General features: G+C 68.2%; 57 protein-coding genes and 1 pseudogene. 14 read left to right on the forward strand and 44 right to left on the reverse strand.

What is annotated here, in order from left to right:
- Positions 1 to 161 precede the first annotated feature (161 nt).
- Positions 162 to 398, forward strand: coding sequence for a hypothetical protein (locus ACFVJQ_RS38650; RefSeq protein WP_385790425.1), 237 nt, complete (start codon positions 162 to 164; stop codon positions 396 to 398).
- A gap of 39 nt (positions 399 to 437) precedes the next feature.
- Here ACFVJQ_RS38650 and ACFVJQ_RS38655 read toward each other — a convergent pair whose 3' ends face one another.
- Positions 438 to 2,150 carry a serine/threonine-protein kinase gene (locus ACFVJQ_RS38655; protein ID WP_385790427.1) on the reverse strand — a complete coding sequence of 571 codons (1,713 nt, stop codon included), beginning with the start codon at positions 2,148 to 2,150 and terminating at the stop codon, positions 438 to 440.
- Positions 2,151 to 2,239: 89 nt separating this feature from the next.
- Positions 2,240 to 3,088 carry a menaquinone biosynthetic enzyme MqnA/MqnD family protein gene (locus ACFVJQ_RS38660; protein WP_129799394.1) on the reverse strand — a complete coding sequence of 283 codons (849 nt, stop codon included), beginning with the start codon at positions 3,086 to 3,088 and terminating at the stop codon, positions 2,240 to 2,242.
- A gap of 308 nt (positions 3,089 to 3,396) precedes the next feature.
- On the opposite strand from ACFVJQ_RS38660, the gene ACFVJQ_RS38665 reads away from it, so the two are divergent.
- Together ACFVJQ_RS38665 and ACFVJQ_RS38670 are read left to right on the forward strand one after the other, a co-directional pair.
- On the forward strand, positions 3,397 to 3,600 hold the full coding sequence (locus ACFVJQ_RS38665) for a cold-shock protein (RefSeq protein ID WP_003992177.1): 204 nt from the start codon (positions 3,397 to 3,399) through the stop codon (positions 3,598 to 3,600).
- Positions 3,601 to 3,814: 214 nt separating this feature from the next.
- On the forward strand, positions 3,815 to 4,462 hold the full coding sequence (locus ACFVJQ_RS38670) for a class I SAM-dependent DNA methyltransferase (protein ID WP_385790429.1): 648 nt from the start codon (positions 3,815 to 3,817) through the stop codon (positions 4,460 to 4,462).
- Between the two features lie 15 nt (positions 4,463 to 4,477).
- Here the strand turns inward: ACFVJQ_RS38670 and ACFVJQ_RS38675 are convergent, their stop codons facing one another.
- A complete protein-coding gene (locus tag ACFVJQ_RS38675; RefSeq protein ID WP_385790431.1) occupies positions 4,478 to 5,026 on the reverse strand; it encodes a DUF6817 domain-containing protein in 549 nt (182 codons plus the stop codon).
- Positions 5,027 to 5,221: 195 nt separating this feature from the next.
- Here ACFVJQ_RS38675 and ACFVJQ_RS38680 point away from each other — a divergent pair, with 195 nt between their 5' ends.
- Positions 5,222 to 6,127, forward strand: a complete 906-nt coding sequence (locus ACFVJQ_RS38680; RefSeq protein ID WP_385790433.1) for a LysR family transcriptional regulator — start codon at positions 5,222 to 5,224, stop codon at positions 6,125 to 6,127.
- Here the strand turns inward: ACFVJQ_RS38680 and ACFVJQ_RS38685 are convergent.
- A complete protein-coding gene (locus tag ACFVJQ_RS38685) occupies positions 6,118 to 8,094 on the reverse strand; it encodes an AMP-dependent synthetase/ligase (RefSeq protein WP_385790435.1) in 1,977 nt (658 codons plus the stop codon). The genes ACFVJQ_RS38680 and ACFVJQ_RS38685 overlap by 10 nt on opposite strands.
- Before the next feature lie 275 nt (positions 8,095 to 8,369).
- Here ACFVJQ_RS38685 and ACFVJQ_RS38690 point away from each other — a divergent pair, with 275 nt between their 5' ends.
- Entirely contained in the window at positions 8,370 to 9,230 is an 861-nt protein-coding gene (locus tag ACFVJQ_RS38690; RefSeq protein WP_385790437.1) for a MaoC/PaaZ C-terminal domain-containing protein, read from the forward strand.
- Here the strand turns inward: ACFVJQ_RS38690 and ACFVJQ_RS38695 are convergent.
- Together ACFVJQ_RS38695 and ACFVJQ_RS38700 are read right to left on the reverse strand one after the other, a co-directional pair.
- Positions 9,213 to 9,857, reverse strand: a complete 645-nt coding sequence (locus ACFVJQ_RS38695) for a TetR/AcrR family transcriptional regulator (RefSeq protein WP_385790439.1) — start codon at positions 9,855 to 9,857, stop codon at positions 9,213 to 9,215. The genes ACFVJQ_RS38690 and ACFVJQ_RS38695 overlap by 18 nt on opposite strands.
- A 228-nt stretch (positions 9,858 to 10,085) precedes the next feature.
- Positions 10,086 to 10,220: pseudogene (locus ACFVJQ_RS38700) on the reverse strand (dicarboxylate/amino acid:cation symporter); the annotation flags it as partial.
- 59 nt (positions 10,221 to 10,279) lie between these two features.
- Here ACFVJQ_RS38700 and ACFVJQ_RS38705 point away from each other — a divergent pair.
- Positions 10,280 to 11,722: a recombinase family protein gene (locus ACFVJQ_RS38705; RefSeq protein ID WP_385790441.1), complete on the forward strand. Its 1,443-nt coding sequence runs from the start codon at positions 10,280 to 10,282 to the stop codon at positions 11,720 to 11,722.
- A gap of 125 nt (positions 11,723 to 11,847) precedes the next feature.
- On the opposite strand, the gene ACFVJQ_RS38710 is transcribed toward ACFVJQ_RS38705, so the two are convergent.
- From ACFVJQ_RS38710 to ACFVJQ_RS38725, 4 genes are all read right to left on the reverse strand, one after another.
- Positions 11,848 to 13,197, reverse strand: coding sequence for a replication initiator (locus tag ACFVJQ_RS38710; protein ID WP_385790496.1), 1,350 nt, complete (start codon positions 13,195 to 13,197; stop codon positions 11,848 to 11,850).
- 301 nt (positions 13,198 to 13,498) lie between these two features.
- Positions 13,499 to 13,696, reverse strand: coding sequence for a hypothetical protein (locus tag ACFVJQ_RS38715; RefSeq protein ID WP_385790443.1), 198 nt, complete (start codon positions 13,694 to 13,696; stop codon positions 13,499 to 13,501).
- Positions 13,693 to 14,994: an FtsK/SpoIIIE domain-containing protein gene (locus ACFVJQ_RS38720; RefSeq protein ID WP_385790498.1), complete on the reverse strand. Its 1,302-nt coding sequence runs from the start codon at positions 14,992 to 14,994 to the stop codon at positions 13,693 to 13,695. Before ACFVJQ_RS38720 ends, ACFVJQ_RS38715 begins: the two co-directional genes overlap by 4 nt.
- Positions 14,994 to 15,341, reverse strand: coding sequence for a hypothetical protein (locus tag ACFVJQ_RS38725; RefSeq protein ID WP_385790445.1), 348 nt, complete (start codon positions 15,339 to 15,341; stop codon positions 14,994 to 14,996). Before ACFVJQ_RS38725 ends, ACFVJQ_RS38720 begins: the two co-directional genes overlap by 1 nt.
- 164 nt (positions 15,342 to 15,505) lie before the next feature.
- On the opposite strand from ACFVJQ_RS38725, the gene ACFVJQ_RS38730 reads away from it, so the two are divergent.
- On the forward strand, positions 15,506 to 16,285 hold the full coding sequence (locus ACFVJQ_RS38730; RefSeq protein ID WP_385790447.1) for a GntR family transcriptional regulator: 780 nt from the start codon (positions 15,506 to 15,508) through the stop codon (positions 16,283 to 16,285).
- A gap of 410 nt (positions 16,286 to 16,695) precedes the next feature.
- Here the strand turns inward: ACFVJQ_RS38730 and ACFVJQ_RS38735 are convergent, their stop codons facing one another.
- Together ACFVJQ_RS38735 and ACFVJQ_RS38740 are read right to left on the reverse strand one after the other, a co-directional pair.
- Positions 16,696 to 16,992 carry a hypothetical protein gene (locus tag ACFVJQ_RS38735; protein WP_385790500.1) on the reverse strand — a complete coding sequence of 99 codons (297 nt, stop codon included), beginning with the start codon at positions 16,990 to 16,992 and terminating at the stop codon, positions 16,696 to 16,698.
- Positions 16,993 to 17,314: 322 nt separating this feature from the next.
- The gene (locus tag ACFVJQ_RS38740; RefSeq protein ID WP_385790449.1) at positions 17,315 to 17,869 is read right to left on the reverse strand and encodes an ATP-binding protein; all 555 of its coding nucleotides are present in this window, start codon (positions 17,867 to 17,869) and stop codon (positions 17,315 to 17,317) included.
- Between the two features lie 200 nt (positions 17,870 to 18,069).
- Here ACFVJQ_RS38740 and ACFVJQ_RS38745 point away from each other — a divergent pair, with 200 nt between their 5' ends.
- A complete protein-coding gene (locus tag ACFVJQ_RS38745) occupies positions 18,070 to 19,446 on the forward strand; it encodes a sporulation protein (protein WP_385790451.1) in 1,377 nt (458 codons plus the stop codon).
- A gap of 3 nt (positions 19,447 to 19,449) precedes the next feature.
- On the opposite strand, the gene ACFVJQ_RS38750 is transcribed toward ACFVJQ_RS38745, so the two are convergent.
- The 13 genes from ACFVJQ_RS38750 to ACFVJQ_RS38810 all read right to left on the reverse strand — a co-directional run bounded on the left by ACFVJQ_RS38750 (position 19,450) and on the right by ACFVJQ_RS38810 (position 32,991).
- Complete coding sequence (locus ACFVJQ_RS38750) at positions 19,450 to 20,364, reverse strand: phosphotransferase enzyme family protein (protein WP_385790453.1); 915 nt, start codon at positions 20,362 to 20,364, stop codon at positions 19,450 to 19,452.
- Positions 20,365 to 20,500: 136 nt separating this feature from the next.
- Positions 20,501 to 23,596 carry an NACHT domain-containing protein gene (locus ACFVJQ_RS38755; RefSeq protein ID WP_385790455.1) on the reverse strand — a complete coding sequence of 1,032 codons (3,096 nt, stop codon included), beginning with the start codon at positions 23,594 to 23,596 and terminating at the stop codon, positions 20,501 to 20,503.
- Positions 23,597 to 23,824: 228 nt separating this feature from the next.
- Positions 23,825 to 24,172, reverse strand: coding sequence for a trypco2 family protein (locus ACFVJQ_RS38760; RefSeq protein WP_385790457.1), 348 nt, complete (start codon positions 24,170 to 24,172; stop codon positions 23,825 to 23,827).
- Between the two features lie 730 nt (positions 24,173 to 24,902).
- On the reverse strand, positions 24,903 to 26,201 hold the full coding sequence (locus ACFVJQ_RS38765) for a dicarboxylate/amino acid:cation symporter (protein ID WP_385790458.1): 1,299 nt from the start codon (positions 26,199 to 26,201) through the stop codon (positions 24,903 to 24,905).
- 66 nt (positions 26,202 to 26,267) lie between these two features.
- The gene (locus ACFVJQ_RS38770; RefSeq protein ID WP_346656957.1) at positions 26,268 to 26,369 is read right to left on the reverse strand and encodes a putative leader peptide; all 102 of its coding nucleotides are present in this window, start codon (positions 26,367 to 26,369) and stop codon (positions 26,268 to 26,270) included.
- 140 nt (positions 26,370 to 26,509) lie between these two features.
- Complete coding sequence (locus ACFVJQ_RS38775; protein ID WP_385512546.1) at positions 26,510 to 26,809, reverse strand: DUF4229 domain-containing protein; 300 nt, start codon at positions 26,807 to 26,809, stop codon at positions 26,510 to 26,512.
- A gap of 91 nt (positions 26,810 to 26,900) precedes the next feature.
- Positions 26,901 to 27,425 carry a GNAT family N-acetyltransferase gene (locus tag ACFVJQ_RS38780; RefSeq protein WP_385790460.1) on the reverse strand — a complete coding sequence of 175 codons (525 nt, stop codon included), beginning with the start codon at positions 27,423 to 27,425 and terminating at the stop codon, positions 26,901 to 26,903.
- 16 nt (positions 27,426 to 27,441) lie between these two features.
- Positions 27,442 to 28,101, reverse strand: coding sequence for a UdgX family uracil-DNA binding protein (locus tag ACFVJQ_RS38785; RefSeq protein WP_385790462.1), 660 nt, complete (start codon positions 28,099 to 28,101; stop codon positions 27,442 to 27,444).
- A 58-nt stretch (positions 28,102 to 28,159) separates the two neighbouring features.
- Positions 28,160 to 29,323 (reverse strand): aminofutalosine synthase MqnE, encoded by a 1,164-nt coding sequence (gene mqnE / locus ACFVJQ_RS38790; protein WP_385512549.1) that lies wholly within the window; start codon positions 29,321 to 29,323, stop codon positions 28,160 to 28,162.
- A 39-nt stretch (positions 29,324 to 29,362) separates the two neighbouring features.
- On the reverse strand, positions 29,363 to 29,818 hold the full coding sequence (locus tag ACFVJQ_RS38795; RefSeq protein ID WP_129799414.1) for an Lrp/AsnC family transcriptional regulator: 456 nt from the start codon (positions 29,816 to 29,818) through the stop codon (positions 29,363 to 29,365).
- Between the two features lie 54 nt (positions 29,819 to 29,872).
- Positions 29,873 to 30,523, reverse strand: coding sequence for a UbiX family flavin prenyltransferase (locus ACFVJQ_RS38800; RefSeq protein WP_385790465.1), 651 nt, complete (start codon positions 30,521 to 30,523; stop codon positions 29,873 to 29,875).
- 111 nt (positions 30,524 to 30,634) lie between these two features.
- Positions 30,635 to 31,537 carry a menaquinone biosynthesis prenyltransferase MqnP gene (gene mqnP / locus ACFVJQ_RS38805; RefSeq protein ID WP_385790467.1) on the reverse strand — a complete coding sequence of 301 codons (903 nt, stop codon included), beginning with the start codon at positions 31,535 to 31,537 and terminating at the stop codon, positions 30,635 to 30,637.
- A complete protein-coding gene (locus ACFVJQ_RS38810; protein WP_385512552.1) occupies positions 31,534 to 32,991 on the reverse strand; it encodes a menaquinone biosynthesis decarboxylase in 1,458 nt (485 codons plus the stop codon). The genes mqnP and ACFVJQ_RS38810 overlap by 4 nt, the downstream gene beginning before the upstream one ends.
- Positions 32,992 to 33,080: 89 nt before the next feature.
- On the opposite strand from ACFVJQ_RS38810, the gene ACFVJQ_RS38815 reads away from it, so the two are divergent.
- Positions 33,081 to 33,428, forward strand: a complete 348-nt coding sequence (locus ACFVJQ_RS38815) for a PLD nuclease N-terminal domain-containing protein (RefSeq protein ID WP_385512553.1) — start codon at positions 33,081 to 33,083, stop codon at positions 33,426 to 33,428.
- Between the two features lie 9 nt (positions 33,429 to 33,437).
- Here the strand turns inward: ACFVJQ_RS38815 and ACFVJQ_RS38820 are convergent, their stop codons facing one another.
- Both ACFVJQ_RS38820 and ACFVJQ_RS38825 read right to left on the reverse strand, forming a co-directional pair.
- The gene (locus ACFVJQ_RS38820) at positions 33,438 to 33,920 is read right to left on the reverse strand and encodes a hypothetical protein (protein ID WP_385790469.1); all 483 of its coding nucleotides are present in this window, start codon (positions 33,918 to 33,920) and stop codon (positions 33,438 to 33,440) included.
- Between the two features lie 134 nt (positions 33,921 to 34,054).
- Complete coding sequence (locus ACFVJQ_RS38825) at positions 34,055 to 35,860, reverse strand: protein kinase (RefSeq protein WP_385790471.1); 1,806 nt, start codon at positions 35,858 to 35,860, stop codon at positions 34,055 to 34,057.
- Positions 35,861 to 36,030: 170 nt separating this feature from the next.
- On the opposite strand from ACFVJQ_RS38825, the gene ACFVJQ_RS38830 reads away from it, so the two are divergent.
- Positions 36,031 to 36,630 carry a TetR/AcrR family transcriptional regulator gene (locus tag ACFVJQ_RS38830; RefSeq protein ID WP_385512556.1) on the forward strand — a complete coding sequence of 200 codons (600 nt, stop codon included), beginning with the start codon at positions 36,031 to 36,033 and terminating at the stop codon, positions 36,628 to 36,630.
- Here ACFVJQ_RS38830 and ACFVJQ_RS38835 read toward each other — a convergent pair.
- Both ACFVJQ_RS38835 and ACFVJQ_RS38840 read right to left on the reverse strand, forming a co-directional pair.
- On the reverse strand, positions 36,611 to 36,724 hold the full coding sequence (locus ACFVJQ_RS38835) for a DUF397 domain-containing protein (RefSeq protein WP_385790502.1): 114 nt from the start codon (positions 36,722 to 36,724) through the stop codon (positions 36,611 to 36,613). The genes ACFVJQ_RS38830 and ACFVJQ_RS38835 overlap by 20 nt on opposite strands.
- Complete coding sequence (locus ACFVJQ_RS38840; RefSeq protein ID WP_385790474.1) at positions 36,672 to 37,631, reverse strand: Scr1 family TA system antitoxin-like transcriptional regulator; 960 nt, start codon at positions 37,629 to 37,631, stop codon at positions 36,672 to 36,674. Before ACFVJQ_RS38840 ends, ACFVJQ_RS38835 begins: the two co-directional genes overlap by 53 nt.
- Positions 37,632 to 37,742: 111 nt before the next feature.
- Here ACFVJQ_RS38840 and ACFVJQ_RS38845 point away from each other — a divergent pair, with 111 nt between their 5' ends.
- Positions 37,743 to 38,348 carry a hypothetical protein gene (locus tag ACFVJQ_RS38845; RefSeq protein WP_385512558.1) on the forward strand — a complete coding sequence of 202 codons (606 nt, stop codon included), beginning with the start codon at positions 37,743 to 37,745 and terminating at the stop codon, positions 38,346 to 38,348.
- 75 nt (positions 38,349 to 38,423) lie between these two features.
- Complete coding sequence (locus ACFVJQ_RS38850; RefSeq protein WP_385266370.1) at positions 38,424 to 38,873, forward strand: nucleoside deaminase; 450 nt, start codon at positions 38,424 to 38,426, stop codon at positions 38,871 to 38,873.
- 12 nt (positions 38,874 to 38,885) lie between these two features.
- On the opposite strand, the gene ACFVJQ_RS38855 is transcribed toward ACFVJQ_RS38850, so the two are convergent.
- From ACFVJQ_RS38855 to hemL, 10 genes are all read right to left on the reverse strand, one after another.
- Positions 38,886 to 39,293, reverse strand: a complete 408-nt coding sequence (locus tag ACFVJQ_RS38855) for an SRPBCC domain-containing protein (RefSeq protein ID WP_385790476.1) — start codon at positions 39,291 to 39,293, stop codon at positions 38,886 to 38,888.
- A 38-nt stretch (positions 39,294 to 39,331) separates the two neighbouring features.
- Positions 39,332 to 40,264, reverse strand: coding sequence for a CU044_5270 family protein (locus tag ACFVJQ_RS38860; protein ID WP_385512560.1), 933 nt, complete (start codon positions 40,262 to 40,264; stop codon positions 39,332 to 39,334).
- Positions 40,261 to 40,866, reverse strand: coding sequence for an RNA polymerase sigma factor (locus ACFVJQ_RS38865; protein ID WP_385790478.1), 606 nt, complete (start codon positions 40,864 to 40,866; stop codon positions 40,261 to 40,263). The genes ACFVJQ_RS38860 and ACFVJQ_RS38865 overlap by 4 nt, the downstream gene beginning before the upstream one ends.
- Positions 40,867 to 40,944: 78 nt before the next feature.
- Positions 40,945 to 42,057 (reverse strand): c-type cytochrome biogenesis protein CcsB, encoded by a 1,113-nt coding sequence (gene ccsB, locus ACFVJQ_RS38870; RefSeq protein ID WP_385512562.1) that lies wholly within the window; start codon positions 42,055 to 42,057, stop codon positions 40,945 to 40,947.
- On the reverse strand, positions 42,054 to 43,769 hold the full coding sequence (locus ACFVJQ_RS38875; protein WP_385790481.1) for a cytochrome c biogenesis protein ResB: 1,716 nt from the start codon (positions 43,767 to 43,769) through the stop codon (positions 42,054 to 42,056). Before ACFVJQ_RS38875 ends, ccsB begins: the two co-directional genes overlap by 4 nt.
- A 3-nt stretch (positions 43,770 to 43,772) precedes the next feature.
- Positions 43,773 to 44,543: a cytochrome c biogenesis CcdA family protein gene (locus ACFVJQ_RS38880; protein ID WP_385512564.1), complete on the reverse strand. Its 771-nt coding sequence runs from the start codon at positions 44,541 to 44,543 to the stop codon at positions 43,773 to 43,775.
- Between the two features lies 1 nt (position 44,544).
- Positions 44,545 to 45,177, reverse strand: coding sequence for a TlpA family protein disulfide reductase (locus tag ACFVJQ_RS38885; protein WP_385512565.1), 633 nt, complete (start codon positions 45,175 to 45,177; stop codon positions 44,545 to 44,547).
- A gap of 92 nt (positions 45,178 to 45,269) precedes the next feature.
- Positions 45,270 to 46,499 carry a hypothetical protein gene (locus tag ACFVJQ_RS38890; protein WP_385790483.1) on the reverse strand — a complete coding sequence of 410 codons (1,230 nt, stop codon included), beginning with the start codon at positions 46,497 to 46,499 and terminating at the stop codon, positions 45,270 to 45,272.
- Positions 46,500 to 46,764: 265 nt separating this feature from the next.
- Positions 46,765 to 47,448 (reverse strand): histidine phosphatase family protein, encoded by a 684-nt coding sequence (locus ACFVJQ_RS38895; RefSeq protein WP_385512567.1) that lies wholly within the window; start codon positions 47,446 to 47,448, stop codon positions 46,765 to 46,767.
- Entirely contained in the window at positions 47,445 to 48,761 is a 1,317-nt protein-coding gene (gene hemL / locus ACFVJQ_RS38900) for a glutamate-1-semialdehyde 2,1-aminomutase (protein ID WP_385512568.1), read from the reverse strand. The genes ACFVJQ_RS38895 and hemL overlap by 4 nt, the downstream gene beginning before the upstream one ends.
- Positions 48,762 to 49,275: 514 nt before the next feature.
- Between hemL and ACFVJQ_RS38905 the strand changes: the two genes are divergently transcribed.
- Positions 49,276 to 49,713, forward strand: coding sequence for a hypothetical protein (locus ACFVJQ_RS38905; RefSeq protein WP_003974483.1), 438 nt, complete (start codon positions 49,276 to 49,278; stop codon positions 49,711 to 49,713).
- Positions 49,714 to 49,880: 167 nt separating this feature from the next.
- On the opposite strand, the gene ACFVJQ_RS38910 is transcribed toward ACFVJQ_RS38905, so the two are convergent.
- Positions 49,881 to 50,207 carry a DUF6087 family protein gene (locus ACFVJQ_RS38910; protein WP_385790486.1) on the reverse strand — a complete coding sequence of 109 codons (327 nt, stop codon included), beginning with the start codon at positions 50,205 to 50,207 and terminating at the stop codon, positions 49,881 to 49,883.
- A gap of 395 nt (positions 50,208 to 50,602) precedes the next feature.
- Positions 50,603 to 50,800: a hypothetical protein gene (locus ACFVJQ_RS38915; protein WP_385790488.1), complete on the reverse strand. Its 198-nt coding sequence runs from the start codon at positions 50,798 to 50,800 to the stop codon at positions 50,603 to 50,605.
- 91 nt (positions 50,801 to 50,891) lie between these two features.
- Between ACFVJQ_RS38915 and ACFVJQ_RS38920 the strand changes: the two genes are divergently transcribed.
- Positions 50,892 to 51,629, forward strand: a complete 738-nt coding sequence (locus ACFVJQ_RS38920) for a hypothetical protein (protein ID WP_385790490.1) — start codon at positions 50,892 to 50,894, stop codon at positions 51,627 to 51,629.
- Here the strand turns inward: ACFVJQ_RS38920 and ACFVJQ_RS38925 are convergent.
- The 3 genes from ACFVJQ_RS38925 to ACFVJQ_RS38935 form a co-directional block, all read right to left on the reverse strand.
- Entirely contained in the window at positions 51,589 to 52,404 is an 816-nt protein-coding gene (locus ACFVJQ_RS38925) for a type 1 glutamine amidotransferase domain-containing protein (protein ID WP_385790492.1), read from the reverse strand. The genes ACFVJQ_RS38920 and ACFVJQ_RS38925 overlap by 41 nt on opposite strands.
- Positions 52,405 to 52,525: 121 nt before the next feature.
- Positions 52,526 to 52,939, reverse strand: coding sequence for a DUF4345 domain-containing protein (locus ACFVJQ_RS38930; protein ID WP_385512572.1), 414 nt, complete (start codon positions 52,937 to 52,939; stop codon positions 52,526 to 52,528).
- Between the two features lie 43 nt (positions 52,940 to 52,982).
- Positions 52,983 to 53,672, reverse strand: a 690-nt coding sequence (locus ACFVJQ_RS38935) for an SDR family NAD(P)-dependent oxidoreductase (protein ID WP_385790494.1), incomplete at its 5' end; no start/stop codon positions are given.

Raw genomic sequence — 53,672 nt, forward strand, 5'->3', positions numbered from 1 at the left:
GACGGCAGCCGCCTGATAGCCACACCCAGCACCCCTGGGCGACCCAACCCTACGAATGGCTCGATCAACCCGATCAAGACGGTAGAGCCGCCTGAGCCCGAAAAGCCACAGCGGGACCCTCCTCACGCATCGCCCCCGCGGCCGAGATCTGAAGGCAACTGATGTCTGTCGACCTGTCCTTCTTCCGCTTCGAGACCTCCCAACGCCTACGGGCCGAAGGCCGCTCCGAGGGCCACGCCGAGGACATCCTTCTGATCCTTGAATCACGCGGCATCGAGATCCCAGAGGCCGCTCGGGAGCGGATCACGACCTGCACGAATCTCGAAACGCTCCGCGCCTGGGTCATCCGGGCCGTGCACGTCGAAACGGCCGAGGACCTGTTCGCGGACGAGGCCTGACCGAGCACACTGTCCCTCCCACCAGTAGTAACCGCCTTGCTACTCGGCCCGCGACATCCGAGCCTCAGGGTTCCCGGACTCCTTGCTGTCCGACTCGTACATCAGGTCATCCCCCGTCGGAATCAGCCGCACGGTCGTCGCCGCCGGATTGCACCCGCTGTGGTTCTCCTTCGCACCGACGGACGTCGCGACGATCTGCTTCTCCGTCACCTGCTTCAGGGTCAGTACGTCGACACAGACGCCGCCCAGAGGGTCGGTCTGCCGGAGTCGCCCCAGTTCCTCACCGGCCTCCGCGTCCCGGACGGTGATGCGGAACGTCCCGAGGGGCAGGGTGCCGTCGACGGCGGTGCCCTGGCCCTCCCAGGTGCCGAGGTAGCGGGCGGGGATGCCGGTGCCGGAGGCCGAGGCGCCGGGTTCGGCGGTCGGGGGCGCGGCGGCGTCTCCCGAGGTGTCCCGGCGGTTGTCGGGCAGCAGGTCGAACACGAACACCGACCCCACCGTCACCGCCGCCAGCGCCCCGGCGACCGCCAGCGCCACCGTGCAGCTCAGCCGGCGGCCCCGTCCGTCGGCTTCCGGTGCCGCCGTCGCGGCGAACGTGACGGAGAGCTTGCCGGGCCGCTGGCCCGACGCCGGTGCCGTGTCCTCCGGCTCCGCCGGACGCGGCCCGGGTACGGCGGGTGGCGCCCCCGGCATCACCGGCGGCGGCGCCCCCGGCATCACGGGCGGCGGCCCGAACTCCCCCACGGCCGACGGCGGACTCACCGCCGGGCTGCCGAACCCCACCGGCCCCGGCGGCGTCTCCTCCACGGCCGGCTTGCCGAACTCCACCGGCCCCGAAGGAGCCACGTCCGTCCCCGTCTCCAGATTCAGCAGCCGTACGGCACTACGGCTGACCTGCTCCACCAGCGCTCCCGGCAGCCACCCGCCCGCGACCAGCCGCGCCGTCCCCTCGGGCGCGAGCCGCCGGATCACCTCCGCCGGGGTCGGCCGCCCACCCGGCTCCTTCGCCAGGCACGCCTCGACGATCTCCCGCAACAACCCGCCCTCCAGGGCGTCGAGCTGCGGCTCCTCGTGGACGACCTTGTAGAGCAGCGCGGCCGAGGAATCCCCGGAGAAGGGCGGCTCTCCGGTCGCCGCGTACGCCAGTACCGCGCCCAGCGAGAAGACGTCGGCGGCTCCGGTGACCCCTTTGCCCAGGATCTGCTCGGGCGCCATGTAGCCGGGCGAGCCGACCGAGACGCCGGTGGAGGTCAGGGAGGCCGTGCCGTCCGTGGCGCGGGCGATGCCGAAGTCGATCAGCAGAGGGCCGTCCAGCGTCAGCAGGACGTTGGACGGTTTCACGTCCCGGTGCACCAGGCCCAGTTCGTGCACCGCCGCGAGCGCCTCGGCGAGGCCCGCACCCAGCACTCGTACGGAATGCGTGGGCAGCGGACCGCCGTCCGTGACCGCCGCGGTCAACGACGGGCCCGCCGCGTACGCCGTGGCGACCCACGGCACCGGCGCCTCCGGGTCCGCGTCGAGCACCGGCGCGGTCCAGGCGCCGCCCACCCGCCGCGCGGCGTCGACCTCGCGGCGGAACCGGGCGCGGAACTCCTCGTCGAGCGCGAAGTGCGGGTGCACGACCTTCACCGCGACGGTACGGCCCCCTGCGCTGCGGCCGAGATACACCCGGCCCATGCCGCCCGAACCGAGCCGGCCGAGCAGCCGGTAGGGCCCCACGCTCGCGGGCTCGTCGACTCCGAGCGGCTGCATGGCGCGCCCCCTTCCCCCGTACGCCTCCACTGTCCCGCAGCGTATAGTCCCGCCGCCCGCTCCAGATCCCCACGGCTGGAGCAGGTCCCCTACGGCTGGAGCAGATCGACCTTCACGTCCGCCGGGAAGCCGGTCGTCGGGCCGACCCTGCGCGCGAACTCCGCGACCGCCGCCAGCTGGGGCTCGCCGAGGCGGAAGTCGAGGGTGGTGAAGTACTGCTCCAGAACCTGCTCGTCGAAGGCCTCCCAGCGGGCGGCCTGCTCGGCGACCTTGCCGACCTCCTCCAGGGAGAGGTTGCGGGAGGCGAGGAAGGCCTCGTGCACCTTGCGGGTGATCACGGGCTCGCGCTCCAGGTAGTCGCGGCGGGCCGCCCAGACGGCGAAGACGAACGGCAGTCCGGTCCACTCCTTCCACAGCGCGCCGAGGTCGTGCACCTCCAGCCCGAAGCGCGGCCCGTCGAGCAGGTTGGCCCGCAGCGCCGCGTCCCCGATCAGCACCGCCGCCTCTGCCTCCTGCATCATCAGGCTGAGGTCGGGCGGGCACGTGTAGTAGTCGGGCCGTACGCCGAAACGGTCCGCGAGCAGCAGCTGCGCGAGGCGTACGGAGGTGCGCGAGGTGGAGCCGAGGGCGACCCGGGCGCCGTCCAGCCGCTCCAGCGGGACCTGCGAGACGATCACGCAGGACATCACCGGCCCGTCGCAGCCGACCGCGATGTCAGGGAAGGCGACCAGGTCGTCGGCGTTGCGCAGGAACTCGACGAGGGTGATCGGCCCGATGTCGAGGTCGCCCTGCACCAGCTGCTCGCTGAGCTTCTCCGGGGTGTCCTTGGTCAGCTCGAAGTCGAGGAGCGTGCCCGTTCTCGCGAGCCCCCAGTACAGGGGCAGGCAGTTCAGGAACTGGATGTGGCCGACGCGCGGCCGGGTGCGAGGAATGTCCACATCCGGAGGCTAGCGTCCGCCGGGCGGGCGCTGACCCTGCGGGGTGACGTGCGAGTCTGGGCCCCTCCGCCATCTGGAGTCATGGATGTCAAACGTTCGGGTGACGTGATCTTGACCTCTATTGCTTTCGGCTTCCCGCGTGCTAGGCTCGCCGCAAGTTGCAGTTTGGTTTCCCTTGCAGTACAGAGCCTGCGGAGCATGTGACCGCGGGCTCTCGTCGTTCTCAGACGGGTGCAGTTGTGCAGAATCTCGATCTTCACACTTGCTGGTTCTGGAGCAGGGCAACCCTTTGAGCCCAAGGAGGGCTTATGGCTACCGGAACCGTGAAGTGGTTCAACGCCGAAAAGGGCTTTGGTTTCATCGCCCAGGAAGGCGGCGGCCCCGACGTCTTCGTCCACTACTCCGCGATCAACGCGAGCGGCTTCCGCTCCCTCGAGGAGAACCAGCAGGTGTCCTTCGACGTCACCCAGGGCCCGAAGGGCCCGCAGGCGGAGAACGTCACCCCGGTCTGATCTGATGATCTGATCCTCCGATCCGGATCGAGCGCAGTACCCAAGGAGCCCCACGCCTTCGGCGACGGGGCTCCTGCCTTTTCCCGAGTGTCCCGAGTATCCCGAGGTGAATTCTCCGAGAATTCCTTCCCCCGCACTCCCCCCACACTCCTTTGACGGGAGTGGCCTCAGGCGCGCAGCCGGTTGTCAGTGGGAGTGGATAGGGTCGCCGCCCATGACTGACAGCGACTTCCTGACCACCACCCAGGACTTCTACGACGCCGTTGCCGAGGACTACGCCGACCGGTTCCGGGACGGGCTGGCGGCCAGGCCGGTGGACCGGGCCCTGCTGGCCGCCTACGCGGAACTCGTGGGCGGTGGCGGTGAGGTGGTCGACCTGGGGTGCGGACCGGGGGAGGTGACGGCGTACCTCGCCTCGCTCGGCCTGTCGGTGTTCGGGCTCGACCTGTCGGCGTCGATGCTCGCGATCGCCCGGCGTGAGAATCCCGGCCTGCGCTTCGAGCAGGGTTCGATGCTGGACCTGGACCTGCCCGACGGTCACCTCGCGGGTGTCGTGTCCTACTACTCGTCCATCCACACCCCTGTGGACCGGCTGCCCGACCTTTTCGCGGAGTTCGCCCGTGTCCTGACCCCGGGCGGCCATCTGCTCCTCGCCTTCCAGGTCGGCGACCACCCACTCCGCATCGACCGGCCCTTCGGCCACCCGGTGTCCCTGGATTTCGAACGCCGACAGCCGGATCGGATCGCCGAGCTGCTGGCCGGGGCCGGTTTCGAGATCCGGTCGCGGACGGTGCGGGAGGCGGAGGAGGAACTCGGGGAGTCGACCGCGCAGGCGTATCTGATCGCCCGCAGCCGACCCTAGTCACCAGCACCTGTCCTAGCCGTCGCCGAGCACCGTGCGGCAGTCGTCCCAGGCCGCCTCGCTCAGCAGCGGCCGGATTCGCGTGAACAGGGCCAGCAGCTCGGCTCCCCACCGCTCACGGAACGCCGCGTCATGGTCCGCAAGGTCGAGCTCGTTCGCGGCGGTGAGTTCGGCGAAGTCCCGGCGCAGGCCGGGGGACGGTGTGTGGGCGGCACCGGTGAAGCGGTCGTGGAAGGGGGCGGCGGGGTCGGCGAGGGTCGGGTACGTCGCCGTGCGGTCGCAGGCGGCGTAGAGGTACACGGTCGCCTCGGCCTCCGCGCCGATCGCGGTCGCCAGGTCGGTACGGCGGTCCAGGGGGAGGAGAGGTTCGGGGAAGCCGTCGGTGCCGTAGCAGGCGTGGCAGAGGCCGGCCAGCTGGAGGGCGGGGCGGGCGCCCCAGCCGGCCAGTCGTAGGCGTACGCGGTCGAGGTGAGTGAGGAGGGTGCCGCCCGGGTGGGCCATGGACTCGGCACCCAACTGCCGTAGTAACGCCAGGGCTTGGTCGGTGGAGGTCGGCACGGGCATCCCTTCGCCGCGAGAATCAGGAGTGTGGGTCGGCACCCGCTCCCACCCCCCCCCCCCCCCCCCGCTGTCGGTCCGGACTCCCGCGGAGGCGCGGAGCGGGTTGCCGCCCGGGCCCTGTGGAGATCGTCGTACACCCCGTGGGGGCCAGTCAATCCTAAGGATCAGTCGCCAAACCCTAGTGATAGCTTGGAGGTTGTGACCCTAGAGGATCTGCGCGTGTTCGTGGCCGTCTGCCGGGCCGGGAGCCTCAGTGCGGTGGCCCGTGATCTGGGGTGTACGCAGTCGGCGGTCAGCCAGCACGTGAAGCGGCTGGAGCGGGAGACGGGGGTCGGTCTGCTGGAGCGGCGGCCGCGCGGGGTCGTGCCGACGCAGGCCGGGCGGGTGCTGGAGGCCGCTGCGGCCGAGGGCATCGCCGGGCTGGATCTGGCGTTGCGGCGGCTGCGGGACCTCGTCGACGGGGAGAGCGGGTCGGTACGGGTGGCCACCGGGGCGACGACCGTACGGCACTTCATGGCGGACGCCGTGGTGGCGTTCCGGCAGCGGCATCCCAAGGTCAACCTCGAGTTCCGTACCGAGAGTTCGAGCCGCGCCTGCTTCGGCGCGCTGGCCGACAGCGAGCTGGATCTGGCCTGGGTCACGCTCGGGCCGCCGGTGCGCGGCATCGAGCAGCGGCCGGTGGTCGACCTGCCGTGGGTGCTGGCGGTACGGGCCGGCGACCCGCTCGCCGACCGCACGCACGCCGACGTCTCCGACCTGGCCGGCCTCCGGCTGATCCGGCTGCCCCCGAACTCCACGTCCGCCGCCCATCTCGACGCGGCCTGCGCCGAGTTGGGCGTGCGTTTCGGCTACGACACGAGTGTCGCCGACTGGGACACGGCCCTGCTGCTGGCCGAGTTGGGGCTGGGCCGGGCCGTGGTGCCCGCGTTGCCGGGGCTGCGGGCGGGCGGTAACGGGGGTGATCTGCGTCTGGTGCCGTTGCCCGCGCTGCGGCCGCTGACGGTGGGGTGGGCCGTCCGGCACTGGGACGCGCTCACGCCGCCGGCCCGCGCGTTCGCGGACACGGTGGCGGAGCTCACCTCGCCGCCCACTGCTCAGCCGTGAGCCCGGTCGGCTCCGTACAGCGCCTCCACCTCCCCGGCGAAGTCCCGCAGGATCGCCTCCCGGCGCAGCTTCATCGACGGGGTCAGATGGCCGGCGGCCTCGGTGAAGTCGACGGGGAGGACGGCGAAGCGGCGGATGGACTCCGGGCGGGACACCAGCTTGTTGGCCTCGTCCACCGCACGCTGCAACACCGCGTGCAACTCGTCGTCGGTCACGAGGAGTTCCGGCGGTACGGGGTGCTTGCCGTTCATCTGGCGCCAGTGGGTGATGCCGTCGGTGTCGAGGGTGATCAGGGCGGTGACGTAGGGGCGGCGGTCGCCCAGGACGATGCACTGGGAGATCAGGGGGTGCGAGCGCAGCCAGTTCTCCAGCGGGGCCGGTGCCACGTTCTTGCCGCCCGCCGTGATCAGGATCTCCTTCTTCCGGCCGGTGATGGTGAGGTAGCCCTCGTCGTCCAGCCGGCCGATGTCGCCGGTCGGGAACCAGCCGTCGGGTGTTGCCGGGACGACGCCGCCCGCGTACGGGTCCCAGTAGCCGCGGAAGACCTGACCGCCGGCGAGGAGCACCTCGCCGTCCGCGGCGATACGGACGCGTGTACCGGGCAGGGGCCAGCCGACCGTGCCGAGGCGGGGTTTGAGCGGTGGCGTCACGGTCGCCGCACCGGTCGTCTCGGTCAGGCCGTAGCCCTCGTAGACGTCGATGCCCGCGCCCGCGTAGAACGCGGCCAGGTCGCGGCCCAGGGGCGAGCCTCCGCAGATGACGTAACGGACCCTGCCGCCCAGCGCGTTGCGGATCCGGCGGTAGACGAGGGTGTCGTAGAGGGCGCGGGCCGCCTTGAGGGAGGCGCCGGGGCCGGGGCCGGTGCCGCTCGCCCGGGCTTCCGCCGCCTCGCCGTAGCGGCGTGCCACCTTCGCCGCACGGTCGAAGGCGGGGGCCTTGCCGCCCCGTTCGGCCGTCGCGCGCGCGTTGTTGTAGATCTTCTCCAGCATGTACGGGATGGCGATGAGGAAGGTCGGCCGGAAGCTCGCCAGGTCGACCAACAGGTCCTCCGACTTCAGGCTGGGCGCGTGACCGATCCGCACCCGCGCGCGGACGCAGGCCACCGACACCATGCGGCCGAAGACGTGCGAGAGGGGGAGGAAGAGAAGGGTGGAGGGCTCCGCGTCGGTGCGGGCCTTGAAGACGGGGTAGAGGAGTTCGATCGCGTTGTCGACCTCCGCGAGGAAGTTGCCGTGCGTGAGCGCGCAGCCCTTGGGGCGGCCGGTGGTGCCCGAGGTGTAGACGAGGGTGGCCAGGGTGTCCGGGCCCAGCATTCCGCGCCGTACGTCCACTTCGGTGTCCGGTACGGACTGGCCGAGCTCCGCCAGGCGGTCCACGTGACCCTTCTCGATGACCCACATGTGCTTCAGCTCGGTCAGATGCTCCCGCTCGGGGCCGAGCGCGGCCGCCTGCCCGACCGTCTCCGTGGCCAGCGCCACCGCGCCGGAGTCCTGGAGGATCCAGCGGGTCTGGAAGACGGACGAGGTCGGGTACACCGGGACGGTCACCAGACCGGCCGCCCAGGCGGCGAAGTCGAGGAGCGTCCACTCGTACGACGTGCGGGCCATGACCGCGATCCGATCGCCCGGCATCAGCCCCTCGGCGATCATCCCCTTCGCCACGGCCAGCACCTGCGCGGCGAACTCCGCCGCGGTCACGTCCGCCCAACGCCCGTCCCCGGTACGGCGGCTGAGCACCGGATGTCCGGGCGCCGCGTCCGCGTTCTCGAACGGCAGGTCGGCCAGCGAACCGTGCGACACCGGCGGCACCAGCGGCGGTACGGCCACTTCCCGCACCTCCCCGTCCAGCCGCCGTATCTCGGGCTCGACGAGGACCGGCCCGCCGTCGGGGTCGTACTCGAGCGACGCGGCCGTGGACGGGTCGGACGACTCGGGCGGTAAAGGTGAAGACGAGTACGAGATGGGCATGGCAGCTCCTGGGGCCTGCAGCGACGCACTTCGGCACTGCTCGCTGCATGAGGTACGCGTGGTGCGCACGAAGGCGTTCACCGGCGGCGGCGCGGCTCGTCCGTCGTCCGCCGGTGGGCGGAGATCCTACGGGGCCCGCGTGGGGAGATTGCGCGGGTTCGGGGGTGCTTCCGAGGTGGTCCGGGGACGGGGGTGTGCAGCTCGGGGCCCGACAGAGCTTGGGCTTACCTGCGGTAACCTTACTCCAGAGTAAACAGTGAGGACAGGGGGTACTCATGGCCGACCGGCATCTGAGCTGCACCGGCACCGCACCCGGCCAGGTCCGTTCCCTCGCGCGAGGCGCGCTGCTCTCCCCTTTCAAACAGCCCCGCCCGGACGCCGGCTTCCCCCGCACCCGCCTCGTCCTGTCCGGTGTACGCGTCGACCTGGCCCGGCTCGCCGCCTACGAGCGGGTGTGCGGCTTCCCGACCGGGGAGGACGCCCTGCCCCTCACGTATCCGCACGTCCTCGGCTTCCCGCTCGCCATGCGGTTGATGAGCGACCGGCACTTCCCGCTGCCGCTGCTCGGCCTGGTCCACACCTCGGTGGAGATCAGCCGCCACGCCGCGCTCCCGGCCGCCGGGGAGTACGAACTTGCCGTGTGCGTCGACGGACTGGCTCCGCACCGGCGCGGGACGGAGGCGACGGTCGTGACCGAGGCGCGGGCCGGCGGGGAGGTCGTATGGGAGTCGAGGAGCACCTATCTCGCGCGGCATCGCACCGACGCCCGGCAGCCCTCGAACGGGACCGAGCACGCCCCGCTGCCGGTCCGCGCCGAGTGGCGGCTCGGCGGTGACATCGGGCGTCGGTACGGTGCCGTCTCCGGCGACCGCAACCCGATCCACCTGTACCCGCTCACCGCCCGCCTGTTCGGCTTCCGCCGGCCCCTCGCGCACGGCATGTGGACGGTGGCCCGCTGCCTCGCCGCGCACGGGACGCCCGACGCGGTGCTGGTACGGGCACAGTTCCGGGCGCCGGTGCTGCTGCCGGGGGCGGTGGAGTACGCGGCGGACGGCGGGCGGTTCGAGCTCCGGAGCGGGGAACGCCGGTGTGTGACCGGCGAGGTGTTCCCGCTCACCTCACGCGGACGGCGGTGACCAGGCCCGCCCCGCCATCAGGTCGCCCAGCCCCGCCCAGGCGAAGTTCATCAGGGTCGCCGCCGCCTGCCGGGCCGTGACGCCGGGGGTGGCGTTGGCCCAGGTGGCCAGCGACTCGGCGGCGCCGACCAGGGCCTCGGCCAGCCCGGCGACCTCCTTGTCGGGCAGGTCGGGGTCCCGGTGGGCCTCGCGGGCGGCGTCGGCGATCAGCTGCGTCACGAACGTGACGATCTCCGTGCGCATCGCGGTGACCTCGGCGGCGAAGGTCTCGCCGTGGGTGCGGGCCTGGAGGTGCAGTACGGACCAGCCGTCGGGGTGCCGGGCGGTGTGGGTGAAGAACGCCAGCAGGCCTTCCCAGAGCCGGCGGTCGGCGGGCAGTTCGGGGTGCACGCCGGCCCGGACGGCGGCGGTGAGCGCCTTGGCCTCGCGGCGGATGCAGGCGGTGAAGAGGTCGTCCTTGGAGTTGAGGTAGAGGTACACCAACGGCTTGGACACGCCCGCGAGTTCGGCGATGTCGTCCATCGACGCGGCCATGTACCCCCGCTGTCCGAAGGTCTGCACGGCGGCATCCAGCATCTGCTGCTCACGGACCGCACGCGGCATCCGCTTGGTCTTCACGGCACCCATGGGGATCAGCGTACGGTCCGCGCAGCACCGGCGGCGCCCGGTCAGGGCCTGTCCGGCCGATCAAGTCGCAGGAAAGGGACGGTGCTTCGGCAGTGCCGGTGAGCGGGGTCTGGTGCGTGCAGCTGCAAGGCGGAGGAGGGAGTCGACGCGGAGCGTCGGCGAGTGACGACAACGCCGCAGATGGGCGTGCCAGACCCCGCGTCTGCGGCATGATCGGCCGGACAGGCCCTAGGCGACCGTCACCTGCTGCGGCTCGTCCACCGGGGAACTCGCCGCCTTGTCATAGGCGTTGCGGTCGAGCAGTCCCTCGCGGGCGGAGACGAGCACCGGCACCAGGGCCTGCCCGGCGACGTTCGTAACCGTATTGTCTGTATGCATGTTGTCCATGGCGCAGGCACACCATCTGTGACCCGGGGGGAGATATGGCCAAGCCGAAGCGTGTGGGGATCTACGTACGAATCAGCAAGGACCGCAAGGGCCAGGAACTCGGCATCCAGCGCCAGGAGAAGGCCTGCCGGGAGCTGTGCGAACGCATGGGGTGGGGTGTTCTCAAGGTCTACCCGGAAAACGACGTATCGGCGTCCACCACAAGCAAGCGCCGACGCCCGCAGTACACGGAGATGCTCCGAGACGCCCGCGACGGCCTCATTGACGGGATCGTCGTCTACTCCATCGACCGCCTGACGCGTCGGATCAGCGAACTGACCAGCTTCCTCGAAGAGCAGAAGGAACACGGGTTCGCGTTCGCCACGACGGAGGGCGAGGACACGTCGACAGCCAACGGCCGCATGATCCTCACGATCAAGGGCGCGGTGGCTCAGCAAGAGACCGAGCGCATGTCGGAGCGGGTGAACAACTCCCTCCTGCAGCGCAGAGAGCAGGGCAAGCCGCACGCCGGCGGGAAGAGGCAGTTCGGTTTCAAGGAGGGCTCGTACTTCAAGGAGCTGGACGAAGGCGAAGCCGAGCTGATTCGCAAGGGCTATCGCATGCTGATGGACCGGAACCCGAAGACACCCGGCGATGTGGCCCGGTACTGGAACTCCGAGGGCTCTACGACTCCGCAGGGCGGTGCCTGGACGATCCAGTCAGTGAAGCGCGTGTACCGGTCGGAACGGATCGGGGGGATCGTCACCTACAAGGGCCAGGACATCGGAGACAGCATCTATGGCGCCCCTCTGACCCGCGAGCAGTGGGAGAACGTCCAGACCCTGCTCGATGGGCGAGCCACACCGGCAGCGCAAGGGTCGGGCAAGCGGAAGCACCTGTACTCCGGGTTCCTGCGGTGCGGGTATTGCGGGTCCGTCATGCGCGTCCAGTGGGCGACCATCCAGGGACGGACCTTCCGGCGGACGTTCTGTCACTCGGGGCAGCGAGGCAGGAACGGCCGCCTGGGCTGCGGCAAGGTGAGCCGCAAGTACGAGTGGATCGAGGAGCGACTCAACGAGGTGATCGAGGCAGCGCTGCAATCCCGTATGCCTCGGAAGGAAGAGGTGCCCGCAGAGGATCTCACAGGTGAGATCGACCTGTTGGAGAAGCGTATCCGGGCACTTCGAGGTCGCTGGAAGGAAGGAGACATGGAGGACGAAGACTACTTCGATTCCTTGGCTCACCTTCGCACAGAGCTCCAGAGCCTACGCACGCGCGAAGCCACCACGGTGATCCGTCGATCCCGCGCCGAGACGGATGTACTTGCAGTCTGGAAGGACGACGAGCCCGAGAACCTCGAACGCCGCCGCGCCATCGTGGCGACCGTAATCGACCACGTTGACGTTTTCAGCATCGGCCGTGGTAGGCGCAAGCCGCCCGAGATCACCTCAATCAAGATCACGCCGGTCGGTGCGTCGCAGGAGGCTTCGCCGAAATAACCGGCTCAAAGCGGTCGGCAACGTAGCTATCGACGACAGCACTCATGCGGATGTCATAGTCCTTGGGCGGTACCCAGCGATGGAGGATCTCAGCAATCCAGTCAGGAACCGGCTGTAAGGGCTTATCAGCCATAAGAGCCCCGATAGGAACGTGCTTCCTCCCTGCTCTCCGCCAGGTCCGCAGCAATTCCCGCAGTGATGAGTGCAGCGCCGGGGGTGTGGCCGGAGCCGACGTAACGCCAGTGCCGTTCGGTGACCGTGTCGGGCACGTCCGTGTGGCCCATGTGGTCGGCGCGTTCGGCGCGGAGCGCTGCGTACGTCGTCGAGTAGGCACGGGACTTGGTAAGGATGTGACCCCGGTAGCCAAGCGTGTGAGTCCAGTCCCGAAGGCGCAGGGACGCGTACTCGGGGAGGCCGCCGAGACGCCAGCAGGCCCGCATAAGGGTGCGGACGTGTTCGCTCACGGGTGCCGACTCGACGTCGTCCCAGGTGGTGAGCGGGTGGTCGATGCCGGCGCCTGTCTCGCTCGCTCCCTTGGTGACGTACTTGGCCACGTATGCGGCGACCGCGTCATCGTCCGGGCCGTCGCCGTTGGCACGCAGCGGCCGGGCGTCGACCTGGGCGCCCCAGCGCAGTGCCAGCTCACCCACGGCCGGGCTGTAGGGCGTGTGGACCAGGACCCGCCGGACGGAGGCGCGTACGGCGCTGATGAGCAGTTCCGCCGTGCCCCAGGCCGGAGGTTCGTCGTTGGGCCCGTTCGGGCCGTCGAGGCGAACGACGGCATGCACGTGGACGGCCGCCCGCTTCTGGTACTCAGCCACGCGGGCGAAGGACAGCCGGGCGTGCCGGGCGAAATGCGACTGTACGAGGCCGACCGAGGAGGCCAGGCGCCGCCGGACGTCGATGACGAAGCGGTCCCACAGCTTGGAGGCGTGCGCGTGCCAGAGCACGTGGGCGGTGTAGTCGTAGCAGTCGGGGCAGAGCGGTTGACCGACAACCGACGCGTCCGGGGCGTGGACAGTGCCGCAGCCGAAGGGTCGTCCGTGTTCACAGGTGCCGCCGTCACGGCGGGGGCGGCACACTTCCCCGACGCGGTGGACCGGGCCGAAGGACGGGGCGGTCAGGGTGACGAAGAGCCGGGGCCGGTGGCGGACGGTGGTGGGGATGTTCTTGCCGCCGATCAGGCCCGCGCGGACGAGGTGGAAGGTGTCGCCCGCGTGGAGACGGGAGCAGGCCGGGCAGACGGTTGCGCGACGGTTGCGGCAGCGGACGAGGAGGCGTTCGCCGGGTTCGTTGCGGGTGTCGTAGTGGTGGAGGATCTCGCCGGTTTCGGCGTCCAGGGTGGTTGTCGAGCCGGACAGGTGGACCGGGTGGGCACAGCCGCCGGTGGAGGTGACCTGTTCCAGCCAGCGCGGGAATTTGGGGTCTTGGGCAAGGCGGATGGCGTCGTGGTCTGCTTCGGGGAGCTGACGCAGGCGCGCCGTGCGGGTAAGGACGGCGCGCCGGTCAGCCGCAGTGGTGGACTCCGGGGTGATGGTGGTGACCTTCCGGCGTGGGCCGCCGAGGCGGCACGGTGGATGGGGGGTGGGGCGCTGTGGGCCATGGGGATCGCCTCCGTTGCGTGGTCGGTGTGGTGCGCGGGTTCAGCGGATGGTTCCGGTGCCCCGGCAGACGCGGCAACGCCGCATCCGTCCGGTCCAGGTCTTGCGGGCTCCGTCGCCCTTGCAGTGGGGGCACCTCACGCGGGGCATGGGCATGCCGTCGTGTCCTTTCTGCTCAGGTGTGGGAGAAGCCGCTGATGAGCCAGGTGACGAGGCCGTGGACGGTGTAGATCACGGGGGTCTGCCCGACGTAGAGGCCAAAGAGGCCGACGCAGACCGCTTCCCAGGCGCGTACGTCGCGGGAGCGGACGAGGAGGACGGTGATGATCCCGAAGATCACCGCGAACGTGAACGCCGTACCTTCGCTGATCACTTGCTCTCTCCTTCCAGCGCCGCGAGAGCGCGGCCTATGGCGGGCAGTTCCGGGGTGATGGCGGCGTGCTTCCGGGCCGTCGAGACGGCCTCTTCCGTGGGGGTGAGGTGGGAGCGGGCACGGCTCCATCCGCCGTCCAGTCCGGTGCACACGGCCACGCCCCGTTCCTCCGCCGTGATCGCTTGCGCGACGGCCACGGCATCTTTGTTCAGGTCGCCCAGGGTCATCTCTGCCGTGCCGGGGTCGTTGACCCGGTGGCAGACCCGGCCTCCGAGTTGGGCCCGCAGGGCGGTGACGCCCGGCCCGAGGTCGGAGCCGACCCGCTGTCCGGCGACGACCAGGTGGATGCCGAGCGCCGCCCCGAGCTGGGCCAGCCGCAGCAGGAGTGTGGAGCACTGCTCCGCCTCCGCCTTGCTCTCGCGGGTGCCGTCGGACAGGTACAGCTCCGCGATCTCGTCGACGAGCACGACGACCGGCACGGGCCGCAGCTTCTCGGGCAGTTCCCAGATCGAGCGGACCCCGGCGGACCGGCACGCGCTCATGCGGTCCTGCATGTCGACCACGAGCGCGGAGAGCACGGCGACCGCCTCACGCCTGCACGTGGCCAACGCGCTCAACCGACCGGCGAACAGGCCCAGTTCCATGCCGCCCTTGCAGTCGATGCCGACCAGGGCGACGGGCTGGGGGGCGAGCTGGGTGATCAGCCGGGCCAGCAGGGTGGACTTGCCGGACCTGGTGGCCCCAGCGATGAGCCAGTGCGGCACCAGGCGCAGGTTCATCACCCAGGCGCCACCGGTCTCCAGTGCCCCGATGAGGGCGGAGAGCAGATCGGCCGGGGCAGTGGCTAAGCCGGGCCGCTCCAGCGGATCACTGGCCATCGCGGTCAACTGGACGAGGCCGCGTTCCGGCGACGTCACCCGCACCGCATGGACCTTCCACGCGTGCACGAGGGCATCGGCCGCCTTCATGTAAGTCGCCGGAGTCTGGCCCGCATGCAGCCGCACGCTCACGCTCAGCCCGAGGCCGGTGACGCGAGGGAACGAGATCCGCGGCGGCACCGGCCGCACCGGATCGCCCTTGACCAACAGATGACCGATCAGCGTGCGCGCCGGAAGGCGGGAGACGGACAGGTCGTTGAGCAGGGCGACCCGGCGCCAGGTGAACACCACCCGGCACGCGGCCACCGGATACCCGGCGACGTACCAGTGCCAGGCCGGCCGGTACCGGCGCACCAGGTCGCCGACGACGAGCACCCAGGCGAGCACGGCGAGCCCGAAGGCGAGCAGGATCGGCCCCATCACGCCTCACCGCCCTTGGTGTTCGCCGGGCTGCTGTGCACGGGGGTGATGGCGTCCGCGCGGAAGCTGACGCCGTGCCTCTCGCCCATCGACCAGACGAACGCCGTCAGGCCGGTGACCCGGACGATCTGTCCTTCCTCGATGCCCTTCGGGGCACCGCTCACGGCGATCTCGATGACGGAGATCCGCCGCCGGTCCTGCCGCACGGTGACGGCCACGGTGTAGACCGGGTTGCCCTCCCGGTCCCTCTTCACCTCCTGCGTCTCGGGGTTGCCGAGTTTTGCTTCGGGCGCGATGGCGCACCGCAGTACGCCCAGGCGCGCCGTGTCCACGGGAATGGACTGCATTTCGTTGGCCTCCCTGGCCAGTCAGGACGCCAGTCACATACTGACGTCACTTGTCCTTACGAGTTACGACTATGAAGTCCTGTACGGCGAGAGTGCAACTACTTATGCTGACGAGTGATGTCGCGCGTGCGACGTGACTACGACCTCAACCCGGAGATGCCGAGATGTCAGAGATCCAGCGCCCCGGAGCCCTCTACCAGCAGGTGGCCGCCGCGATCCGCGCAGCGATCCTCACGGGCGAGTTCGCGCCCGACTCCCTGCTGCCGTCCGAAGCCCAGCTCATGGCCCGCTACGGCGTCTCCCGCCCCACGGTCCGCAACGCCATCGCCGCCCTGCGCGCGGAAGGCCTCATCGACGTCCGCCACGGCAAAGGCAGCTTCGTACGAGCCGGCGGACAGCCCGTCCTCACCCTCGAACGCCGCATCAGCCGCACCGCCGACGGCAAGTTCGTCATGCCCAACGGCGACATCTGGCAGGAGACCGAGGAGCCGAGCACCTACCGCACCCGCACCACCAAGGACACCGGTCGACTCCTCCACCTCGACGCGGAAGAAGCCCTGTTCGGCTGTGACCGGCTGCTCATCGACCCCAGCACCGGGACACGTGCCATGCACCGCACCCTGATCCCGTTCGAGGTCGCCGAGGCCGTCCCACTGCTCGGCAAGGAGCCGTGCAAGCCTCCGGCAGCGATCTACTGGGTGCTCACCCAGGCCGGACACAAGCTGTCGTGGGCCGAGACGGTACGCGCGCGCATGCCCCTGCCCGACGAGCGCTCCACGCTCCAGGTCCCGGACGCGACGCCGGTCCTGCACGTTGCCCGCGTCGCGCACGGTGCCGACGACCGCCCGCTGTTCCTCGAAGAGCTCCGCTTCGGCGCGGATCGTGCCGAACTCGCCTACCGGATCACCGCCGACAAACAGCCCACGCGACGCACCCGCGCCTGACCGGCAAGCGGCATCGGTCGAAACAGCCTTCACTTCCTCAAGGGCGCGCCTGCGGCGCGCCGGGACGCCCAGCCGCCCCGGCCGGGCGTGCGGCGTGGACGCCGGTCCCGTCCGGTCGGCCGACGCCCCTGCCCGCAGCACACCCAGGGAGTCGAGGCCCCGACTTACCGTCGAGGGTCGAGGCGTGGTGGGCTGGGGGTCGCCGGCCTCCGAGACTTTAGGCAGCCACCATGGGGCGAGCCTCGAAGAACAGGGGGCCAATCGGGCACACACGCGGGCAGGACCAGTGCCTGCCCGATTCGCCGGGCCAGCGTAAGGCCCCCTGTTCACTCGCCCCATGGCAGCTCCAGCCCAAAGTCCCTCCAGTCGGCGACGTGCCCATGTGCAGCGTCCATCAGCGAGAAGGCGCCTCATACCGCACCACCGGCACCGTTCGCGCGCGCCTCCAGGAGATCAGCGAGCCGATCCACGACGTCCGGCCAACCGGTCAGCCGCACCACCCCGCGGCCGTCCTCACTCGTCGACGCGACGGCCCGCACCGCAGACAGCTCCAGGCCCACGCCGAGGAGTGCGCGGTTCAGTCGGTCGGCAGCCTCACGCGCCTCACGCCAGCTGGCGATGTAGTCCACCCCGGCCACCCAGAGCCCTGAGTCCGCGCCCGGCACGTCGAGACCATCGTTCAGCCAGTCCTCACCGAAGCCGGTCACCTTGCCCACCTCTGCCCTGATCTAGGTAACGGATCATCAACTTCCTTGGACCAGGGCCAAAACGCAGCACGGCGGCCCCGGTACCATCAGGCACCGGGAACCGCCGTGTTCCCAGCCGGGCCACCCTTCGCTTTCCAGGGCTGACGGGGTGGCCCGGCCTATATGGGGATGTGAAGCGCGGGCTCTCGCTCAGGAGGGGAGCCCCTGGGCCGTCCGAGAGACCGCGCCCCTTGGGCCGGAGTGGTCAGGCTCCAGCCATGACCGCGCCGCCACCCCACTCCCGATCGCGAAGGAGAAGACAGGGGCGACGACCCGGCGTCTGTCAGGCCGAGCAGGCGCCCGGCCGGTCGAGGTCGAAGCGGCACCACACGGTCTTGCCGCCTCGTTCCTCCGGCGACCACCAGACAGAGGTGGCGAGCCGCTGAGCGATGAGCAGCCCGCGACCACTGTCCGGCAGCACCGCTTCCGACAGCTCGCCGACCAGAGCGGCAGGGAACGCATCACCCACCGGAAGCAGTGGCGGAGTCGAGTCTTCGTCGGCGACCCCCAGGAAGACCCACTTCGGGTACTTCTTGAAGGTCACGTCGATACGCCGGGAGCTACCGGGCTGGGCGAGGTGACGATCAGGAACGGTGTGGTTCACAACGTTCGCCACTAGCTCCGAGACGACCAACTGAGCGTCGTCCACGAGTTCACTCGCACCAGCACCCCGCAGGAACACCGCCGTCACCTCACGTGCGATGCGTGCCGTGTCGCCGAACTCGGCGAACAGAGTGACCGCCAGAAAATGCCCGCCCGCAGCCGGATCCGGCGCTACGAACCAGTGAGCGTAGGCGTCCAGCTCCCCGCTCAGATGCTTGGTCTTCGCCGCGTCCATCGCGTCCCTTCCCAGCTCTCGTAGCACCGATTGCTTCGTGCAACGTCAGTACACGGCGCCAGCGCCGCGACCGGCAGCGTTCGCCAGGGGGTTCACGTGAACACCGGCAAATGCGAAGGGGGTTCATCAATGAACCCCCCAGAGCGGGACTGCTGTGACACGATGAACACTCGCCGTAATTCTCGGGTTGGCAGGGGAGCATGAGCCGAGAAACGAACGCCCAGTTGATCGCGGTCATGGACGAGGCGAAGGTCTCCAACAAAGGGCTGGCAAAGCGGATGAAGGACGCTGCCGCCCAGCGAGGGATCAGTCTCGGGACGACACACATCGCCGTGCAGCGTTGGCGAGACGGCGCCGGCATCAAACCGGAGACGGCAGCGATCATGGCCGACGTCCTGAGCGCCAAGCTGGGCCGTCGCATCACGCCAGGTGATCTTGGTTTCTTCGACCACACCCGACCAGCCGCCCCGGAGCCGATCGGTTACCCGAGCACCGTCCCCGAGGCCCTGTCCATGCTGGACAGCCTTGCTCAGGAGCGTGCCGACGAGCCCGCCACAGACCAACTGATCATCGCGGACACCGACCTCAGCTCTGCCGTCCTGTCATGGATGATCTCCCGGCCCGACGGCGTCCAGGCCGACAAGCCCGCACACCAACGGGTCGGCATGCGTGACGTACGCGCGATCAGGGATGCCGCCTCGATGTTCATGCAGCTCGACTTCAGGTACGGCGGCGGCCACGGTCACAAGGCATTACGCCATTACTTCCGCCACGAGGTTCTTCCCCTGCTGAACGCGAGCTACAGCGAGAAGGTGGGCACGGCACTGTTCGGGGCCGCCGCCGAGGTCTCCCAGTTGCTCGCATGGACCGCGTACGACGTCGGCAACCACCGGCTTGCCCACCGCTACCTCACGTCCACACTGCGGCTGTCCCAGGTCATCGATGACCGCATGTTCGGATCACGCATCCTGGGCAACCTGAGCCACCAGGCCAACTACTTGGGCAACCACACCCAAGCCATCCAGCTTGCCCGCGCAGCCGTCGAGGGCGCCAAGGGCCGAGCCACCCCACGAGCCATGGCGAACTACTGGGCCATGGAAGCCCGCGCACTCTCCAACGCTGGCGACCGGACCGGGGCAGCCGAGGCGATGAACCAAGCAGAGCGGCACTTCGAACGCGCTGATAGCGCCGACGACCCGGCATGGCTCGGCTACTTCGATGACGCCGAACTCCTGGGCGAGTTCTGCCACTGCTTCCGTGACCTGAAGATGCGGCGGGAAGCCGTCGAGCACGCACAGCGCGCTGTGGACAGCACCGACCCGCAGTACGCCCGCACCTTGGGCTTCTGCCGCATGGTGCTCGCCCAGAGCCAGCTACTGAACGGCGAACTGGAAGCCGCCGTCACCACCGCGAGCCTTGCCGTGGACGGCGGTGACTCCCTCCAATCCTCCCGCTTCCAGCGCTACGTCACCGACTTCCAGGCCGAGGTCAGCGCACACGCCACACACCCCACCGTCGTCACCTTGAACGAGCAGGTGCGCGAAGCACTCGCCCGCCTGGACGATGAAGACGAGTAGCAGCTACCAGGGACGCCAGTCACGCGGCGCATCGTCGTTACGCAAGCCAGCGATGCGCCGGCGGTACTCGGCCGCCGTCTTCTCGCTCTCCTGCACGTTCTGCATGAGCCACGTCGTCATGCCAAACTCCTGGAGCCGCCGGAGCGTGTCATAGCCGGGCCACTCGTACAGGTCCCGCCCGTACGCCCGCACGAAGTCCGCATACTGCTCATCGGTCTGCCACCCAAGGCTGTGATGTTCGACCGCCGTGACCATCAGATCCCACTCCGGGTGGTCGAAGCAGAAGGCCTCGAAGTCGATCAGGATCACCTCGCCCCGATCGTTCACCATGAGGTTCTGCACGTGGGCATCACCGTGCACTGGCCCCTTAGGAGTCTCGAACGTCAACTCCTCAAACTGGCCGCGCAGCTCCTGCCACCGCTTACGGAGGAAAACCCGGTCGTCTTCTGGGATCGATGCCTTACTGATCCGCAGCTCTTGCTTGTCGAAGGGATCAAACTTCGGCAGCTCAAGGTCCGCAGGCACCGTCATAGAGTGCAGGTCCCTCAGGATGCCGCCTAGTTCGCCGTACGTAGCCTTACGGTCGCCCTCCACAATTAGACGCCAGAAGGTCACCGGGTGGCCGTCGATCAGGAGGGGCTGTTCGCGGCCGTCAACGAGTCGGGACGCCGGGAACCCCTCTGCGGCAAGCCACCTGGCAACAGCAACCTCGACACGAGCCTTCGGCAACCACGGCTCGCCGCGAGCCACCCGGACAATCACCGGTTCCGTGGCCAGCAGAAACAGAGCGTTTTCGCCCAGGCGGATCAGCTCAGCGCCTCTGTCGTCGAGTCCCGCAGCCCGGCACGCAGCACCCATCACCTGTGTTGCCCTCGCCGACGTGAACCCCTCTTGCGATCGAGCAGCGTCAACCGCCATGCCCGTACCAGCTCCCCTAGTCGCGCGATCAACGAGCACACGCCTGCGGGTGACCAACCCAACGCGCGCCGGACACAACCGTACCCAGGCCTCAAGGGGTTGAAGACCGGTCGGCATCAATCAAAGCAGCGTCTCCTCAAGACGGCGTTCCCGATATTCTGAGCATCCCAGATATACCATCATGCACATTTAGTCGTTCACGAAAACCGCGAAGTTGAATTCTCAGCCCATTCCTGAACTGTACGTCACGGAGGTCCACCACGCCGTCACCACTTATATTACTCAAGGTCAATTTACGCAACCCCGGGAAGGTTTCTAGAATTGGGGCCACGGATACTCTCTGAGGACAGCGGAGATCAAGCACTTGCAACCGAGGGAACGTGAGACTTCCCAAGCCTTCCACAGCGTGGAGATGAACTTCCAATTCCTCCAGAGACTCCAGAGGGCGGAGATGTGCAACTTCCGCCGCATCCCAAGGCCCCATTAGGCGAACTTTCTGCAAATTGACCCAGCGCTCTATGCCGCACAAGGAGATTCTCTGATCCATCCCTGCACCGAACCATAGTGCTTCAACTTGTTCTAGAGCCGGAGCCTGTCGAAAATCTGACCACGGAAGCTTTGTGTTGATATTGAGCGAGCGCAGATGCGCGAGGTCCGGCAGTACAGACACATCTATCTCGTCTCGCGCATGCACAAGATTTAGAAATCTCAACTGGGTTTCAGCAAGTGCAGACAGGCTCTCTACGTTAGTACACCCGCGCAGCCACAGCGAATGGAGGTTCGGGTATTCTCGCAGAAAATCCAGGCCATACAATGAAGTGTTTTCATGGAATATAAGTTCACGCACGTCAATGGAACGAGTTTTCTCCAGAATGAAGTCTTCATCCCAATCTCCGACGCACCGCAAGTTGCACACACCAGAGAGGTGCCTAAGACAGTCGAACTGTTGGTGATTCTCAAGGGTTAGTTGGACATCACTCAACGACATCGAGGACAAGATCTGGATGGCGAATTCCTCGATAGGGAATTCATTCCAAACTTCCACGACATTTCGCCGGACATGCATACTTGGATGCGTCGCGAATTGCTTAATCAGCGCTAGCGCATTACTCCCGCGGATTTCTCCAGCAGTTGTGACGACTGCTGCAGCGCTAACAGAATCTAAGCCATCAGGGCCCGGCAGCATGTCCAAGACTGTCGGACCAAGTCGTCCGAGCTGGACGGCGTCGCGATAACTTCGCGGCGGGACTAGAGAAGCGATTTTCTCCCAAACACTCGCTCGCACCGAATCATCAAGGAAGATCGCACTGTTAGCGCAGATCGCCGCCAGGATGAAAGCGTCTCGCCGGCTCCTTGCCCTTGCGAACCTTTCTCCCACCCTTAGGAGGTCCTGCACGAGGCGTCGACTATCCGGTCGGTTGCAATGGCCAACCGCCATCTTAATGACATCTTGCCAAGCCTCATCGTCTGCATGCGAGACCAGCTCGTTCAGACTGTCATTCTCTACGAATTCTTTCGCTGCTAGGTAGTCTTGAAAGGTTCTGTGGATAAATTGCACGAAATCACTAGACATTTCCTGCAGCAGTCCGGTCCGGTTGAGTAGATGAGCGAAAACCGTTTCCGCTGTTCCCTGGCTGCGGACCTGGGGCATTCCCTGAAGCCCTGTCGATATCTGTTTAAGGGCTTGCTCTGGTGAGAGTTGAGAGCGATTGTTTCTCACGAGCCAAATGGCGATGCGCTGAAGTAGCTGCTGATGTTCTTCAAAGCTCAGAGTTATACCTTCGGGGGCTGTGATGCTGCGCCGGGAATCGCGCTCACCAAGGAGCATCGTCAGTGCTGCGCGATACAGCTCCCATCGCGTTTGAGGCAAGACGCCACGACGTCGACGGTGAAGGGCGCAAATGACAGCACAGAGGAGTGGTACGCGGGCGAGGTCACGCAACGCCTCGTTGCGGAATAATTCTCGTAGCAGCTCATTCTTCAGCTCTTCTACTCGTGCGTTCTTCGCTGCACGTTCCTCTGGATCAGTATGGGAGTGCTGCTCGAGGCACGCCGCAGCATGCCATGACGTGACGAACTCCCGAATCTCGGCGTCTCGCATAGGGAGCAGGCGTGTTTCCCGGAACCCTTCGGACTGCAGCCAATCTCGTTCTACAGCGAGCGGCCTAACCGTGGCTATACAGCGGGAGTTCGGATACATGCGCAGCAAGTCCGACAACCATCTTCGCGCGCCCTCCCTTTTGTCTTGGGTTACCTCGTCAAGGCCGTCTACCAATAGCACAGCCCGTCCGGCGTCAAGCACGCGGCCGGCCCATCCTGACGGTGCCTCATCCAAGGGGAGACGTGTAACACGGGGCAACTCGGCAGGAGTTGGGAAATCCTGGTCCGCCAGATTGCGCATTGGAATCACAAATGGAACTAGTCCATTCAGAGCAGCCAAGCTGCCCGTTAGAGTCCCACATGCAGCGTGCGACGCTAGCCACCAAACCAAAGTTGTCTTCCCCGCGCCCGCTTCACCTCTTACCACAATCTTCGGATACACGGCCAAGAGTTCGTCTATGACGCGCCGCTCGGTTGTAGCTGGGACGGTGCGAGCTTCCCCTACTTCCAACCGTCCCGGCTCTACAATCTCAGCCTCAAGGCTGAGGTATGCCGTATCAAGATCCCAATTGCTATCGTTGCCGGGAATTTCATCGAGGCCAAATATCTCAGTTCGCCGATAACGAGCCCTGATCGCCTTAGCATATTGTTTCTCGTAATTGCAGTCGTCAGGGTGCGAGCTGGTCAATTCCTCCAAGCTCGGAACTGACTTCCAGAGCAAGGATAGGTCAGTTACAAGCTCTTCATCGCCGAGTATTCGGTCAATTGGCACAACTTCGATTCTGCCGTGCTGTCGGTTCGCGGGATCTCTCGCCACTATCCCAATAAGAACGGATCCGACAAATAGTGGAGCCCCTGACAAGCCAGCCCACGGCGAACCGCCTGCCACTTCCGAAGGAGGAGTGTGGTCGATATCAAGAACATACATTCTGCGCAGGAGACCAGCAGCAGCCTTAACGGTGCCCGTAACTTGCTCGCATTCCAAATGGTTGCCGTCGTAGCGTTGCACCGCTGGAAAACCGAGTATTTGACATTCTCTTAGCGGAGACCGAGTAGCAAGGCGTCCCCAGCGCAGGACGGGAAGGGTTTCTGCTAGCGCAGTGTCGATCAGATCGTGGTCGGAGCGCAGCAAGGCCGCGTCGCACCCTGACTCAGTGCCCACCCAGATGACGTCGCAGTTGGTTGGCTTTTCCGCGTAGGGTGATATTGCCTTCACCGCGTGGGCATTTCCAATCACATGCCCGCTAGTAAGAACGAGTTTTGGCGTCAGTAGGACTCCACTGCCCTGACGTTCTGCGACAATCGCGACGATACGATCTTCATGGCTGGCCACATCGATCCCGGACCGCTACGCGTTGTTCTAGGAGTTCGCGGGAGCAGGAGCACCAAAACCCGTAGTGTCACCCTGTTCATCGTTGGCGATTAGCCAGCCGCTCCCATCGGAAGCCTTCTTCGCCGCCAAAGTGAACGAGATTTTGTGCGTCTGCGCAGCGGAGGCAGTAGAGCCAGCGTCCATGGAGACCACCCATGCCTTGATTCCACCTTTCATCGTGGAATCCTCGCGGAACTCCACGGCGAACTCCATGTGGATATCGCCGACTTCAAAAACAAGCTGTTCGTCTTGTCCAGCGCGAGCTGCAGCTACAAGATCGTCACGTACGGCCTGCACAGCGCGAACAAGATCAAACCCACCGAAGTCCGTCTGCACGTGCTCCACCCCTGAGTTAGATGCGATCGGAAGGAATGGTACGCCGCTCGCGAACTGAATGTGTTGAAAGCACAATGATTGAACTGGTTGAAAATGAATTTCACAGCCGGGTGATCGCGGCGCAGCGCCGGTCGCCACCACACACCTCCGAGCGCCGAGCCTGAAAGTGGCTGGCTCCAGGCAGCCGCGCACCAGCCTGGAGCTCTCAGACCCACTCCACTTCGGAAACGATGTTCGGGGCACTTCCAAGGCCCGGCAGTGGCGTCCGAAGGGGCGGCCGTGGCGCCGGCGGGCGAGAGAGCGAAGCGCTCGCAGCAACCAACGCCGCAGTCACCTGCTCCTCGCTCACCCCCGCCAACGCCTCAACCATCCGATCGAGTGCCTCGCCCACCTCAGTGCGCGTGTCCGCTGGGAGCAGGCACACCGTTCTTGACCGTCAGAGGCAGCAACTTCTTGCCGGTCGGGCCGATTTGTATGGCCGTGTCCATCTGCGGCCACACGCCGCAGTTGATGCGACGCGTGCGCTATTCCTCGGTCGGGGCAGGGGCGATGCCCATCGGGCACGAGGCTCCCCAGTTCGTCTCGAACGGGGTACTTAACTTGACCCCCGTCCCATCGGTAGACCGCGTAGGTCACCAGTCCACAACGCGCACAAGAAGACGCCCCGCACAGAGTGTCAGCGCGGGGCGTCATACGGCTGAACTAGCCGACCATAGTCGTCAGTCCGCGATCAGGCGGCGGCAGCCATCGCCTGAGGTTCGTCCGCGTCGGCAGGGGCCGTAGAGACGCTGTTGTACTTGTCGCGGTCAAGGATCTTCTCCCGCGACGCCACAATCAACGGGCATACAACTTGTCCGGCAACGTTGGTAGCGGTCCGCATCATGTCCAGGATCGGGTCGATGGCCAGGAGCAGGCCGACGCCTTCCATGGGTAGGCCCAGGGTGGACAGGGTGAGGGTCAGCATCACCGTGGCGCCGGTCAGGCCCGCCGTGGCGGCGGAGCCGACCACCGAGACGAACGCGATCAGCAGGTAGTCGCCGACGCCCAGCTGGATGCCGAAGATCTGCGCGACGAAGATCGCGGCGATCGCCGGGTAGATGGCGGCGCAGCCGTCCATCTTGGTCGTGGCACCGAACGGCACGGCGAAGGACGCGTACTCCTTGGGGACGCCGAGGCGTTCGGTGACCTTCTGGGTCAGCGGCATCGTGCCCACCGACGACCGGGAGACGAAGGCCAGCTGGATGGCCGGCCAGGCGCCCTTGAAGAACTGCAGCGGACTGACCTTGGCGACGGTCGCCAGCAGCACCGGGTAGATCACGAACAGCACGATCGCGCAGCCGACGTAGATGTCGGCGGTGAAGGTGGCGTACTGGCCGATCAGGTCCCAGCCGTAGGTGGCGATGGCGTTGCCGATGAGGCCGACGGTGCCGAGCGGGGCGAGGCGGATGACCCACCACAGGGCCTTCTGGAGGAGTTCGAGGACGGACTCGCTCAGGGTGAGGATCGGCTGGGCCTTCTCGCCGAGCTGGAGGGCGGCGATACCGGCGACGGCGGCCATGAAGACGATCTGCAGCACGTTCAGCTCGGTGAACGGGGTGATCACATCGGTCGGCACGATGCCGGTCAGGAAGTCGATCCAGGAGCCGGTGGTCTCGGGCTTCGCGCCGTCCTGCGGGGTGAGGCCGGTGCCGGCACCTGGGTTGGTGACCAGGCCGATGATGATGCCGACGGCCACCGCGATCAGCGACGTGATCATGAACCAGAGGAGGGTGCGCGAGGCCAGGCGGGCCGCGTTGTTCACCTTCCGCAGGTTGGTGATCGACACGAGGATCGCGAAGAAGACGAGCGGGGCGACGGCGAGCTTCAGCAGCCCGATGAAGGTGTCGCCGACCTTCTCGAGGGTGGTGACGAGCCAGGACAGGTCCTGGCTCCTGGCTATCCAGCCGAGCAGGACGCCGAGGACGAGACCGGCGATTATCTGGGCCCAGAAGGGCAGCTTGAAGGACTTCGTGTTCGCGGACACGGACATGCTCCGTTGGGGATGCGCAGGGGCTGACGTGAGGTGACTGGCGTAAGGCGCGAGGGTCGCAGGACGTCAGAGGCGACAGGTCGCGGACGCGCACCGGCAGAGGTCCACGTGCAGACGCACCACGAGCGGGACGCTTCGGGGCGTGGCGGACACAGCTGCGGACTTCACCTGTAGACCGTAACACCTGAGCTTTGGGAACCTCAAAGCCTGGCTTTGAGAGGCGGGAGACGACTATGACCCGAGCAACGCAAAGTGCCCCGGTTTCCGGGGGTCCGGAAACCGGGGCACTTACAGGCGTGTGATGGACCTTACGACGTCTGCCCCTGCGCCCGGGCCGAGTCGTCGGCGGCGTCCTCCTGGCTGCGGTTGGCCTCCAGGTTGGCCTTCACCCGGTCCACCTTCTGCACGATCCGGACGGAGGCCCGGTCCCGCTCCTTGCGCAGCACCACGAAGCTGATCGGTGCGGAGAGGACGAGGGCGAGCAGCAGGACCCAGACGCCGTTGGAGGCGCCCAGTCCACGCGGGGCGAGGCCGGTGTAGACGAGGCCCCAGACGACCACGAAGCAGCCTGCGAAGATTCCGAGGCGCATCAGTGTGTAGCGGAGCATCTCAATCCACTCTTCCGTTCCCGAACGTCACCAAAGGGCACCCTCCAGTGAAGCACGCCACTGCGCCGATCTTGGAAGGGGGTACGCGCGGTCAGCCCAGAGGCAGCAGCATGGTGACGTCGTCCCGGTCGTCTCCCGGCTCCACCCGGATCGCGCCGGGCACGCGGCCGACCTCCTTGTAGCCGCAGGAGCCGTAGAACCGCTCCAGACCCAGCCCGCCCCGGCAGGTGAGCCGTATCGCCTCGATCCCGTCGAACGTACGGGCCGCGTCCGCGGCGGCGGCCAGCAGGTCGCGGCCGTAGCCCTTGCCCTGGTGGCGCGGGTGCACCATCACCGTGTACAGCCACAGCCAGTGCGTCATGAGCCGGTGCGTGTTGAAGGTGAGGAACGCGGTCGCGGCCACCCGTCCGTCCTCGTCGTGCCCGACGAGCAGCCGGGCCCGGCCCTCACTGAGGGCGACCAGCTGCTTCACCAGCTCCGGCCGGATCGCCTCCCGCGTCACCGGGGGGACGAAGCCGACGGCTCCGCCCGCGTTGGACACGTCGGTCCACAGGTTGAGGATGCCGTCGTGGAGGGCGGGGTCGACGGCGGGGTCGAGTGTGAAAGTAAGGGACACCACGCCATCGTAGCTATTACGACAGCGCTCGCGCCGCCACTTTCAGATCGGCGACCAGCCCCTCGTACGCGGCTTTCCGGTCCTTGTCGTCCTGTGCCCGCAGCACCGACGACGGATGCACCGTCGCCACCAGCTTCTCCGGCCGGCCGTGGATCTCGCGCTCCAGCAGCGTCCCTCGTACCTCCCCGACCCGGAACGACGAGCCCAGCAGCGCCTTCCCCGCGGTCGCGCCCAGGATCACGATCAGCTCGGGCTCCACGACGGCCAGCTCGGCGGCCAGCCAGGGGCCGCACGCGGTCGTCTCCCGGAGGGTCGGCGTCTTGTGGATACGGCGCTTGCGGGGCTCGGCCTGGGTGAACTTGAAGTGCTTGACGGCGTTGGTCACGTAGGCCTCGGAGGGGTCTATGCCGGCCTCTTCCAGCGCGCGGTCCAGGAGGCGGCCGGCGGGGCCGACGAACGGTTTGCCCTGGCGGTCCTCCTGGTCGCCGGGTTGCTCGCCGACGAGCATGACGCGGGCGTCCTTGTTGCCGGCGCCGAACACGGTTTGGGTGGCGTTCCGGTGCAGGGGGCAGCCACGGCATTCGGCGGCGGCGCGGCGCAGGGCCGCGAGGCCGCCGCGGTCGGGGACGAAGGGGGCGGCTGTGTAGGCGTCCTCGGGGGCCTTTGTGCTCACCATGGTGGCCGGGTACCCCTTGTTCGGGGTCAGGCTTCTCCGCTCACCCTTGTTTCCGAGCTCACACCCGCATCGGCTGCGGCGACTCCCGGCGCGCCGGGTCGGCGCCCTCGTACTCCCGGATGATCTCGTACCGCGTGTTCCGCTCGACCGGCCGGAAGCCCGCGTCGCGGATCAGGTCCAGCAGGTCGTCGCGGGTCAGCTTGTTCGGGGTGCCGTAGTTGTCGGCATCGTGGGTGATCTTGTACTCGACGACTGAACCGTCCATGTCGTCGGCGCCGTGCAGGAGCGCGAGCTGGGCGGTCTGCAGGCCGTGCATGACCCAGAAGACCTTGACGTGGGGAACGTTGTCGAACAGCAGCCGGGAGACGGCGAAGGTCTTCAGGGCCTCGGCGGGGGTCGCCATCGCGGTCCTGGCCTGCAGCCGGTTGCGTACCTTCCCGTCCTTCATGTCGACGAAGTCGTGCTGGTAGCGCAGCGGGATGAAGACCTGGAAGCCGCCGGTCTCGTCCTGGAGCTCACGCAGCCGCAGCACGTGGTCGACGCGGTGGCGGGGCTCCTCGATGTGGCCGTACAGCATGGTGCAGGGGGTCTTGAGCCCCTTCTCGTGCGCCAGCCGGTGGATACGGGACCAGTCCTCCCAGTGGGTCCGGTGATCCACGATGTGCTGCCGGACCTCCCAGTCGAAGATCTCGGCACCGCCGCCGGTGAGGGACTCCAGGCCGGCGTCGATCAGCTCGTCCAGGATCTCGGAGGCGCTGAGCCCCGAGATGGTCTCGAAGTGGTGGATCTCCGTGGCCGTGAAGGCCTTCAGGGAGACGTTCGGCAGGGCGGCCTTCAGCTCGCGCAGGGAGCGCGGGTAGTACCGCCATGGCAGGTTGGGGTGCAGGCCGTTGACGATGTGCAGCTCCGTGAGGTTCTCGCCCTCCATCGCCTTGGCGAGCTTGACGGCCTCCTCGATGCGCATCGTGTACGCGTCCTTCTCGCCCGGCTTGCGCTGGAAGGAGCAGTAGGCGCAGGACGCGGTGCACACGTTCGTCATGTTGAGGTGCCGGTTGACGTTGAAGTGCACGACGTCGCCGTTCTTCCGCGTCCGCACCTCGTGGGCGAGTCCGCCGAGCCAGGCGAGGTCGTCCGACTCGTACAGCGCGATGCCGTCCTCGCGGGTCAGGCGGACGCCCGCCCTCACCTTCTCCTCCAGCTCGCGCTTGAGCCCGACGTCCATGCGTTCGCCCTTTCTACGACAGCTCGCCCAACGTTACGCCTAGACCTCCTCCGGCAGCTCACCCACCCGGTTCTCCCACTTGGTGGAGAGCACGATGGTGGTACGGGTCCTGGACACGCCCTTGGTCCCGCTCAGCCGCCGGATGATCCTCTCCAGCCCGTCGACGTCCGTCGCACGCACCTTGAGCATGAACGAGTCGTCGCCGGCGATGAACCAGCAGTCCTCGATCTCCGGCAGGTCCTTCAGCCGGCGTGCCACGTCCTCGTGGTCGGCGGCGTCGGAGAGCGAGATACCGATCAGGGCGGTGACGCCGAGACCGAGCGAGGCGGCGTTCACGGTGGCGCGGTAGCCGGTGATGACACCGGCCGCCTCCAGCCGGTTGATGCGGTCGGTGACGCTGGGGCCCGACAGGCCGACGAGGCGCCCCAGCTCCGCGTAGGAGGCCCGGCCGTTCTCCCTCAGGGCCTGGATGAGCTGCCTGTCCACGGCGTCCATGCGATCGAAGCCTTCCGCTGAAGAGTCTGACGAGTTCCTGGAGTTGATCAGGCGTTAGGTGGTGCGGGACCCGCCGCCCAGTTCGCCCTTCCAGCGGCGGTAGAGCGTGTGCGGGACGCCCGCCGCGTCGAGGACACGTCCGGCGACGAAGTCGACGAGGTCCTGGATGTGGGTGGCGCCCGCGTAGAAGGCAGGCGAGGCCGGCACCACGGTGGCGCCCGCGTCGTCCAGGGCGACGAGGTGCCGCAGGGTCTGCCCGTTCAACGGTGTCTCCCGTACGGCGACGACGAGGGCCCGGCGCTCCTTGAGCGTCACGCTCGCCGCCCGCTGGAGGAGGTCCTTGGACAGCCCGAGCGCGACACCGGCGACGCAGGCCGTGGAGGCGGGGACGATGAGCATGCCCTTCGTGGGGTACGACCCCGAGGACGGCCCGGCGGCCAGGTCCCCGGCAGTCCAGTGCCGTACGCCCGAGATGTCCACGGCGAAGGCGTCCGGTTTCCCGTCGGCCCCTCGCGCGAGCCATTCCCGCAGGTCGTCCTGCCAGTGCGCGTCCCGGAAGGACAGGCCGGTCTCGTCGAGCAGCGTGAGCCGAGAGGCCCTGCTGATGACCAGATCGACGCTCTCCCCCGCAGCCAGCAGCGCCCGCAGCACGGCGGCGGCATAGGGCGTACCGGACGCCCCGGACACCCCCACGATCCAAGGCACGCGCTGCGTTTCTCCTGCGTTCACACCTTGAGCGTACCGGTGGGCGGAAAGGTCTTCAGGACCGGTGGGGTGCCCCTGGGGTCCTGCGCTCGATGGTGGGCCGAACGCTGTTCACACGGTCAGACCCCGGACCAGGAGATCCAGCAGCGCGCACCCGAACAGGGCAATGCCGATGAACCCGTTGACGCTGAAGAACGCACGGTTCAGGCGGGACAGGTCGTACGGGCGGACGATCGTGTGCTCGTACAGGAACGCGCCGGCGACGATCAGCAGACCCAGCCAGAAGAACGTGCCGGCGTCGGTCACCACGGCGTACCAGACGAACAGCGCCGTCGTCACGGCGTGGCAGACCCGGGCTCCCCAGATCGCCGCCGGGATCCCGAAGCGGGCCGGGACCGACATGACGCCGATCTCGCGGTCGGTCTCGACGTCCTGGCAGGCGTAGATCAGGTCGAAGCCGCCGATCCAGATGCCGACGGCGAGGCCGAGGATCACCGCCTCCCAGGACCACTCGCCGGTGATGGCCAGCCAGCCGCCGACCGGGCCCATGGCCTGGGCGAGACCGAGGATGGCCTGGGGGAAGTTCGTGAACCGTTTGCCGTACGGGTAGACCACCATCGGGATCACCGCGACGGGGGCCAGGGCCAGGCAGAGGGGGTTGAGCAGGGCCGCCGCGCCGAGGAAGACCACCAGGGCGATGAGGGCGCCGGTCCAGGCGTGCCGTACCGACATCGCGCCCGTCACCAGCTCGCGGTGGGCCGTTCGCGGGTTCCGCGCGTCGATCTCGCGGTCGATGATCCGGTTGACGGCCATCGCGAAGGTGCGCAGGCCCACCATCGCGAGCGTGACGAGGAACAGCCGTCCCCAGTGGATGTTCAGGTCCCACTCGTACATCGCGGTGAGAGCGGCGATGTAGGCGAAGGGCAGCGCGAAGACGGAGTGCTCGATCATCACCAGGCGCAGGAACGCCTTCGTGCGCCCCGGCTGGGGAAGCGCCGCGGAAGCCGAACTCACAGTCCGTACTCCTTCCAGCGGCGGTCGACCTTCGCCGCCGTATCGGGGTCGGACAGCACCATGTCCGGCCAGCCGCCGTCGCGCGTGTAGCCCTCCTCGGGCCACTTCTTCGTCGCGTCGATGCCCGCCTTGCCGCCCCAGAACTGCTGGTAGGAGGCGTGGTCGAGATGGTCGACGGGGCCTTCGACGACCGTGAGGTCGCGGGCGTAGTCCGTGTTGCCGAGGGCCCGCCAGGCGACCTCGTGCAGATCGTGGACGTCACAGTCGGCGTCGACGACCACGATCAGTTTGGTCAGGGACATCATGTGCGCACCCCAGACCGCGTGCATCACCTTCTGCGCGTGCTTGGGGTACTTCTTGTCGATCGACACGATCGCGCAGTTGTGGAAACCGCCTGCCTCGGGCAGGTGGTAGTCCACGATGTCCGGGATGATGATCTTCAGCAGGGGGAGGAAGAAACGCTCGGTCGCACGGCCGAGAGGTCCGTCCTCCGTCGGGGGGCGGCCTACGACGATGGACTGCAGGAGGGGCCGCTTCCGCATCGTCACACAGTCGATCTTCAGCGCCGGGAACGGCTCCTGCGGCGTGTAGAAGCCGGTGTGGTCGCCGAACGGGCCCTCGGGCAGCATCTCACCGGGCTCCAGCCAGCCCTCGATGACGACCTCCGCCTGCGCCGGCACCTGGAGCGGCACGGTCTTGCAGTCGACCATCTCGATCCGCTTGCCCGCGATGAACCCGGCGAACAGGTACTCGTCGATGTCGCCGGGGAGGGGGGCGGTGGAGGCGTAGGTGACGGCGGGCGGGCAGCCGAAGGCGATCGCGACCGGCAGCCGCTCCCCTCGCCCGGCCGCGACCTGGTAGTGGTTCCGGCTGTCCTTGTGGATCTGCCAGTGCATACCGATGGTGCGCTTGTCGTGGCGCTGGAGGCGGTACAGGCCGAGGTTGCGGACCCCGGTCTCCGGGTGCTTGGTGTGGGTCAGCCCCAGGTTGAAGAAGGAGCCGCCGTCCTGCGGCCAGGTGAAGAGGGCGGGCAGCGCGTCGAGGTCGACGTCGTCGCCGCGCAGCACCACTTCCTGGACGGGCGCGTTGTCGGACTTGACCTTCTTCGGCGGTACGTGGGTCATCGCGCCGAGCTTGCCGAAAGCCTCGCGCACACCGACGAACCCGTGCGGCAGCTCCGGCTTCAGCAGCCCGCCGATCTTGTCGCTGATCTCGCCGTACGACTTCAGGCCCAGGGCCTTCAGCAGCCGGCGGTCGGTCCCGAAGACGTTCATGGCGAGGGGCATCGACGACCCCTTCACCTTCTCGAAGAGCAGCGCGGGACCGCCCGCCTTCTGCACCCGGTCGACGATCTCCCCGATCTCCAGATACGGGTCGACCTCCACCTTGATGCGCTTCAGGTCCCCCTCGCGCTCCAGTGCCCTGAGCAGGGAGCGAAGATCGTCGTATGCCATGGGGCCAAGTATCCCCGAGGGGCTACCCTGGCCCCGTCACGGGGGCCGTGCGCGCGGCTCCCGACCACCGTTCCACAAGGGGAGTGCTGATGCTCCGGATCCTGATGTTCGTGGTGCCGCTGGCACTGAGCGTGTATGCGTTCATCGACTGCATCAGCACCGACGAGAAGGACATCCGGCACATGCCCAAGCCGCTGTGGGCGATCCTCGTGCTGCTGTTCCCGCTCGTCGGATCGATCTCCTGGCTGATCGCGGGCAAGAAGCGGCACCCGGCCGGACCGGGCCGCCCCGGCGGCTGGGCGGCCGGCGGACGCCGGCAGCAGTGGGTCGCGCCGGACGACAACCCGGAGTTCCTGAAGTCCCTTTCCGAGGAGGACCGGGAGGACCGGGAAGGCCGGGAGGACCGGGACAAGAAGAAGGACGGCGACGACAGCTGAGGCTGCGTGTCAGTACTGCGCGTACGAGCCGAGGCCGATCAGGCAGTACACGTACTCGTTGATGGTCGCGCCGTTGATGGTGTACCGGGAGGAGAAGGCGTACTCCGTCCTGGGATTGCTGTTGCAACGGCTCATGTCCGAGGTGAAGGGGATCGTCTCGATCACCTGGTAGTGGGCGTCGGATGCCGAGCAGGAGACCTCGTCCGCGTCGCTGACCTCCTGTGCGGTGGTGGAGGTGGGCAGCGTTCCGTTGAGGCAGGTGCCGGACTCGTACGGGTCGGGGGCCTCGGTCTCGGTGTCGTACGGGTCGTCGGTGTAGGGGTCTTCGGTGTACGGGTCTTCCGTGTACGGCTCGTCGGTGTACTCGTCCTCGGTTGGCTCGTCCTCCGTGTACGGGTCTTCGGTGCTGGGGTCGTAGGGCGCGGAGCTGCTCTCGTAGGCGGAGGAGTCGGTGGTGTTGTCGCCGGCGGCGCATCCGCTGGTCAGCGTCACGAGTAACACGGTCGCTGCGGCGGCTCCCAACGCCCCCAGCCATTGGGAGCCGCGCGACCGAGTGGGGGTGGAGGGGAGGTTGGGCGAAGACGACACTGGCAGCTCCAAGTCGTGAGGACGATGCAGGGACGGGGCTACAACTTCGTCCAGCGCTGCGAGACCTTCCCCGACTCGCAGGTCGCGGCGCTGGGCCAGCCGGCGGACTCGTCGAGGCACAGGCTGTTGTACGTGCTCTGCAGGGTGCCGCCGGAGCCGGTGCGCCAGGACTGCTGGGCGCTGCCGTCGCATGTGCCCGTGCTGGTGACGTTGCCGACACTGGCGGTCAGGCACTGACCGCTGTACTCGTTGACCAGCTGGTAGGTGCCGCCAGACCCGTTCCTGTACGCCCACGACATCGCCGGGCTGTCCGAGCAGCCTCCGAACCTCACCCCGTAGGTGCCCTGACTCCCGTCCAGGCAACGGCCGTTGTAGGCGTTCCTGAGCTGGAAGTAGCCGGTGGGGGCTGCTGCGCCCGCGCCCGAGCCGGTGGCGCCGTCGGTGTCCCGGCCGGAGGTGCCCGAGCCTGCGGAACCGTCGTTTCCGCCCGAGCCACTGCCTGCGGCCGCACCGCCGGAGTCGTCCTGAACGCCTTCCCTTCGGGCTCCGCTGTCCGTGGCCTGCGACGGGGCCGGGGGCGGGGAGTTCGATGGCCTTGCTGTGTTCGAGGGGCTCGGGTCCGAGGAGGGCGACGAGGACGGCGTGGGGGTGAGGGAGGCCGAGACGGAGGCGGACGGCTTGGCGCGGGCCTTGTCCGGTGGCGGGGAGGTGTTCGGCAGAAGCTGGATGGCGAGGGTCGTGCCGGTGACGACGACCACGACGGGGACGACGGCGAAAAAGACGCGGGTCGGGCGACGGTCGGGCCTCTCCGGGCGCTCTGGGGACTCTGAGGGCTCTGGGCGCTCCGGGCGGGACGAGGACGGCTTCGGTTCGGCCTCCGGGTCCGGAACGGTGTCCGGAACACTCTCCGGAATCGTGGGAATCGCCGGAGTCGTCTCGGAGAACGCGGCCCGCTCGGCCAGCCGCTCGGTGACGGCCTCCGGCCACAGCGGTTCGGTGAACGGCCCGTGCCGTTCAGCGAGTTCGACGAGTTCAGCCGCCGTGGGGCGGCCCTCGGGATCCTTGTCGAGACACGCCTCCACGGTCTCGACGAGGTCCGGGCACCGGTCCCGCAGCGGCCCGAGGTCCGGCTCCTCGTGCACGATCCGGTACAGCACGCCGTGCCCCGACTCGTCACCGAAGGGCGGACGGCCGCACGCCGCGTACGCCAGCACCGAGCCGAGGGCGAACACGTCGACGGCCGGAGTCAACCGGCCTCCCCCCGAGGCCTGTTCAGGAGACATGTAGGCGGGCGTGCCCACGACCATGCCGGTCCGGGTGAGCTGGCTCTGCTCGGCCGCGCGCGCAACACCGAAGTCGATGAGGGTGAGGCCGTCGAGCGTCAGCATGACGTTGGACGGCTTGACGTCCCGGTGCACCATCTCCAGAGCGTGCACCGCCGCCAGCCCCGCGGCCGCCTCCCGCAACAGCAGCCACAGCGCCTCGGCGGGCAGGGGTCCCCCGTGCACCTCGACGGCCTCACGCAGGGTGAGCCCCGGGACGTATGCGGTGGCGAACCACGGTGGCCGTGCGGTGCGGTCGCTGGCGAGCAGCGGCGCGGTGGCGCGCTCGGGCAGCCGCGAGAGGTTGTCCAGCTCGTGCCCGAAGCGGCGCAGGAAGGCCGGGTCCTCGCCGACGACGGAGGGCAGCAGCTGCTTGACGGCGACGTACCGCCCCTCGTACACGCCGAGAAACACCCGCCCCATGCCGCCGGATCCGAGCCGTCCGACCAGCGGGATCGGCCCGATCCGCCGCGGATCGTCGTCCTCCAGCGGCTCGGCCCCGCTGCCGTTGAGGTTCAACACGCGCCAACGCCCCCCGATGTCCCCGTTCAGTGGCACCCGAACCCACGTCCACCCCTCCCCCAACAGGCGGACGCAAGTCCGGGCACGGGCACAAGTGTGGGGCAAAGGGCAGCAGAGATGGAGGGTTTTTCTAGAAAATCACTCTAGAAACCTGCCGTACACTTTCCTTCATGAGCCCCAAGCAGCACCGCGGCGAGGTCACCACCGACCTTCTCCTGGACACCGCGCTGCGCGTGTACGCCGAGTCGGGTGAGCAGGGCCTGACGGTCAGCGCCGTCACCAAGGCCAGCGGGGTCAGCCTGGGCAGCCTCTACCACCACTTCGGCAGCATCGACGGTCTCGTCAACGCCCTGCTGATGCGCTGGCTGGAACGGCTGCTGGGCGAGATGGTCACCGCCGTGAAACGTTCCCGCAGCGCCCGGACCGGTGTCCGCGCCATCGTGAAGGCCTACCTGGGCTTCATCCAGGAGCACCCGGAAGCGGGCATGCTGCTGCACTCCTCCCGCGCCGACCGCCTCGGAATGACGCAGGCCAGACAACTCCGCGACGCCCAGGAGGCCCGACTGTCGCCGCTGTCGGACTGGATCGGCCTGTACGTCGAGAAGGGCGAGATCGCGCCGCTGCCGCCGGCACTGATCGAGAGCCTCGTCCTCGGCCCCGTCATCGGCACCGCCCGCCGCTGGCTGGCCGTCGGCGACGTCGACCTCGACGAGGCGGCGCGTGTCCTGCCGGAACGGATCTGGCGGTCGATCAGCGCAGAGCCGCGGTGAACGCGGACCACGCCTCGCGGCGGACGACGAGGACGGGGCCGTCAGGGTTTTTGCTGTCGCGGATGGGGACGACGGCGGGGATAGTGGGGGCTATTTCTATGCAGTTGCCGGCGTCGTGGTCGCTGAAGCTGCTCTTGATCCAAGTCGCCGTGCTCAGCTCGTACTTGTCCATGATCCCCGTACCCCTCCATCACGTCACGGATCAGGGCAGCAGACTCGTCGGCTGACGGAATGTCGGCCCTGAGCACATCATAGGTCCGGCTCTGACGCTCGTAGACGGCCGGATCGCTGTTGAAGTGGCCAAGGCTCAGCGACTCCGAGTAGACCCAGCGCTCCCCGTCGGGCAACGTCATCAGCGACATGGATGTCGTAGGGCGAACGATTCCCGCGTGAGCGAACGGGGCTACCTGGATACGGACGTTGGGGCGTCGACCCACACTCAGCAGGTGCGCACACTGGTCCCGCATGACGGCTGGTCCCCCCACGACGTGACGCAGGCAGCTCTCGTCCAGCACCGCTACGTACAGCGGACCGCCCTCGGAGAGAAAGCGTTGCTGGCGACTCAGTCGAGCCCGGACCCGCTCGTCCAGTTCACTACCGCCCGCCGTCAGGGACAGCAGTGCACGGACGTAGTCCGGTGTCTGCAGCAGCCCAGGAACGACCTTCTCTTGATACTCCCGAAGAGCCACCACCCTCGCGTCCATCTCAGCCCTGCGCTGGAACCAGTTCGGATGTTGGACCTCGGGATACCAGTCGATCTTCCCCCACAGTCTCATCAACGCCCCAGCGGTCCCCAGCACTTCATCGCACTTCTTCGCGAACGCGTCCTGCGGAACCCGCGTCCCCGCCTCCACCCGCGCCACGAGCGAGCGGTCGCAGGGGATCTGGCTCGCGAGCGCCTCCTGCGTGAGAAACGCGGCCTCGCGGAAGTGCCGTAGTAACTCGCCGAACAGCGCGGCGTTGCTGACTCCTGCCGTTGAGTCGGCGTTGCGTTGGGTCACAGGTTCCCCCTCCGTGACAGTGCCGCGTGGCACGCGTGATGCATTGATGCGGACGGTTCCCCTGGGCGACGCTCGATACACCCAGCGTAATGAAGCATGCTCGGAGTGGACATGGTTGAGCAGTTCGAGACAGGGACGTTCGTCTACGACCCCCGGTCGGACAGGGTCGGCGAGTACCGCGGCAAGGCGGGCCCGTACGCGATGCTGCGCCCCGTCGGCGGCGGCCGGGAGTGGCAGGCGGACCCGGCGCGCATCCGCACGGCGACTCCGGAGGAACGGCTGAGCGCGAATGTGCGGGCGGCCAACCACCGTTCAGGGAACGGCGTTTCGGAGGCACGTCCGCCGGTGCCGGTGCCTGGGTGTGGGTCATGCGCGGAGTTGGCGGCGTTGCGGGAGGATGCGCGGGCCCGGTCGGACGGGAGCTTGGAGACGGACGCGGACGTACTGCTGCGCCGACATCAGGCGCAGGCACATCCGGAGGGCGTCCGGCGCCGAGTGTTCCGCTATGTGCCGTACTCGATGTTCCAGGACTCGTCTGCGGAGCCGGAGTACGAGGCGTGGTGTGTCTCGGGTGAGGAGGCCGACTGCGGGGCGAGGTCGGGTCCGCGCCTCGACCCGGCAGAGGTGGAGGAGTGGCAACGCAGGCACACCCAGGAAACTCACCACACCCGATACCGCCGTAGCTTCGTGGACTACGCGGTGCTGGAACGCCAGTGACACCACCGCCGTTGAGGCAGTGACCGTCGGCTCGGACACGTTGCCCCGGTGCTTGCGCGCCAGCAGAGTGGGCGTATGGATCAGGCACAGTCCCGCGCGTGGCTCGCCACCGCCGTCGCCGAGGCCCGCGCCGGACTGGCGGAGGGCGGCATCCCGATCGGCGCCGCGCTGTACGGCTCCGACGGCACCCTGCTCGGCCGCGGCCGCAACCGGCGCGTCCAGGACGACGACCCCTCGATGCACGCGGAGACGGCCGCGTTCCGCAACGCCGGGCGGCAGCGCTCCTACCGCGGTACGACGATGGTGACGACGCTCTCGCCGTGCTGGTACTGCTCCGGCCTGGTCCGGCAGTTCGGGATCTCGCGGGTGGTGATCGGCGAGGCCGTCACCTTTCACGGCGGGCACGACTGGCTGGCGGAGCACGGCGTGGAGATCGTGCTCGTCGACGATCCCGAGTGCGTGGCGATGATGCGCGCCTTCATCGCCACGCACTCGGCTCTGTGGAACGAGGACATCGGTGAGTGAGCCGTAGGCCTGCTACGGGGCGCCGGCCTCCAGGAATGCGATCAGGCGTTCGAAGCGGGCGCGCCAGCGTGGCTCCGACTCCTGCTCGCCCTCGAACTCGTGGGTGAACCGCAGGGCGCTGCCCTCCTCCCCGTCGCGCTCCAGGTGGAAGCGGATCCGGCCGCCGTGCTCCACCGTGTACTCGGCGACCCGGTCCACGTCCCAGGCGGTCACGTGTCCGGAGCCGACGTCACGCAGGGTGACCGCGCCGCCGAGGCGGGGTTCGAGCACGTCGGCCGGAGTGAACCAGGCCGCGAGCCCGTCCCCCGTGGTCAGCGCGGGCCAGACCTGTTCCATGGGCCGCGGAAGCCGCACCAGGAAGTGCAGGATGTGCGTGTTCCCGTGGGTCTGGCTGATGCCCTGCTCGATGGAACCGGTCATGGCACCAGCGTGACTCCTGCAGAGGACTCGTGCACGCGTTAGGGGCGCTCGCCGACCTTGTCGACGAAGGCACGCTCCAGGACCGCACTGGTGCCCTGCACCGAGCCGGCCTTGATCATGCCGTCGCAGACCTGGCCGGGATTGGTCGGCGAGTCCTTGAGGACCACGTCCCGGCTGCCGAGCAGGATCAGGGTCTTCCTGTCGAAGATCAGCTCTTGGCGCGAGGACCCATCGTTGACGAACCCGACGGCGGTGCCGTGCCGGCCGACGGCGTCCACGGAGTCCTTCACCAGGACGACCCCGGGGATCTTCGCGACTGCCCGGTAGAGCGCCGCGCTGACCTTCGGCGGCAGTACGGTCTCGCCCACCGTCTCAACGGCGAGGTCGAAGGCCAGGTCCGCGGCACTGCGGCCTTCACCCTCCTTGTTCTTGTACAGCCAGGCGAGCATCTTGTCGGGGTCGGTGGGCAGGTTCTCCAGCTTGCGGTAGTTCCGGTTGGACTCCGCGTCGGGCTCGATCGGCAGGGGGTCGCCGATCCCCGTGTCGCTCACCCTTCCCTCGCTCTTGCCGTCGACGGACTTCCAGACCTCCCGGGTTTGCAGCGGGCCGGCCGTCGCGGGCTTGCAGGTTTGCTCGGAGATACCCCACGCGACCTTGGACTTGACGTAGGTGAACTGGTCGTCGCGCACCTTCGGCGCCTTCTGATGCTCGGCGACGAGGGCCGCGTCCTCCAGGAGCCGAGCAACGCCCGGCGAGGGCGTGGCCGCGGGCGGGACGAAGATGTCCTCGTCGGACGGCACGACGGTGATCGTCACGGCGGCAATGGCGGCGACGGCGGCAAAAACGAGCGCGGGGCGCAGCAGCCCGCGCCTTGCCGGTGTTTCTTCGGTGCGCCGGATCTCGGTCATCAGATGCTCCTTGAGGAGTCGGTGACGGCCCGGCGGAAGGTCGCGTTCGGGAAGCTGGTTCATCGGTTTCCCTCCCTGATGGGCCTGACCGCGGTGGTGCGGTCACCTCTCATCTGTCCGTGCGGGTGAGGCGGTTCCATGTGTTTCGCGAGTTTTGTCCGCGCGCGGGAGAGCCGTGATCGTACGGTGCCGACGGGCACGCCGAGTGCTTCGGCGGCAGCGGCGTAGTCGAGCCCCGACCACACGCACAGCGCCAGCACCTCGCGCTCGGCGCGCCACAGCTTGGCCAGGGCGGTGCGTACGAGGGCCAGTTGGGCCGTGTCATCGAGCCGCCCGGCGACCTCGTCGGCGAAGTCCCGTACCGTCTCGTCGCGCGGCAGCCGGGCGACGGCGGCGGCATGTCTTCGGGCGGCGCGGCGGGAGTTGCGGGTGACGTTGGTGGCGATGCCGAGCAGCCAGGGATGCAGCGAGCCGCCCTCCTCGTCCAGCCTGTCGCGCAGCCGCCAGGCGTCCAGGAAGGTCAGCGAGACGACGTCCTCGGCGGTCGTCCACTCTCCGGTGAGCCGGAAGGCGTGGTTGTAGACGGAGCGTGCGTACGCGTCGAAGAGAGCACCGAAGGCGTCGTGGTCCCCCGCGCGGATGCGTTTCCGCAGATTCGTATCCACGCCCCTCTACCTGTCCGTACGACGAAGGCCGGTTCCCGTGACCTGGGTCACAGGAACCGGCCTTCACGGTACGGGAGTTCAGAAGCCGGCGGACTGGAGCACACCCAGGCCGACGTCGGCGTACGAGTGCTTGCCGGAGACGAAGAGGTTCACGCCGTAGTAGTTGAACAGCCAGCAGCCGAAGGCGATGAGGGCCAGGTAGGCGGCCTTGCGTCCCTTCCAGCCGGCCGTGGCGCGGGCATGCAGGTAGCAGGCGTAGGCGACCCAGGTGATGAACGACCAGGTCTCCTTGGGGTCCCAGCCCCAGTAGCGGCCCCACGCGTCGCCGGCCCAGATGGCGCCCGCGATGATCGTGAACGTCCACAGGGGGAAGACTGCGGCGTTGACGCGGTAGGAGAACTTGTCGAGGGAGGCCGCGGCGGGCATCCGCTCCAGCACGGAGGTCGCGAAGCGGCCGGGCTGGCCGCCGCTCGCGAGCTTGTTCTCGTAGGAGTCGCGGAAGAGGTAGAGCAGCGTGGAGACCGCGCCCACGTAGAAGACCGCGCCGCACAGGATGGCCGTGGAGACGTGGATGTACAGCCAGTACGAGTGGAGGGCGGGAACCAACTGGTCGCTGGCGGTGTACAAGACAGTGACGGCCAGGCCGAGATCGAGGAGGACCGTGGTGACCAGGGGAAGGCCGAGCCAGCGGACGTTCTTCTTCAGCGCGAGCAGTGCGAGGTACACACCGACGGCGGTGGTGGAGAAGGTGATGTTGAACTCGTACATGTTGCCCCACGGCGCCCGCTGCACCGAGAGCGCCCGGCAGAGCACACCGGCGAACGCGATGAGGAAAGCGAGCACGGTGAGGGACACGGCGATACGCCCGTAGAGGTCGCCCTTCTCGTCCCCGCCGTGCGCGCCGGGTCCGTCCGGTACGTCGCGGCTGCCGGCCGCGGCCCGGACGACGACCTTGGGCCGCTCCAGTACGGCGGTCCCGCCGGCCTTGCGCACGGTCACGGCCGGGGCGTCGGCCGTGGTGCCGGTCTTGGCGGTGAGCGCGGCGGCGGTGCGGCCGACCTTGCTGCGGCTGCCGAAGAGCCATTCGGCGATGTAGGCGAAGAAGGCCAGGGTGTAGATGGCCATCGCGGAGTAGATCAGCGTGTTGCTGAGGTTCGCGAGGTTCTCATTGGTCGCGGCGGCGAGAGTCACTTCTCAGCCCCTTCGGCAGGAACAGCGGGGTCGGTTGGATCGGGGTCGTGATCGGGATCGGGTACGCCCGGTGCCTTCTCGTACAGGAGCCCGGCGAGTTCGCCCAGTTCCTCCGGTACCTTTGCGGACTCGCTGCGGCCGAGGCCGGCCATCTCCACCACGGTGACACCGTCGGCGCCCCGCACCGCCCGCACCCACACGCGGCGGCGCTGGATGAACAGGGAGGCGGCGAGGCCGAGGATCGCGGCGATCGCTCCGGCGAGCGCCCAGCCGCTGCCGGGCTGCCGGGCGATCTGGAAGCCGGCCCACTCCTGGACGCCCTCGAAGGTGACGGAGCCGGCGCCGTTCGGGAGCGTCATGGTCTCGCCGACCTTCAGCCGCTTCTTGAACAGCTCGCCCTTGGAGTCCTTGAACTCCTTCAGGTGGCTCTTGTCCAGCTGGTACACGCTCTGCGGGATGCCCGAGTCGACGCCCAGGTCGCCGTGGTACGCCGACAGCGCGAGCCGTGGGTTCAGCACCGCCGGGAACTGGGACAGCATCGTGCCGTGGCCCTCGCCGGCGAAGGTCGGCACGAAGAAGGCGTTGAAGCCGAGCTGTTCCTTCTCGCCCTCGGCGTTGCGGTAGCCGTCCATGACCTTGATCGCACCGGAAGAGGTGACGTTTTCGTCGAGCGGCAGCAGAGCGACGGCTTCCTTGTTCATCACGACGTTGCCGCGGGCGTCCCGGACGGTGACGATGGGCGCGTAGCCGTGGCTGACGAGGTAGACCTTCGAGGTGCCGATCTCCAGCGGCTCGTTGACCTTGATGGTGGCCTGCTGCTCCTTGCCGTAGGCGCCGACGCTGTAGGTGACGTTCGCCTGGTAGGTGCGCGGGGTGCCGCGGTTGGGGCCGGAGACCTCGTAGGTGCCCTCGAAGTCCTGCAGGTTGAAACTGAACGCGTCCAGGTCGTCCTGGGTGAAGAGGCTGCCGGACTTGAAGTCGTCGTACTGGGTGAGGGTGTTGGCGAAGCCGTCGCCCTCGAGGATCAGCTTGTTGCCCTCGGACTTGAACAGCTGGCCCCAGCCGAAGGCGATCAGCATCACGATCAGCGCGATGTGGAAGGCGAGGTTGCCGGCCTCGCGCAGATAGCCCTTCTCGGCGGCGACCGCGTCACCGGCGACGTGGGCACGGAACCAGCGCTTCTTCAGCAGGGCCAGCGCGGCCTCGCGGACCTGCTCGGGCTCGGCCTCGCTGCGCCAGGTCGTGTATGCCAGGAGCCGGGTGAGGCGCTTGGGCGCAGCCGGCGGGCGGCCGCGCAGCTGGCCGACGAACTGCCAGGTGCGCGGGACGATACAGCCGATGAGGGAGATGAACAGCAGGATGTAGATCGCGGAGAACCACACCGAGCTGTAGACGTGGAAGAGGCCGAGCTTGTCGTAGATCGGTGCGAGGGTTTCGTGCCGGTCGCGGAAGTCGGCGACCGCGGTGGCGTCGCTACCGGTCTGCGGGATGAGCGAGCCGGGGATCGCAGCCATCGACAGCAGCAGGAGCAGCAGCAGCGCGACCCGCATGGAGGTGAGCTGCCGCCAGAACCAGCGGGCCCAGCCGATGACGCCGAGGGAGGGCAGGTTGGGCGCATCCTCGCGGGGCGTGGTGGACAGCTGGGAGCCGGCGGCGCCCAGGTCCTGGTCCTCGGCGGTGCCAGGGGCCTTGTCAGTCGTCGTCTTGCTCATCGATCAGATCCCCACACTGAAGCCGTTGGACCAGGTCTGCATCTCCTGCACCAGGCTGTCCCACACGCCGGTCAGCAGCAGCACACCGGTCGCGATCATCATGATCCCGCCGATGCGCATCACCCAGACATAGTGGCGCTTGACCCAGCCGAAGGCACCGAGGGCCTTGCGGAAGGCGACGGCGGCGAGGACGAAGGGGAGGCCGAGGCCGAGGCAGTAGGCGATGGTGAGTATCGCGCCGCGGCCCGCGCTGGCCTGGCTGGAGGAGAGCGCCAGTACGGAGGCGAGGGTCGGGCCGATGCAGGGCGTCCAGCCGATCCCGAACAGCGCGCCCAGCAGCGGGGCGCCGACAAGTCCGGCCGTCGGACGGGTGTGGAACCGGAACTCGCGCTGGGTGAGCCAGGGCATCAGCCCCATGAAGAACACACCCATGAGGATCATGAGCGCACCGAGCACCTTGGACAAGGTGGACTGGTGTTCCTGAAGGGTCTGGCCGAAGTAGCCGAAGAGTGCCCCGCTGGAGACGAACACGGCGGTGAAGCCGAGCACGAACAGCGAGGCGCCGATGGCCATCCGGCCGCGCCGGGCGTCGGCCAGGTCGGTGCCGCTGACTCCGGTGACGTAGGAGAGATAGCCGGGGACGAGCGGCAGGACGCACGGCGAGAAGAAGGAGACCAGGCCGCCGAGCAGGGCGACGGGCAGGGCGAGCAGCAGGGCCCCGTTGAGGACGGTGTCGTTGACCCCGGTGGCGGCCAGCGTGGACACTCCGGTCACGTCACTTCTCCGCAAGAACCGGGTCGAGCATGTCGCGCAGCTTGTCCTCGCTGAGCGCCTGCAGAGCGCGCGCCGCGACCTTCCCGTCCCGGTCGATGACGAGCGTGGACGGGATGGCCTGCGGGTTGAGCGTGCCCTTCTCGAAGCGGAGCATCAGCTTGCCCGTCGGGTCGTACAGGCTCGGGTAGGTGACCCCGTACTCCTTCTCGAAGGCGCGCGCCGGACCGGTGCTGGTGTCACGGGTGTTGATGCCGACGAACTCGACGCCCTGGTCCTTGGTGTCCTCGTAGACCGTCTCGAGGTTCTTCGCCTCGGCGCGGCAGGGCGAGCACCACGAGCCCCAGACGTTCAGGACGACGACTTTGCCCTTGTAGTCGGCGATGTCGAGCTGCTTGCCGTCGATGGTCTCACCGGACAGGTCGGGTACGGCGGTCCGGTCGGCCTTCTCGACGGTGTCGATGCCGTCGGAGCCCGCGACGAAGTTGGTGTCACCGCCGCCACCGGAGGTGCCTCCGGAGCTGCATGCGGTGAGGGCGAGTGCCGCGGCGGCGGCCCCGGCCGTGAGCAGGGCGGCGCGGCGACGGGTGCGGCGCGAGGTGTTCGAGCGCAGGGGGGCGCGGCTGGCGGCACTCATGTGAAAAGTTTCGCATGTCCGTTCCGGGGATCTTGCGCACCCCCCTTGCAGGCGTGAACCCGCATTTCAGGACCGCTTCAGCACCGCTTCTTTCAGAGCCGCTTCCACCCTTCGGCGGGCGCCTGCCCGACCTCGAGGGTCCGCAGCTTGTCGAGCACCTCGGGCTTCTGTACGTCCAGCCAGTCCACGAACTGCCGGAAGGACACCAGCCGTACGTCCCCGCCCTTCTCCTTCTCCCGCGCGATGTGCTTCAGCGCCTCCTCCACGGCGTCCATGTAGATGCCGCCGTTCCACTGCTCGAAGTGGTTGCCGACGAAGAAGGGGGCGCGGTTTGTCTCGTATGCCCGCTTGAAGCCGGATATGTAGGCTTGCGCCGACTGCTCCCGCCAGCCCGGGTAGTTGCGGGAGGGGGCGTTGGTGGAGTTGACCGACTGGTTGGCGAGCATGTTGTAGTCCATCGAGAGGACCTCGAAACTGCGTCCGGGGAAAGGTATCTGCTGGAGCGGAAGGTCCCATATGCCCTGCTTTTTGCAGGGCCAGACCTGAAGGCCGCCCGGCGCGGAGGCGTCATAACGCCAGCCCAGTTCGCGGGCGGTGGGCAGCAGGTTGTCCTGGCCCAGCAGACAGGGCGTACGGCCGCCGACGAGTTCCTTGTCGTAGTCGAAGGGCAGGGCGGGCAGATCGGTCCACCCCGTGTTGGTCCGCCACTCCTTCACGAAGGACTTCGCCTGATCGATCTCGCTGCGCCACTGCTGCGGCGTCCAGTTGCCGACCGAGCCGGGCCCGGCGCAGAAGTGGCCGTTGAAGTGGGTGCCGATCTCATGGCCCTCCAGCCACGCCCGGCGGACGTTCTTCAGCGTGTCCTTGATGTGCGCGTCGGTGAGGTAGCCGATGTCGGAGGCGCCGCGCGGGTTGTTCGGCGGGTCGTAGAGGCGCTTCTTCGACTCGGGCAGCAGATACAGGCCGGAGAGGAAGAAGGTCATGTGGGCGCCGTGGTCGCGCGCGAGGCCCAGGAAGCGCGGGAAGAGCCCGTTGCCGACCTCGCCGGCACCGTCCCAGGAGAGGACGACGAACTGCGGCGGGGTCTGCCCCGGCTCCAACGGCTCGGGCTTGGCAGGCTGGTGGGGCTGCTTGCCGGTGAAGGCGGTGGAGCCGTCGCCGAGGGGACGGTCGGGGCGAGGGGTGGGACTGCCCTTGGTGGCGGAACCTCCGGCGTGGGCCGGCCCGTCTGAGGAGGTGAGGGTGCCGCACCCCGCGAGTCCGACGGCGGCCGCGGCCCCCGCGCCGAGCCCGATCGCTCCCCGTCGACTGATGTGACGCATGCCATCCCCGTCCGTTGCGCTCTCTGCTGGTCACCCAGTCAGAGGGCGCAACGAACGGGGAGGTTCCGGTTAATTGCCAGCGCTTCGGAACAAATGCAACAACGGCGCAACAGCGCCTCATAAGGGGCGCGGGGCTGCATCTATATGCGGCTCCGCCGCGATGGGGGTTCCCCCGCTCGAGCGAAGCCGAGAGTGGGGGAGCGAACAACCCCCACCGGCCGGCAGCCGAAGAACTGCCTGGAAGCCCCACCAACCCAGCGGAGCGCTACGCCCCGAAGGCCTTGTCCTTCCCCTTCACCGGCTTGGCGCCCGCCAGCAGATGGGCGGGCACGAGGTCGCGGGCCGGCTCGGTGTAGCCGACGGACACGATCCGGTCGCCGTCGTAGGTGAAGGACGTCAGGGACGCGAGCGTGCACTGCCGGCGGCGCGGGTCGTGCCACAGCCGGCGCCGCTCGACGTACGACCGCACGATCCAGATCGGCAGCTGATGGCTCACCAGCACCGCCTCGTGCCCACGCGCCGCGTCCTTCGCCGCGTCCAGCGCCCCCATCATGCGGATGACCTGCTCGATGTACGGCTCTCCCCACGACGGCCGGAACGGGTTGACCAGGTGCTTCCAGTTGCCGGGCCGCCGCAGCGCACCGTCGCCGACGCCGAACGTCTTGCCCTGGAAGACGTTGTCGGCCTCGATCAGCCGTGCGTCGGTCGCCAGGTCCAGGCCGTGCGCCTTGGCGATCGGGGTCGCCGTCTCCTGCGCGCGCTCCAGCGGGGAGGCGGCGACGTAGGTGACGTCGCGGGAGGCGAGGTGCTCGGCGACCCGGTCGGCCATCTGCCGGCCGAGCTCGGACAGGTGATAGCCGGGCAGCCGGCCGTACAGGATCCCGTCCGGGTTGGCGACCTCGCCGTGCCGCATGAGGTGGACGACGGTGATGTCACGGGTCTGGCTCATGCGGTCGCCTCCGCTGCCGCGCGGGCCGCCGCCGGAAGGGCGTCGGCGATCCGCTGGACGGCCTGCTCGTCGTGCGCGGTGGACACGAACCAGGACTCGAAGGACGACGGCGGCAGATAGACCCCACCGGCCAGCATCGAGTGGAAGAACGCGTTGAAGCGGAACGACTCCTGCGCCCTGGCGTCCTCGTAGTCGCGCACCGGGCGGTCGGTGAAGAAGACGGAGAACATGTTGGAGGCGTTCTGCAGCGTGTGCGCCACGCCTTCCTTGGTCAGTGCGTCCGAGACCAGCGCCTGGATCTGCTGCGACACGGCGTTGATCTTGGCGTACGCGGCGTCGTCGAGCAGCCGCAGCTGGGCGAGCCCGGCGGCGGTGGCGACGGGGTTCCCGGAGAGGGTGCCGGCCTGGTAGACGGGCCCGGCCGGTGCGAGGTGCGCCATGACGTCACCGCGCCCCCCGAAGGCGGCGGCGGGGAACCCACCGCCCATCACCTTGCCGAAGGTCATGAGGTCGGGCACCACGCCGTCGACGCCGAACCACCCGGCGCGGCTGGTGCGGAAGCCGGTCATGACCTCGTCGGAGATGAACAGCGCACCGTTGGTCCGGCACGCGTCCTTGAGCCCCTGGTTGAACCCGGGCAGCGGCGGTACGACACCCATGTTGCCGGGCGAGGCCTCCGTGATGACGCAGGCGATCTCACCCGGGTGGGCGTGGAACGCGGCGTGCACGGCCTCGAGGTCGTTGTACGGCAGGACGATGGTGTCGCCGGCCTGGGCGCCGGTGACGCCGGGCGTGTCGGGCAGCGCGAAGGTCGCGACACCGGAGCCGGCCGAGGCGAGCAGGGCGTCGACGTGCCCGTGGTAGCACCCGGCGAACTTGATCACCTTGGCCCGCCCGGTGAACCCACGGGCGAGCCGGATCGCGGACATGGTCGCCTCGGTCCCGCTGGACACCAGCCGCACCTGCTCGACCGGAGCGACCCGCTCGACGATCTCCTCGGCGAGCGCGACCTCGCCCTCACCGGGCGTACCGAAGGACGTACCGCGCGCGACCGCCTCCTGCACGGCGGCGATCACCTCGGGGTGGGAGTGCCCGAGGATCATCGGCCCCCACGAACACACCAGGTCGACGTACTCCCGGCCGTCCGCGTCCGTCAGATACGGCCCCCTGCCGGACACCATGAACCGGGGCGTACCGCCCACCGCGCGGAAGGCCCGCACGGGCGAGTTCACGCCGCCGGGTGTGACGGCGGCCGCACGGTCGAACAGAGCCTGCGACGCAGGCGCTTCGTATGAATAAGGCAGTTCGCTCATGACCTGCGAGTTCTCCGACTTCTCGGACTCCGGTTGCCAGTGACCTCCTCAGGGTAGGCCAGCGGGGCCGGGTGGCAGGGGGCCGCCAAACCGGTGATCGATCCCACTCCCGTCTGCGAAACTGTGAGCCGATACTGGGACCTGTACGTACAGCTCATGCGGAGTATGGCGTTCAGGGGCTGCAAAGATCCTGCGGACAGGTGTTTCCACGCACGTTTCGGCGCGCGGCCGTGGGGGAGGTCACTGACACGATGATCGGGTTGCGCGGCGGGCGCCACGCGTCCTAGAAAAGCAGTCGGGTGGAGATATGCATCGCGGTGGCGGACTGGGCGAGGGGACTGATGGCCTGGGTCCTCGACGTGCCCGGCGGGGAAGGCACCGGCGCGACGCGGAGGAAGCCGCCGAAGCACGTCAGGCACAGACACAGGGTGTACCGAGTGAGCCCGAACCGATCGACCGGCGGATCGACCGCCAGGTGGATCGCCTCCGGGCGGGGAGCAGGAATGGTGGTCGGGTGGGGGTGACGTACAAGTACTTCGGCGCGCCGGACGGTGCGACCGCGGCCCGCGTCCCGATCTCGATGCGCCCCGAGGAACTCGGCGGCGACGAACTCGGCATGAACGGCATGTTCACCAAGATCAAGCCGGAGACGATGGCCGCGATGGTCCTGACGGGCATCGAGGGCGTCCCCCTGCACAAGGTGCCGCCGCTGGAGCTGGTCGTCCTGCACCCCGACTACGCGGTCGTCAAGCTCCCGATGACGGTCGTGGATCCGCTGCGGGGCATCGGCGAGGAGGCGGTGGGCGCGGCGGCGTTCATCTGGTCGACGGTGCCGGACCGGGGTGGGCCGCGGGATGCGTTCAACGTGTACCAGCTGTTGCACGAGTGGCAGGACTTCAGCCATCGGTTGCATGAGGCGGGGCATCAGCCTTATTGCCTGGTGTGGCCCTGACCTGGGGTTTTGTTGGGCTCGGGCGGGGCTTTCGGGTCCCGCCCTCGTCATGTGCCGGGAGGGGCCGTCAGGCGGCCTGGGCGCATTGAGGGCACATGGGTTTGGGCAAGGGCACTGTGCGCTCCACCGCTCCGCGCGCGGAGCAGTCTCAGACTCGGCGGCGCTGATCACCTCTGCGCCCGGCCGCCACCATCCGACGCGGGTGCATGGGGTTTGCGGTGCTTCCCGGTGCCGGAGCCGAGCGGCTTCGGCACCGGCCCTGGAGGCGCGGACTCGGTGATCACCGGGTAAAGGATCGCCTTTGCCTCGGCGAGGTTGGCGGCGAAGGCGTGCGGCTCCCATGCGTGCCCGTTCCACCGCTCGATGACGCGTGGCGCATCCGGCTGCAGATGCGACCCCCGGGGGCCGTCACCGGAGACGACAGGCACGGCACGAAGCCGGCCGATCTCCGCGTCACGGCGTTCCGCCCAGTCCTTCAGCGGTTCGTCGTCCATCCTGGCGTTCCTCGCGTCGGTGGTGGCTGCCTGGAGGGTAGCGGCCACTGCGGGCCGTTCGGGTTCCCGAGCCAAACCGCCTGTGCGTCGTGGGGATACGTCAAAGTTGGCGAGCAGCAGCCGTTCGCCGACTCACCGGTGTACGCGGTCATGGTCAAGGACCTTCGGGACTGAATCGCCGTCAGAGGGTGACGAGACGGCTGTCGAGCCCGGCCCGCACGAGTCGCTCGTAAGCGCCGTACACATCCGCCGGCACTCCTGCTCGACGCGAAGCCGAGCTTCGGGTACTCGATCAGCCGCTGCAAATCGCCGACTGCGCGATGAAGGTGTCGTAGCGACGGAACCGCGCACCATCAACGCCAAGTCGTGGGTGACCATGGCGCCGAACCCGGGGGTTATGGGCGGGGTCTGCGGGCGTGGAGGACGAAGGCCGGGGGTGGGTTGCGCCATATGGTGCGGCTGGGGACGACTTCCTCGAAGCGGCTGGCCAGCAGCTCGCGGAACCGACGGGCGGGGGTGAGGGGAACGGCGTGGAGGTAGGTGAACGCGGTGAAGGCACCCGCCGGGGCGAGCACCGCGGCTGTCGCGTCCATGAGCCGGTGTTGGACGGCGGGGGGAAAAGAGTGCCCAGGGCAGACCGCTGACCACCACGTCGGCGCTCTCGATTTCGCGCTCATCCAGCAGATGGCGCAGGTGTACGGCGTCGCGCTGGATGATCTCCGCCCCCGGGTGGCGGTGGCGCAGGCGCTGGGCGAGGAGTGGATCGATCTCGACGGCCAGGTGGCGGCCGCGCCCGCCGAGCCGGCGCTGGATCTCGGCGGTGAACGGTCCGGTGCCGGCACCCAGTTCCACCACGACGGGCTCGCCGCGTTCGGGCACCGGGGAGCAGACCGCCTCGGCCAGGTGCCGCGAGCTGGGGGCGACGGCCCCCATGCGGGCCGGTGCACGCACCCACTGACGCAGGAACAGGGTGTAGTCGTTCGGCTCCTGCGAGGGCTTGCAGAGACGGCAGTGGGCTGTTCGTTGCGTGGTGCTGGTGGTCATGTCGATGCCCTTGTCGGAGAGTGGGGATGGGGTGGGGTGGTCGATCGTGTCGGCGTGAACGGGCAAGGTAAGGACGCCTACCACCGGGAAGTGACCGGACCGCTGGCCGCCGAGCATCCGTCCGCGGAGGCGATCCACCTGATCTTCGAGGCGATCGCCGAGCGCGCCCGCGGGCGCGGCTTTCGCGGATCGCCGTTCCTGAACGCGGCCGCCGAGTACCCGGACGCCGACCATCCGGTGCGCCGCCTGGTGGCGTCCAGCGCGTGCGAAGGCAGACGGGCGGCGGTCAGCGCGGCCGCGGCCCGCGTGGCGCCGGTCTGGATTCGTAGGTCACTGGCTACTCGGCCTCGGCCAAGGCAGCGAGAACCAAGTCGCTGACGGCCTTGGTGGACACCGGGTTCTGACCCGTGATCAGACGGCCGTCGCGCACGGAGTGCGGCGTCATCGGAACGGTGGAGCGCACATACTTGGCGCCCTTCGCGCGCAATTCGTCCTCCAGCAGGAACGGCACCCTGCCCTTCACACCGGCCAGTCTTTCCTCGACCGTCGCGAAGCCTGTGACGGTGCGGTTCCGTACGAGCGGATTCCTGTCGGCGTCACGGAGGTTGATGAGGGCGCAGGCGCCATGGCAGACCGAGGAGCCGATGCCGCCCCCGCCGTAGATGGCCTCGGCTGTTCCCCGCAGGTCGGCACTGTCGGGAAAGTCCCACATAGTGCCGTGCCCACCCGTGAAGAAGATCGTGGAGTAGTCGTCCGGATCTGCGTCGGCAACGGAAGCGGTGGACTTCAGGGAGGTCATGAAGGCCGGGTCGGCTCGATAATTGCGAACCGTCCGGTCGGCGAACAACCGGCCGAGGCTTCGGGGGTCGAGTGGCACCTCGCCGCCGGCCGGGCTGACCACATCAACGGTGTGGCCGTTCTTGACCGCCTTGTCGTAGAAATGGACGAGCTCACCCAGCCAGAGGCCGGTCGGGTGCTTGCTCGCCCCGTAGGTGGCCTGATTGGTCACCGCCGCCAGAATCTTTTTCCGTCTCACGTTTCCCACGTCTCCTTTGCAGGCCAACGACACATTCGGGGCCGGGTGTGGCAGAACCACACCTGACGCAACCGGCGCCTGTACGCCCAGGCCGCAATCACCGTCCCCGACCTGCACCGGGTCCTTGACCGGATGACCCGTCGACCGGAGGCACCGCCGATCAGCACCGCCCACCTCGCCCTTCGTCCGGGCAGTTCCATCAACCCGCACATGACACTGAGCGCCCGGGTCCGGTGCCTCAGGCAGCCACCGCCACTCGTCTGGATCTGAGTGCGGTGGAGTGCGCCCGGACGATGACGATCGGGAGGATGAGCTCCAGGAGGGCGGAGGCGAGGAAGACACCCGCCGGGCTGGGCATGCCGTCCCGGGCGAAGGAGACCAGCCGCCCGACGCCCCCGAGGAAGATCGGGACGGCCAGGAAGTAGACGAGCACTCCCTGTCGGCGGATCGTTGCCGCCGCCCAGAAGAACAGGGGAGCCCATCCGATGTGGACGCCCGCCAGGAAGCGGTGCACGTTGTCCGCGTCCGCCCCACCCGCCGGAGCTCCCTGCGCCAATTGCTCCAAGCCGCCTCCGAGCGCGATGGCAGTGGCCAGCAGCAGGCAGACACGGACGATGGTGTCGGCTGGAGTGAGAGGGGTGTGGGCCGCCATCACGCCTCCTTGCCTGTCTCGGAGTTGGCCACGGGGATGGTGCTCAGACCTGCTCGGTGGGGCGTACGAGCAGTTCGGCGACGGCCACGTGCCGGGGGCGGGTCACGATGTAGCCGACGGTGTCGGCGATGTCCTGACTCTGCAGCCGGTCGATGTCGCCCAGGGCGGCGACGATGTGCTGCTGGATGACGTCGGGGTTGTGCGTGCGCAGTTCGGTGTCGACGCTGCCCGGCTCGACGACGGAGACGCGGACGTGCTGGCGTGCCAGTTCCTGACGCAGCGCCTCGCTGAAGGCACCGACGCCGAACTTCGTGGCGCTGTACACGGCGGACATGGCGTAGGCGTTGCGGCCGGCGAGTGAGCCGATGTTGACGATGTCGGCGACCTGACGCGGCTCCTCGGCGGCTGCCTTGACCAGGTGGGGAACGGCCGCGTGGGCGGTGTACATCAGGCCCATGAGGTTGATGTCGATCATGCGCCGCCAGTCGTTCAGGTCCGCGCCGGGAGCGGGCCCGAGCAGCATGAGGCCGGCGTTGTTGACCAGGGTGTCCAGGCGGCCCAGGTTCTCGACGGTCCGCTCGACCGCTTCCGCGGCGGCCTGGGCGGTGGTGATGTCGGCGGGCACGACCAGGGCCTTACCGCCGGAGTCGGTGATTTCCGCAGCGAGGTCGGTGAGCCGGTCCTCGCGCCGGCCGACCAGGGCCACGGAGGCACCCTCGCGGGCAAGCTCCAG

It is taken from the genome of Streptomyces sp. NPDC127197 (assembly GCF_042672405.1).
GTDB classification, from domain to species: Bacteria; Actinomycetota; Actinomycetes; order Streptomycetales; family Streptomycetaceae; genus Streptomyces; species Streptomyces flavusporus.

Bases quoted from the DNA above. Each gene is read 5' to 3' on its own strand.
- ACFVJQ_RS38650 (WP_385790425.1), top strand. From the start codon at position 162: ATGTCTGTCGACCTGTCCTTCTTCCGCTTCGAGACCTCCCAACGCCTA.
- ACFVJQ_RS38655 (WP_385790427.1), bottom strand. From the start codon at position 2,150: ATGCAGCCGCTCGGAGTCGACGAGCCCGCGAGCGTGGGGCCCTACCGG.
- ACFVJQ_RS38665 (WP_003992177.1), top strand. From the start codon at position 3,397: ATGGCTACCGGAACCGTGAAGTGGTTCAACGCCGAAAAGGGCTTTGGT.
- ACFVJQ_RS38670 (WP_385790429.1), top strand. From the start codon at position 3,815: ATGACTGACAGCGACTTCCTGACCACCACCCAGGACTTCTACGACGCC.
- ACFVJQ_RS38675 (WP_385790431.1), bottom strand. From the start codon at position 5,026: ATGCCCGTGCCGACCTCCACCGACCAAGCCCTGGCGTTACTACGGCAG.
- ACFVJQ_RS38685 (WP_385790435.1), bottom strand. From the start codon at position 8,094: ATGCCCATCTCGTACTCGTCTTCACCTTTACCGCCCGAGTCGTCCGAC.
- ACFVJQ_RS38690 (WP_385790437.1), top strand. From the start codon at position 8,370: ATGGCCGACCGGCATCTGAGCTGCACCGGCACCGCACCCGGCCAGGTC.
- ACFVJQ_RS38695 (WP_385790439.1), bottom strand. From the start codon at position 9,857: ATGGGTGCCGTGAAGACCAAGCGGATGCCGCGTGCGGTCCGTGAGCAG.
- ACFVJQ_RS38705 (WP_385790441.1), top strand. From the start codon at position 10,280: ATGGCCAAGCCGAAGCGTGTGGGGATCTACGTACGAATCAGCAAGGAC.
- ACFVJQ_RS38720 (WP_385790498.1), bottom strand. From the start codon at position 14,994: ATGGGGCCGATCCTGCTCGCCTTCGGGCTCGCCGTGCTCGCCTGGGTG.
- ACFVJQ_RS38725 (WP_385790445.1), bottom strand. From the start codon at position 15,341: ATGCAGTCCATTCCCGTGGACACGGCGCGCCTGGGCGTACTGCGGTGC.
- ACFVJQ_RS38730 (WP_385790447.1), top strand. From the start codon at position 15,506: ATGTCAGAGATCCAGCGCCCCGGAGCCCTCTACCAGCAGGTGGCCGCC.
- ACFVJQ_RS38740 (WP_385790449.1), bottom strand. From the start codon at position 17,869: ATGGACGCGGCGAAGACCAAGCATCTGAGCGGGGAGCTGGACGCCTAC.
- ACFVJQ_RS38745 (WP_385790451.1), top strand. From the start codon at position 18,070: ATGAGCCGAGAAACGAACGCCCAGTTGATCGCGGTCATGGACGAGGCG.
- ACFVJQ_RS38750 (WP_385790453.1), bottom strand. From the start codon at position 20,364: ATGGCGGTTGACGCTGCTCGATCGCAAGAGGGGTTCACGTCGGCGAGG.
- ACFVJQ_RS38765 (WP_385790458.1), bottom strand. From the start codon at position 26,201: ATGTCCGTGTCCGCGAACACGAAGTCCTTCAAGCTGCCCTTCTGGGCC.
- ACFVJQ_RS38775 (WP_385512546.1), bottom strand. From the start codon at position 26,809: ATGCTCCGCTACACACTGATGCGCCTCGGAATCTTCGCAGGCTGCTTC.
- ACFVJQ_RS38785 (WP_385790462.1), bottom strand. From the start codon at position 28,101: ATGGTGAGCACAAAGGCCCCCGAGGACGCCTACACAGCCGCCCCCTTC.
- mqnE (WP_385512549.1), bottom strand. From the start codon at position 29,323: ATGGACGTCGGGCTCAAGCGCGAGCTGGAGGAGAAGGTGAGGGCGGGC.
- ACFVJQ_RS38795 (WP_129799414.1), bottom strand. From the start codon at position 29,818: ATGGACGCCGTGGACAGGCAGCTCATCCAGGCCCTGAGGGAGAACGGC.
- ACFVJQ_RS38810 (WP_385512552.1), bottom strand. From the start codon at position 32,991: ATGGCATACGACGATCTTCGCTCCCTGCTCAGGGCACTGGAGCGCGAG.
- ACFVJQ_RS38815 (WP_385512553.1), top strand. From the start codon at position 33,081: ATGCTCCGGATCCTGATGTTCGTGGTGCCGCTGGCACTGAGCGTGTAT.
- ACFVJQ_RS38830 (WP_385512556.1), top strand. From the start codon at position 36,031: ATGAGCCCCAAGCAGCACCGCGGCGAGGTCACCACCGACCTTCTCCTG.
- ACFVJQ_RS38845 (WP_385512558.1), top strand. From the start codon at position 37,743: ATGGTTGAGCAGTTCGAGACAGGGACGTTCGTCTACGACCCCCGGTCG.
- ACFVJQ_RS38850 (WP_385266370.1), top strand. From the start codon at position 38,424: ATGGATCAGGCACAGTCCCGCGCGTGGCTCGCCACCGCCGTCGCCGAG.
- ACFVJQ_RS38855 (WP_385790476.1), bottom strand. From the start codon at position 39,293: ATGACCGGTTCCATCGAGCAGGGCATCAGCCAGACCCACGGGAACACG.
- ACFVJQ_RS38860 (WP_385512560.1), bottom strand. From the start codon at position 40,264: ATGAACCAGCTTCCCGAACGCGACCTTCCGCCGGGCCGTCACCGACTC.
- ACFVJQ_RS38875 (WP_385790481.1), bottom strand. From the start codon at position 43,769: ATGAGCAAGACGACGACTGACAAGGCCCCTGGCACCGCCGAGGACCAG.
- ACFVJQ_RS38885 (WP_385512565.1), bottom strand. From the start codon at position 45,177: ATGAGTGCCGCCAGCCGCGCCCCCCTGCGCTCGAACACCTCGCGCCGC.
- ACFVJQ_RS38890 (WP_385790483.1), bottom strand. From the start codon at position 46,499: ATGCGTCACATCAGTCGACGGGGAGCGATCGGGCTCGGCGCGGGGGCC.
- ACFVJQ_RS38895 (WP_385512567.1), bottom strand. From the start codon at position 47,448: ATGAGCCAGACCCGTGACATCACCGTCGTCCACCTCATGCGGCACGGC.
- hemL (WP_385512568.1), bottom strand. From the start codon at position 48,761: ATGAGCGAACTGCCTTATTCATACGAAGCGCCTGCGTCGCAGGCTCTG.
- ACFVJQ_RS38910 (WP_385790486.1), bottom strand. From the start codon at position 50,207: ATGGACGACGAACCGCTGAAGGACTGGGCGGAACGCCGTGACGCGGAG.
- ACFVJQ_RS38915 (WP_385790488.1), bottom strand. From the start codon at position 50,800: ATGGACGCGACAGCCGCGGTGCTCGCCCCGGCGGGTGCCTTCACCGCG.
- ACFVJQ_RS38920 (WP_385790490.1), top strand. From the start codon at position 50,892: ATGGCGCAGGTGTACGGCGTCGCGCTGGATGATCTCCGCCCCCGGGTG.
- ACFVJQ_RS38930 (WP_385512572.1), bottom strand. From the start codon at position 52,939: ATGGCGGCCCACACCCCTCTCACTCCAGCCGACACCATCGTCCGTGTC.